53 protein-coding genes and 1 tRNA gene (1 of these 54 running past the window's edge) are annotated in these 55,653 nt (G+C 68.6%); 34 read left to right on the top strand and 20 right to left on the bottom strand.

The window, feature by feature from the left end; genetic code table 11:
• Window positions 1-1,245, top strand: the 3' portion of a protein-coding gene (gene dipM, locus ASD38_RS14745) for a cell division endopeptidase DipM (protein ID WP_056460958.1). The gene continues 642 nt to the left of window position 1, outside the view; the window shows 1,245 of its 1,887 coding nt (coding positions 643-1,887); its start codon lies beyond the left edge, outside the window; the stop codon is at window positions 1,243-1,245.
• Window positions 1,246-1,380: 135 nt separating this feature from the next.
• Here dipM and ASD38_RS14740 read toward each other — a convergent pair whose 3' ends face one another.
• Window positions 1,381-1,620 carry a hypothetical protein gene (locus tag ASD38_RS14740; RefSeq protein ID WP_056444938.1) on the bottom strand — a complete coding sequence of 80 codons (240 nt, stop codon included), beginning with the start codon at window positions 1,618-1,620 and terminating at the stop codon, window positions 1,381-1,383.
• A gap of 18 nt (window positions 1,621-1,638) precedes the next feature.
• Entirely contained in the window at window positions 1,639-2,496 is an 858-nt protein-coding gene (locus ASD38_RS14735) for an ATP-binding protein (RefSeq protein ID WP_056444935.1), read from the bottom strand.
• 118 nt (window positions 2,497-2,614) lie between these two features.
• On the opposite strand from ASD38_RS14735, the gene yajC reads away from it, so the two are divergent.
• The 6 genes from yajC to ASD38_RS14705 all read left to right on the top strand — a co-directional run bounded on the left by yajC (window position 2,615) and on the right by ASD38_RS14705 (window position 7,479).
• The gene (gene yajC / locus ASD38_RS14730; RefSeq protein WP_056444932.1) at window positions 2,615-2,923 is read left to right on the top strand and encodes a preprotein translocase subunit YajC; all 309 of its coding nucleotides are present in this window, start codon (window positions 2,615-2,617) and stop codon (window positions 2,921-2,923) included.
• Window positions 2,924-3,011: 88 nt separating this feature from the next.
• Window positions 3,012-4,610, top strand: coding sequence for a protein translocase subunit SecD (gene secD / locus ASD38_RS14725; protein WP_056460955.1), 1,599 nt, complete (start codon window positions 3,012-3,014; stop codon window positions 4,608-4,610).
• Between the two features lie 8 nt (window positions 4,611-4,618).
• Window positions 4,619-5,566: a protein translocase subunit SecF gene (gene secF, locus ASD38_RS14720; protein WP_056444930.1), complete on the top strand. Its 948-nt coding sequence runs from the start codon at window positions 4,619-4,621 to the stop codon at window positions 5,564-5,566.
• A 2-nt stretch (window positions 5,567-5,568) separates the two neighbouring features.
• Window positions 5,569-5,922 carry an Mth938-like domain-containing protein gene (locus ASD38_RS14715; protein ID WP_056446191.1) on the top strand — a complete coding sequence of 118 codons (354 nt, stop codon included), beginning with the start codon at window positions 5,569-5,571 and terminating at the stop codon, window positions 5,920-5,922.
• Between the two features lie 115 nt (window positions 5,923-6,037).
• Window positions 6,038-6,652: a urate hydroxylase PuuD gene (locus tag ASD38_RS14710; RefSeq protein WP_056444927.1), complete on the top strand. Its 615-nt coding sequence runs from the start codon at window positions 6,038-6,040 to the stop codon at window positions 6,650-6,652.
• Between the two features lie 83 nt (window positions 6,653-6,735).
• A complete protein-coding gene (locus tag ASD38_RS14705; protein ID WP_056460952.1) occupies window positions 6,736-7,479 on the top strand; it encodes a squalene/phytoene synthase family protein in 744 nt (247 codons plus the stop codon).
• Window positions 7,480-7,564: 85 nt separating this feature from the next.
• On the opposite strand, the gene ASD38_RS14700 is transcribed toward ASD38_RS14705, so the two are convergent.
• Window positions 7,565-8,632, bottom strand: coding sequence for a hypothetical protein (locus ASD38_RS14700; protein ID WP_056444921.1), 1,068 nt, complete (start codon window positions 8,630-8,632; stop codon window positions 7,565-7,567).
• Window positions 8,633-8,692: 60 nt separating this feature from the next.
• On the bottom strand, window positions 8,693-10,819 hold the full coding sequence (locus ASD38_RS14695; RefSeq protein ID WP_056460950.1) for a S9 family peptidase: 2,127 nt from the start codon (window positions 10,817-10,819) through the stop codon (window positions 8,693-8,695).
• Between the two features lie 290 nt (window positions 10,820-11,109).
• Here ASD38_RS14695 and lpxC point away from each other — a divergent pair, with 290 nt between their 5' ends.
• The 3 genes from lpxC to recN all read left to right on the top strand — a co-directional run bounded on the left by lpxC (window position 11,110) and on the right by recN (window position 14,998).
• Complete coding sequence (lpxC, locus tag ASD38_RS14690) at window positions 11,110-12,006, top strand: UDP-3-O-acyl-N-acetylglucosamine deacetylase (RefSeq protein WP_056460947.1); 897 nt, start codon at window positions 11,110-11,112, stop codon at window positions 12,004-12,006.
• Window positions 12,007-12,175: 169 nt separating this feature from the next.
• Complete coding sequence (locus tag ASD38_RS14685; protein ID WP_162250254.1) at window positions 12,176-13,177, top strand: outer membrane protein assembly factor BamD; 1,002 nt, start codon at window positions 12,176-12,178, stop codon at window positions 13,175-13,177.
• A gap of 126 nt (window positions 13,178-13,303) precedes the next feature.
• A complete protein-coding gene (gene recN, locus ASD38_RS14680; protein WP_056460944.1) occupies window positions 13,304-14,998 on the top strand; it encodes a DNA repair protein RecN in 1,695 nt (564 codons plus the stop codon).
• 153 nt (window positions 14,999-15,151) lie between these two features.
• On the opposite strand, the gene ASD38_RS14675 is transcribed toward recN, so the two are convergent.
• The gene (locus ASD38_RS14675) at window positions 15,152-16,270 is read right to left on the bottom strand and encodes an acyltransferase family protein (protein ID WP_056460941.1); all 1,119 of its coding nucleotides are present in this window, start codon (window positions 16,268-16,270) and stop codon (window positions 15,152-15,154) included.
• A 977-nt stretch (window positions 16,271-17,247) separates the two neighbouring features.
• Here ASD38_RS14675 and ligA point away from each other — a divergent pair.
• The 3 genes from ligA to ASD38_RS14660 all read left to right on the top strand — a co-directional run bounded on the left by ligA (window position 17,248) and on the right by ASD38_RS14660 (window position 20,744).
• On the top strand, window positions 17,248-19,611 hold the full coding sequence (gene ligA / locus ASD38_RS14670) for an NAD-dependent DNA ligase LigA (protein ID WP_056460938.1): 2,364 nt from the start codon (window positions 17,248-17,250) through the stop codon (window positions 19,609-19,611).
• Window position 19,612: 1 nt separating this feature from the next.
• Entirely contained in the window at window positions 19,613-20,218 is a 606-nt protein-coding gene (locus tag ASD38_RS14665; RefSeq protein WP_056460936.1) for a 3'-5' exonuclease, read from the top strand.
• 94 nt (window positions 20,219-20,312) lie between these two features.
• On the top strand, window positions 20,313-20,744 hold the full coding sequence (locus ASD38_RS14660) for a DUF2147 domain-containing protein (protein WP_056444894.1): 432 nt from the start codon (window positions 20,313-20,315) through the stop codon (window positions 20,742-20,744).
• Between the two features lie 166 nt (window positions 20,745-20,910).
• On the opposite strand, the gene ASD38_RS14655 is transcribed toward ASD38_RS14660, so the two are convergent.
• The 3 genes from ASD38_RS14655 to ASD38_RS14645 are packed head-to-tail and all read right to left on the bottom strand — an operon-like array spanning window position 20,911 to window position 24,101.
• Window positions 20,911-21,711, bottom strand: coding sequence for a TrmH family RNA methyltransferase (locus ASD38_RS14655; RefSeq protein ID WP_056446189.1), 801 nt, complete (start codon window positions 21,709-21,711; stop codon window positions 20,911-20,913).
• Window positions 21,712-21,716: 5 nt separating this feature from the next.
• On the bottom strand, window positions 21,717-22,619 hold the full coding sequence (locus ASD38_RS14650) for a class I SAM-dependent methyltransferase (RefSeq protein WP_056444891.1): 903 nt from the start codon (window positions 22,617-22,619) through the stop codon (window positions 21,717-21,719).
• 18 nt (window positions 22,620-22,637) lie between these two features.
• Entirely contained in the window at window positions 22,638-24,101 is a 1,464-nt protein-coding gene (locus ASD38_RS14645) for a glycosyltransferase (protein ID WP_056460933.1), read from the bottom strand.
• A 165-nt stretch (window positions 24,102-24,266) separates the two neighbouring features.
• On the opposite strand from ASD38_RS14645, the gene ASD38_RS14640 reads away from it, so the two are divergent.
• Genes ASD38_RS14640 through ASD38_RS14625 form a run of 4 tightly spaced genes read left to right on the top strand, consistent with a single transcriptional unit; the run spans window position 24,267 to window position 27,494 of the window.
• Window positions 24,267-24,902, top strand: coding sequence for a TetR/AcrR family transcriptional regulator (locus ASD38_RS14640; RefSeq protein WP_056444885.1), 636 nt, complete (start codon window positions 24,267-24,269; stop codon window positions 24,900-24,902).
• A gap of 5 nt (window positions 24,903-24,907) precedes the next feature.
• The gene (locus tag ASD38_RS14635) at window positions 24,908-25,744 is read left to right on the top strand and encodes an ABC transporter substrate-binding protein (protein ID WP_082560757.1); all 837 of its coding nucleotides are present in this window, start codon (window positions 24,908-24,910) and stop codon (window positions 25,742-25,744) included.
• Window positions 25,687-26,727: a FecCD family ABC transporter permease gene (locus ASD38_RS14630; RefSeq protein ID WP_056461475.1), complete on the top strand. Its 1,041-nt coding sequence runs from the start codon at window positions 25,687-25,689 to the stop codon at window positions 26,725-26,727. The genes ASD38_RS14635 and ASD38_RS14630 overlap by 58 nt, the downstream gene beginning before the upstream one ends.
• On the top strand, window positions 26,724-27,494 hold the full coding sequence (locus tag ASD38_RS14625; protein WP_056461472.1) for an ABC transporter ATP-binding protein: 771 nt from the start codon (window positions 26,724-26,726) through the stop codon (window positions 27,492-27,494). Before ASD38_RS14630 ends, ASD38_RS14625 begins: the two co-directional genes overlap by 4 nt.
• Before the next feature lie 24 nt (window positions 27,495-27,518).
• Here ASD38_RS14625 and ASD38_RS14620 read toward each other — a convergent pair whose 3' ends face one another.
• Window positions 27,519-29,690, bottom strand: a complete 2,172-nt coding sequence (locus ASD38_RS14620; RefSeq protein ID WP_056460930.1) for a lytic transglycosylase domain-containing protein — start codon at window positions 29,688-29,690, stop codon at window positions 27,519-27,521.
• Window positions 29,691-29,959: 269 nt separating this feature from the next.
• On the opposite strand from ASD38_RS14620, the gene dapA reads away from it, so the two are divergent.
• Entirely contained in the window at window positions 29,960-30,844 is an 885-nt protein-coding gene (dapA, locus tag ASD38_RS14615) for a 4-hydroxy-tetrahydrodipicolinate synthase (protein ID WP_056444875.1), read from the top strand.
• Window positions 30,844-31,302: an SsrA-binding protein SmpB gene (smpB, locus tag ASD38_RS14610; protein ID WP_056444873.1), complete on the top strand. Its 459-nt coding sequence runs from the start codon at window positions 30,844-30,846 to the stop codon at window positions 31,300-31,302. Before dapA ends, smpB begins: the two co-directional genes overlap by 1 nt.
• Here the strand turns inward: smpB and ASD38_RS14605 are convergent.
• Complete coding sequence (locus tag ASD38_RS14605; RefSeq protein WP_056444870.1) at window positions 31,299-31,970, bottom strand: spermidine synthase; 672 nt, start codon at window positions 31,968-31,970, stop codon at window positions 31,299-31,301. The two genes, smpB and ASD38_RS14605, sit on opposite strands and share 4 nt — an antisense overlap.
• Window positions 31,971-32,098: 128 nt before the next feature.
• Between ASD38_RS14605 and ASD38_RS14600 the strand changes: the two genes are divergently transcribed.
• The 5 genes from ASD38_RS14600 to ASD38_RS14580 all read left to right on the top strand — a co-directional run bounded on the left by ASD38_RS14600 (window position 32,099) and on the right by ASD38_RS14580 (window position 40,406).
• Window positions 32,099-32,875, top strand: a complete 777-nt coding sequence (locus ASD38_RS14600) for a class II aldolase/adducin family protein (RefSeq protein WP_056460927.1) — start codon at window positions 32,099-32,101, stop codon at window positions 32,873-32,875.
• Between the two features lie 101 nt (window positions 32,876-32,976).
• Window positions 32,977-33,666 carry a hypothetical protein gene (locus ASD38_RS14595; RefSeq protein ID WP_156390738.1) on the top strand — a complete coding sequence of 230 codons (690 nt, stop codon included), beginning with the start codon at window positions 32,977-32,979 and terminating at the stop codon, window positions 33,664-33,666.
• Window positions 33,667-33,783: 117 nt separating this feature from the next.
• Window positions 33,784-34,899 carry an efflux RND transporter periplasmic adaptor subunit gene (locus ASD38_RS14590; protein WP_056444864.1) on the top strand — a complete coding sequence of 372 codons (1,116 nt, stop codon included), beginning with the start codon at window positions 33,784-33,786 and terminating at the stop codon, window positions 34,897-34,899.
• Entirely contained in the window at window positions 34,899-38,036 is a 3,138-nt protein-coding gene (locus ASD38_RS14585; protein ID WP_056444860.1) for an efflux RND transporter permease subunit, read from the top strand. The genes ASD38_RS14590 and ASD38_RS14585 overlap by 1 nt, the downstream gene beginning before the upstream one ends.
• Before the next feature lie 15 nt (window positions 38,037-38,051).
• Window positions 38,052-40,406: a transketolase gene (locus tag ASD38_RS14580; RefSeq protein ID WP_056460924.1), complete on the top strand. Its 2,355-nt coding sequence runs from the start codon at window positions 38,052-38,054 to the stop codon at window positions 40,404-40,406.
• A gap of 16 nt (window positions 40,407-40,422) precedes the next feature.
• On the opposite strand, the gene ASD38_RS14575 is transcribed toward ASD38_RS14580, so the two are convergent.
• Genes ASD38_RS14575 through ASD38_RS14565 form a run of 3 tightly spaced genes read right to left on the bottom strand, consistent with a single transcriptional unit; the run spans window position 40,423 to window position 41,667 of the window.
• Window positions 40,423-40,776: a nuclear transport factor 2 family protein gene (locus ASD38_RS14575; RefSeq protein ID WP_056444854.1), complete on the bottom strand. Its 354-nt coding sequence runs from the start codon at window positions 40,774-40,776 to the stop codon at window positions 40,423-40,425.
• Entirely contained in the window at window positions 40,773-41,141 is a 369-nt protein-coding gene (locus ASD38_RS14570; RefSeq protein ID WP_056460921.1) for a nuclear transport factor 2 family protein, read from the bottom strand. Before ASD38_RS14570 ends, ASD38_RS14575 begins: the two co-directional genes overlap by 4 nt.
• A gap of 13 nt (window positions 41,142-41,154) precedes the next feature.
• Complete coding sequence (locus ASD38_RS14565) at window positions 41,155-41,667, bottom strand: c-type cytochrome (protein WP_056460918.1); 513 nt, start codon at window positions 41,665-41,667, stop codon at window positions 41,155-41,157.
• A 294-nt stretch (window positions 41,668-41,961) separates the two neighbouring features.
• Here ASD38_RS14565 and ASD38_RS14560 point away from each other — a divergent pair, with 294 nt between their 5' ends.
• The 3 genes from ASD38_RS14560 (at window position 41,962) to ASD38_RS14550 (ending at window position 43,492) form a co-directional block, all read left to right on the top strand.
• Window positions 41,962-42,438, top strand: coding sequence for a GcrA family cell cycle regulator (locus ASD38_RS14560; RefSeq protein WP_056444845.1), 477 nt, complete (start codon window positions 41,962-41,964; stop codon window positions 42,436-42,438).
• A gap of 39 nt (window positions 42,439-42,477) precedes the next feature.
• Window positions 42,478-42,711, top strand: coding sequence for a hypothetical protein (locus ASD38_RS14555; protein WP_056444842.1), 234 nt, complete (start codon window positions 42,478-42,480; stop codon window positions 42,709-42,711).
• Between the two features lie 262 nt (window positions 42,712-42,973).
• Window positions 42,974-43,492 carry a MarR family winged helix-turn-helix transcriptional regulator gene (locus tag ASD38_RS14550; protein ID WP_056444839.1) on the top strand — a complete coding sequence of 173 codons (519 nt, stop codon included), beginning with the start codon at window positions 42,974-42,976 and terminating at the stop codon, window positions 43,490-43,492.
• On the opposite strand, the gene ASD38_RS14545 is transcribed toward ASD38_RS14550, so the two are convergent.
• From ASD38_RS14545 to ASD38_RS14530, 4 genes are all read right to left on the bottom strand, one after another.
• Window positions 43,489-44,019: a GNAT family N-acetyltransferase gene (locus ASD38_RS14545; RefSeq protein ID WP_056460915.1), complete on the bottom strand. Its 531-nt coding sequence runs from the start codon at window positions 44,017-44,019 to the stop codon at window positions 43,489-43,491. The two genes, ASD38_RS14550 and ASD38_RS14545, sit on opposite strands and share 4 nt — an antisense overlap.
• A gap of 123 nt (window positions 44,020-44,142) precedes the next feature.
• Window positions 44,143-44,565, bottom strand: a complete 423-nt coding sequence (gene arfB, locus ASD38_RS14540; RefSeq protein ID WP_056460912.1) for an alternative ribosome rescue aminoacyl-tRNA hydrolase ArfB — start codon at window positions 44,563-44,565, stop codon at window positions 44,143-44,145.
• Window positions 44,562-45,017 (bottom strand): YaiI/YqxD family protein, encoded by a 456-nt coding sequence (locus ASD38_RS14535; protein WP_056444829.1) that lies wholly within the window; start codon window positions 45,015-45,017, stop codon window positions 44,562-44,564. Before ASD38_RS14535 ends, arfB begins: the two co-directional genes overlap by 4 nt.
• Complete coding sequence (locus ASD38_RS14530; protein WP_056460909.1) at window positions 45,014-45,922, bottom strand: alpha/beta hydrolase; 909 nt, start codon at window positions 45,920-45,922, stop codon at window positions 45,014-45,016. The genes ASD38_RS14535 and ASD38_RS14530 overlap by 4 nt, the downstream gene beginning before the upstream one ends.
• A 491-nt stretch (window positions 45,923-46,413) precedes the next feature.
• Between ASD38_RS14530 and ASD38_RS14525 the strand changes: the two genes are divergently transcribed.
• Together ASD38_RS14525 and ASD38_RS14515 are read left to right on the top strand one after the other, a co-directional pair.
• Entirely contained in the window at window positions 46,414-46,638 is a 225-nt protein-coding gene (locus tag ASD38_RS14525) for a hypothetical protein (protein WP_056444822.1), read from the top strand.
• 283 nt (window positions 46,639-46,921) lie between these two features.
• Window positions 46,922-47,662, top strand: coding sequence for a class I SAM-dependent methyltransferase (locus ASD38_RS14515; RefSeq protein ID WP_056444819.1), 741 nt, complete (start codon window positions 46,922-46,924; stop codon window positions 47,660-47,662).
• A 493-nt stretch (window positions 47,663-48,155) separates the two neighbouring features.
• Here the strand turns inward: ASD38_RS14515 and ASD38_RS14510 are convergent.
• Window positions 48,156-48,230 (bottom strand) — tRNA-Thr (locus tag ASD38_RS14510).
• A gap of 161 nt (window positions 48,231-48,391) precedes the next feature.
• Between ASD38_RS14510 and ASD38_RS14505 the strand changes: the two genes are divergently transcribed.
• Genes ASD38_RS14505 through ASD38_RS14490 form a run of 4 tightly spaced genes read left to right on the top strand, consistent with a single transcriptional unit; the run spans window position 48,392 to window position 52,448 of the window.
• A complete protein-coding gene (locus ASD38_RS14505) occupies window positions 48,392-49,708 on the top strand; it encodes a serine hydrolase domain-containing protein (protein WP_056460906.1) in 1,317 nt (438 codons plus the stop codon).
• A 45-nt stretch (window positions 49,709-49,753) separates the two neighbouring features.
• On the top strand, window positions 49,754-50,731 hold the full coding sequence (locus ASD38_RS14500; protein ID WP_056460903.1) for a quinone oxidoreductase family protein: 978 nt from the start codon (window positions 49,754-49,756) through the stop codon (window positions 50,729-50,731).
• Window positions 50,728-51,666 (top strand): NAD(P)H-dependent flavin oxidoreductase, encoded by a 939-nt coding sequence (locus ASD38_RS14495; protein WP_056460900.1) that lies wholly within the window; start codon window positions 50,728-50,730, stop codon window positions 51,664-51,666. The genes ASD38_RS14500 and ASD38_RS14495 overlap by 4 nt, the downstream gene beginning before the upstream one ends.
• Before the next feature lie 14 nt (window positions 51,667-51,680).
• Window positions 51,681-52,448 (top strand): SDR family oxidoreductase, encoded by a 768-nt coding sequence (locus ASD38_RS14490; RefSeq protein ID WP_056461469.1) that lies wholly within the window; start codon window positions 51,681-51,683, stop codon window positions 52,446-52,448.
• A 2-nt stretch (window positions 52,449-52,450) separates the two neighbouring features.
• Here the strand turns inward: ASD38_RS14490 and ASD38_RS14485 are convergent, their stop codons facing one another.
• Window positions 52,451-53,302 carry an arginyltransferase gene (locus ASD38_RS14485; protein ID WP_056444808.1) on the bottom strand — a complete coding sequence of 284 codons (852 nt, stop codon included), beginning with the start codon at window positions 53,300-53,302 and terminating at the stop codon, window positions 52,451-52,453.
• A 128-nt stretch (window positions 53,303-53,430) separates the two neighbouring features.
• Window positions 53,431-54,330 carry a flagellar motor protein MotB gene (locus tag ASD38_RS14480; RefSeq protein ID WP_056444805.1) on the bottom strand — a complete coding sequence of 300 codons (900 nt, stop codon included), beginning with the start codon at window positions 54,328-54,330 and terminating at the stop codon, window positions 53,431-53,433.
• 129 nt (window positions 54,331-54,459) lie between these two features.
• Between ASD38_RS14480 and ASD38_RS14475 the strand changes: the two genes are divergently transcribed.
• Window positions 54,460-55,314 carry an NAD(P)-dependent oxidoreductase gene (locus ASD38_RS14475; protein ID WP_056461467.1) on the top strand — a complete coding sequence of 285 codons (855 nt, stop codon included), beginning with the start codon at window positions 54,460-54,462 and terminating at the stop codon, window positions 55,312-55,314.
• Window positions 55,315-55,653: the final 339 nt, after the last annotated feature.

Genomic DNA, 55,653 nt, shown 5'->3' with positions numbered 1-55,653 from the left:
TCGGCGATCAGGAAGGGCCAGAAGCTGCGCCTGCCGGACGGCTACAAGGACAAGGGTCCGAGCAAGACCACCGTGATGCAGGCGGTCGCCCAGACCCCGGCGACCAGCGCGCCGCCGATCGGCTCGACGTCCAGCCGCGCCCCGGCGCCGACGCCCGCGCGCGTCGTCGAGGAAGAGCCCGAGGCGCCCGCCGCCCGTCCGGTCACCACCACCACGGTCAGCGTCACCGGTCCGGTGGTCGAGGTCGCCGGCCCGCGCCGCACCTACACCGTCAAGTCGGGCGACGCGATTGACGCCATCGCCCGCGGCCTGGACACCACCCGCGCCGACCTGGTCGAGGACAACAAGCTCAAGGCGCCTTACACGATCCATCCCGGGCAGAAGCTGAAGGGCCCGGCGACCACGGCCAAGGCCTATGTCGCCAACAGCGGCGACACCCTGGCCAACATCGCCAAGCGCTTCAACGTCAAGCCGGCCGCCCTGGCCGAGGCGAACGGCATCAAGGTCTCGGCCACGATCAAGAAGGGCCAGAAGATCCGTCTGCCGTCCGGCTACAAGGACAAGGGCCCGCTGAAGACCACGGTGACGACCACGCCGGCCGCGCCGCGTCCCACGACCCCGCGCCCGACCACGCCGGAGCCCAGCTACAACCCTCCGGCCGCGAAGATGAGCCCCTCGGTGAGCCAGCCGCCGGTCACGCCGCGTCCCTTCTCGCCGCCGCCGACCCAGAACTATCCGCGCGCGCCCAGCGGTCCGGTCTCGGCCCAGCCGGCGACGCCGCCGCCCTCCGCCGGCCAGATCATCGCCGCCAGCCCGCCGCCGACCGAGGCCGAGATCACCGCCGCCGGCCGCGGCCGCTTCGTGTGGCCGCTGCAGGGCGAGACGATCTCCGACTTCGGTCCCAAGGGCACGGGTCAGCGCAACGACGGCGTCAACATCCGCGCGGCCGCCGGCACGCCGGTCCGCGCCGCCGCGGCGGGCGAGGTGGTCTATGCCGGCAACCAGGTGCCGGGCTTCGGCAATCTGGTGCTGGTCAAGCACGCCGACGGCTGGGTGACGGCCTACGCCCACCTGTCATCCACCGAAGTGAAGATGCGCCAGCAGGTCGCCCAAGGCGCCACCCTGGGCGCGGTCGGCCAGACCGGCGGCGTCACCGAGCCCCAGCTGCACTTCGAGGTACGCTACGCCCCGACCCCGAAGGACAAGGCGCGTCCGGTCGATCCGGGCCTGGTGCTGCCGAGGTAATATGAAGATCTTTCCCTCCCCCTTGTGGGGAGGGGGGACCAGCGAAGCTGGTGGGCGGGGTCCGCTGACTCATCAAGTCCCACCCGACCCCTTCGGGGCCACCCTCCCCGTAAAGGGGAGGGAAGGGCGGTCAGCCTAGTCCCGGCCCCAGCGCCACTTCCACGGACCGTCGCTCTTACGCCAGCTGACGACGAGGACGATCGCCGTGGAGGCCAGCACCACGCCGAGGTGAAGGCCGGGGTTGCGCTCCACCAACACCAGGCTGCTGGTCATGACGACGACCAGGAAGCCGATGACCAACGCCCAGCCTTCCCAGCTGCGGGGCCAACCGGCCCCGAATCCATAACGCTTCACGCGAAACCAAGGCTTGCCCATGCGGGCCTCCGTAGGGTTTTACGCGGGCAAGTTTACACCCAGCTCGCCGGCCAGGTCACGGGTGAACTGCCAGGCCACCCGGCCCGAGCGGGCGCCGCGCAGCTGCGACCATTGCAGGGCCCGGCGCTCGAGGTTCTCGACCTTCAGGCCGAACCGGTCGGCATAGGCGTGGACCGCCGCCAGATAGGTCGGCTGGTCCATGGGCGGAAAGCCGATCCACAGGCCGAAGCGGTCGGAGACGCTCATCTCCTCCTCGGCGTTCTCGGCGGCGGCGATCGCGCCCTGGCTCTCGACGTGGTCGCGCGGCATCAGGTGGCGGCGGTTGGAGGTGGCGACGAACAGCACGTTCTCGGGCGGGCCGGCCACGCCGCCCTCCAGGGCCGATTTCAGCGCCTTGGCGGCCGCCGCCCCGTCCTCGAAAGACAGGTCGTCGCACAGCACCACGAAGCGCTCCGGGCGCGCGCGCAGCTGGTCGAACAGCGGGGGCAGGGCGGTCACCTCGTCGCGGTCGACCTCGACCAGCTTCAGGGCGGGAAACTCGGCCGCCAGCACCATGAAGGCCGACTTGGTCAGCGAGCTCTTGCCCGTGCCGCGCACGCCCCACAGCAGCACGTGGTTGCAGGGCAGGCCGACGGCGAAGCGACGGAGATTCTCGACGAAGCGGTCCTTCTGGCGATCGACGCCGATCAGCAGGTCCAGGGCCATCGGATAGTCCGGAGCCGGTACGAAGCCGCCGCTGCCCCCCTTTTCAGGAGAATGGGGCTCATGCCGGAAAAGCCGCCCGGCGTCGAAGGCGGGGGCGGCCGGAGCGGCCGGAGCCAGGCGCTCCAGGGCGTCGGCGATGCGGGCGAGCAGGGGGACGGCGTCGTCGTTCATGTGTTGCTCCCTAGCCTCACCGCGCCGTCATTGCAAAAGGGGAGGTGAACGCATAGCTTCCGCCGACTTGACGCGGGTCCTATCTGAAGAGCCCGCGCATCGACAATCTGGAGTCGTTATGAATTCCGCTATGATGCAGCAGTTCATGGGCATCGCGCCCATCATTCTGATGGTTGTGCTGTTCTACTTCATGCTGATCCGCCCGCAGCAGCAGCGCGCCAAGCAGCACGCCGCCGCCATCGCCGCCGTCAAGCGCGGCGACAACGTCGTGCTGTCGAACGGCATGCTGGGCAAGGTCGTCCGGGTCGAGGAAGCCGAAGTCGGCGTCGAGATCGCCCAGGGCGTGACCGTCAAGGTCGTCAAGAGCATGATCGCCGAGATCCGCGCCAAGGGCGAACCGGCCCCGGCCAACGACCCCAAGAGCTGATCACCGTCGAGTCGACCTCGGGGGGCGCCGACCACGAGGCGCCGCCCACAACGAGACGCCTCAGGGCGTCGTCCAGAGCCTGTAATCCATGCTGACCCTCTCCCGCTGGAAAGTCACCGCCGTCATACTGTCGGTGATTTTCGGCATCGTCTTCACCCTGCCGAACCTGTTGCCGCAGAAGACGCTCGACGCGCTTCCCGGCTGGGTTCCCCATCAGAAGCTGAACCTCGGCCTCGACCTGCAGGGCGGTTCGTACCTGCTCTACGAGGTCGACACCGATGCGCTGCGCGCCGAACGCCTGACCAACATGGTCGAGGACGTGCGCACCACGCTGCGCAACGACCAGATCGAGTTCGGCGAGCTGGGTGAAGCGGGCGGGATCGTTCGGGTCCGCATCACCGATCCGGGCAAGGTGGACCAGGCGGTCAGCCTGCTGCGTCGCTCGATCGGCGGTCCTCTGGCCGGCGCCATCGGCGGCCGCGACACCAATATCAGCAACAAGGGCGACGGCCGCCTGGAGCTGAGCTTCGTGCCCGAGGCCGCCAAGGCCGACGCCGCCAAGGCGGTGGATCAGTCGATCGAGACGATTCGTCGTCGGGTCGACGCCATGGGCACCAAGGAACCGACCATCACCCGTCAGGGCGTCAACCGGATCGTCATCCAGGCGGCCGGCGAGAGCGATCCGGCCCGCCTGCAGGCGGTGATCGGCCAGACGGCCAAGCTGACCTTCCAGATGGTCGACGAGACCGTCACGCCCGAGGACATGGCCGCCGGTCGCATCCCGCCCGGCGTGATGGTGATCCCGAGCGCCGAGGCCGGCCGCCCGCCGATCCCCGTGGCCAAGCGCGCCCTGGTGACCGGCGAGGACCTGGTCGACGCCAACCAGACCTTCGACCAGAACGGCGCGGCCGCCGTCGGCTTCCGCTTCGGCGGTTCGGGCGCCCGCAAGTTCGGCGACGCCACGACCCGCAACGTCGGCAAGCGCTTCGCCATCGTGCTGGACAACAAGTACATCTCCGATCCGCGGATCAACCAGCCGCTGCCGGGCGGTTCGGGCATCATCACCGGCAACTTCACGCCGGAAAGCGCCGCCGAGCTGGCCCTGCTGCTGCGCTCGGGCGCTCTGCCCGCCAAGCTGAACCTCGAGGAACAACGCACCGTCGGGGCCGAGCTGGGCGCCGACGCCGTGCGGGCCGGCACGATCTCGCTGGCCATCGGCGCGGCCGCGATGTTCGTGTTCATCATCCTGGCGTACGGCCTGTTCGGGACGTTCGCGGCCATCGCCCTGTTCGTCAACGTGCTGCTGATCGTCGGCATCATGTCGATGACCCAGGCGACCCTGACCTTCCCCGGCATCGCCGGCCTGATCCTGACCCTGGCGGTCGCGGTCGACGCCAACGTGCTGATCTACGAACGGATGCGGGACGAGGCGGCGGCGGGACGCTCGCCGATGTCGGCGGCCGACACCGGCTATCGGCGGGCGCTGGTCTCGATCATGGACGCCAACATCACCAGCGTGATCTCGGCCTTGATCATGTTCTCCATGGGCGCCGGACCGGTCAAAGGTTTCGCCTGGACGCTTCTCATCGGCGTGTTCACTTCGTTGTTCACCGCCATTCTCATTACCCAAGTGCTCATCGGTTGGTGGTTCAAGGCCGCCAAGCCGAAGAAGCTGCCGATCGCCTGAGGATCATCATGGCCTGGCCTCTTATCCGCCTGATCCCGCGTTCGACCCACTTCCGCTTCGTGAAGTGGGCGCCCGTCGCCGCGATCTTCTCCGCCCTGCTGATCGTCGGCTCGGGCGTCTCGTTCTTCACCCAGGGCCTGAACCTGGGCATCGACTTCAAGGGCGGCGTGGCGCTGGAAGCGCGCATGCCCACCCCGATCCCCACGTCCGAGCTGCGCACGGCCCTGGCTGGGTTCGGCGCCCATGACGCCCAGGTGCAGCCCTTCGGCTCGCCCAACAGCGCCATGATCCGCTTCCTGCCCGAGGCGGGCCAGAACCCGAACCAGGCGGCCGTCGACCTGGAGAAGAAGCTGATCCAGCGCTACCCGACCATGACCATCCCGTCGCACTCGGCGATCGGGGCCAAGGTCTCGGGCGAGCTGCTGGGCAAGGGCTTCATGGCCCTGGGCATCGCCCTGGCCCTGATGCTGGCCTACATCTGGTTCCGCTTCGGCCTGTCCTACGGCACCGGCGCGGTCGTGGCGGTGTTCCACGACATCGTGCTGACCCTGGGCCTGTTGTCGGTGCTGCAGATCGAGTTCTCGATGACCTCGATCGCCGCCCTGCTGACGGTGATCGGCTACTCGATGAACGAAAAGGTCATCACCTTCGACCGGCTGAAGGAAAACCTGCGCAAGTACAAGACCACGCCGCTGCGCGAGATCATCGACCTGTCGGAGAACGAGCGTCTGTCGCGGACGATCATCACCGGCACCACGGCCCTGCTGGCCCTGGGCGGCACGATGTTCTTCGGCGGCCCGGTGCTGTTCCCGCTGGTCTTCACGATGACCTTCGGCATCATCATCGGCACCTATTCGTCGGTCTATATCGCCCTGCCGCTGATCCTCGTCTGGGGCGTCAAGCGGGGCGAAGAGGAAGCCACGCCGATCAAGCTCGGCGCCGGCACCCGGCCCTGATGCTGCGCCAGCCGCCATCGATAGACGCCTGGGGCGGCGGCGGCTTCCGCGTCTCCGGCGACTGGCGTCCGGGCTCGCTGCTGATCATCGACGATCAGCCGCGGACCTGGGCGGCCACCAGCCTGGCGACTCTTACGCCCGAAGACTTCGCCGAGGTCTTCGCGGCGGGCGGCGCGGTCGAGTTCGTGCTGCTGGGCGTGGGCCTGGTCAACGCCCTGCCGCCGCGGCCGGTGCGCGACGCGCTGAAGGCGGCGGGCGTGGGGCTGGAGTTCATGAGCACCGAGGGCGCGGCCCGCACCTACAACGTGCTGGCCAGCGAAGGCCGACGCCTGGCGGCGGCCCTGATCGCCGTCTAGAGCGCGGCGTCCGCGCTCCAAACGGTCGGCCAATACCCGCAAAGATCGTGTCTATTTGCCGACTCCGCGAGGCGCCTTATACCTGACTTCAAGCAAGGCATCAGGGGGCCTGGACATGACTGCTCTACTTTCGAATTTCCGCAACACCATCATCGTCAGCGTCATCCTGGCGCTGGTGATCGCGTTCGGCTTCGGGCACAGCCCGCACGGCTTCGACGAAGCCTATTTCCAGGCGGTGTTCCGCGTGATGCACGTGTTCTTCGGCATCCTTTGGATCGGACTGCTGTACTATTTCAACTTCGTGCAGATCCGCGTCATGCCGCAGATCCCGGCCGAGCTGAAGCCGGCGGTGTCGAAGTACATCGCGCCCGAGGCGCTGTTCTGGTTCCGCTGGGCGGCGCTGGCGACCTGGCTGATGGGCGTGGTCCTGGCCTTCAGCCGCGGCTATCTGGGCGAGGCGGCGACCTTCGGTCTCTGGGGCGGCTACGAGCGCGGCGTCGACATGGGCTTCACCTTCATCGGCCTGGGCATGTGGCTGGCGACGATCATGTTCATCAACGTCTGGGGCGTGATCTGGCCGAATCAGAAGCGAGCCCTCGGCCTCGTCGAGGCCGACGCGGACACCAAGGCCAAGTCGGCCAAGATGGCCATGCTGTTCTCGCGCATCAACACGCTGCTCAGCATCCCGATGCTGGTCACGATGACGATGTACCAGACGCTGTTCGGCTGATCCCGGGATCGGACGGCATGGAGAAGGCCCGCCCGATCGGCGGGCCTTTTTCTTTTGGGCGATGCGGCGCATAAGCCGCGCCCATGACGACGCTGGACATCGCCCACCGGGACAACGCTCCCGACGCCGACCTGGACGCCCTGGTGCGCCGGGTCGACCCCGACCGCTGGCTGGCCAGCCGGTTCATCGCCGATCCCAAGGCCCGCGCCGACGTCATCGCGCTGTACGCCTTCAACTACGAGCTGGCGCGGGTGGCCGGCGGGGTCAGCAACGCCCTGATGGGCGAAATCCGCCTGACCTGGTGGCGCGAGGCCATGGAGGAGATCGCCGCCGGCCAGATCGCGCGCAAGCACCCCGCCGTCCAGGCGGTGGCCGCCGCCGGCTATCCCTTGAGCGCCTTGGCCGAGATGGCGCAGGCGCGCCTGGCCGATCTGGACGACGCGCCGTTCGAGACGGAGGCCCAGGTCCTGGCCTATGTCGACGCCACGGCCGGGGCGGTGATGATGCTGGCCGCCTGGCGGCTGGACGCGAAGGCCGATCTCCACGCCGTCCAGGACGCCGCCCGGACCTATGGCCTGGCGGGCCTGTGGCGGCTGAAGCGGGCCGGGGTCCAGCGCCTGCCGGCCGACTGGACCCAGGGCGACGTCCGCCGCCGGGTGGATGCGGCGCGGCGCAAGGCGAACGCCGCGCTCAAGGCGCTGCCGGTCGCCGCCTTCCCCGCCGCCGCGCCCGCGGCCCTGGCGATGGCCCAGACCGGCGGGCGCGAGCTGGGCGCGTTGGAGACGCAGGTCCGGCTGACCTGGGCGGTGGCGACGGGGCGGATCTGAGCCGGGGACACGCCCTTGCGGCGTGTCCCCAAGGGCGGGCGCGGCGCTTGCTGATGGGGACACGCCGCAAGGGCATGTTCCCGCCTTACGCCGCCTCTGACGGCTTCTTGGTCTGCCGCGCGGCCTTGGTCAGGCGGTCCAGCACGTCGGGAACCAGCTGCTCGGAAAAGCCGCCGATGAAGGCCCAGACCATCATCTTGGCCGCGTCGACGGCGGCTGGGAACATCAGGCCGCGATTGACCAGGGTGATCGGGCAATCGTAGCGGCAGGGTACGATCTGGGGAAACAGCGCCGCCGCCCCGCTGCCGACGATCGCGCCGTCGCGCACCAGGCCGCTGGCGAAGAAGGCCACCAGGACGAACGACACCGACATGCCCACGAAGGCGGCGATGAACACCGCCGTCAGCCCCTGGCTGAGGGCGCTGACCTGGCGCACCGGGTCGATCTCGGACGAGGCCGAGGCCATGGCCGACTCCGTCCGGCGCAGCACCGACACCATGGCCCCGGCCGCGCCGACGAAGGCGATCAGCGCGAAGTTGGCGATCACCATCACCGACTCGCGGATGGCGCCGGGCGGAGTGATGTTGGGCAGGATCCGGGTGATCATCAGCGCCAGGAACAGCCAGCACAACAGGCCCAGGGCCCAGCGCCGCATCCGGCCGGTCAGGACTTCGCGCTCGCTGCTCAGCGTATAGAGCAGCTTCAGCCGCTCCAGCAGGCTCAAGGCCTCGGCCTCGAGTTCGGCGCGCGTGGCGTCGTCCGGCGCGAAAACGACATGCTCGAGCTTGATGTTCTTGGGGCCCACGGCCTGGATGTAGCGTTCGCGCAGCTGCGGCACGAACCACTTCAGCCGTTCCAGCCCGTAGTCGCGGACCATCCATTTGCGCAGGTCGACCGCGGCGGCGATTTGTTCGCTGGGGTAGGGGCTGTTGAAGCCCGCCGTCAGGCGCCTGAACTTCTCTTCGCGCTCGGCCTGGCTGTTGTCGCCGGTGGTTGAATCGCCCTCGGCGTGGCCGCGGCTGCCGTGGCGCAAGGCGATCTCGGTGAGGTCCAGGTCCAGTTCCGCCGCCAGGATGCGGGCCTCGGCGTAGCGTCCGCCCAGTCGCGAATGCAGCGTGAGCCGGTCCGAGATCGCGCGAAACAGATGGAACATGGGCGCCCCTTCCGTGTCCAAACTAACGGAAGGGGCGAAGGGCTGCAATTTATAAGCGCATTACTTGGCAGGCTCGCCCTTGGTCCAGCGATCGAGCCATTTCTGCACCTCGTCGTGCCACTGCACCGAGTTCTGGGCCTTCAGCACCCAGTGATTCTCGTTGGGGAAATACAGCAGCTTGCTGGGAACGCCCTTGCGCTGCAGGGCCGTGAACGTCCCGATGCCTTCCTCCAGCGGCACGCGGAAGTCCTGGCCGCCCTGGACCACCATCTCCGGCACGCTCCACTGGTCGACATGGTCGGCCGGATTGAACTTGGAATAGGTGGTGTTGGCCGCGTAGGGCGGGCCGCCGTTCTCCCATTCGCTGAACCACAGCTCCTCGGTGGAGTAGCCCATGAAGCGGCTGTCGAAGATGCCGTCGTGGTTGACCAGGCACTTCCACGGCGCCTTCCACTGGCTGGCGATCCAGTTGATCATGAAGCCGCCGTACGAGCCGCCCAGGGCGCAGGCGCGGTCCTTGTCGAGGAAGCCGTACTTGCCCGTCGCGAAGGCCCAGCCCTTCTGCAGGTCCTCCAGCGGGCGGTCGCCCCAGTGCTGGCTGATCGCGTCGGTGAAGGCCTGGCCGTAGCCGGTCGAGCCGTGGAAATCGATCATCACCACGGCATAGCCGGCCCCGGCGTAGGTCTGGGCGTTCCAGCGATAGTGAAAGAGGTTGCCGAACGATCCTTGCGGGCCGCCATGGATCAGGAAGGCGACCGGATACGTCTTGGCCGGATCGAAATTGGCCGGCTTGACCAGATAGCCGTGGACCGTCTCGCCGTTCCAGCCGGGGAAGCTGAACTGCTCGGTGTCGCCCATGGCCACGCCGGCCAGGGCCTCGGCGTTGTTGTTGGTGAGTTTGATCGGCGCCTCGGCCTTCTTGGCGACGGTCGACAGGGCGTAGAGCTGGGCCGGGCTCTTCAGGTTGTCCTGGGCGTAGACGATCGACTGCGGGCCGACGCTGAAGCCGCTGACATGGCCTTCGCCGGTCAGGGGCGTGACCTTGCCGGACTTCACGTCGATGGCGAACAGCTTGGTCTGCCCGACGTCCTCGGCGGTCGTGTAGATCGTCTTGCCGTCGGCGCTCCAGGCGATCGACTGGGCCGAACGGTCCCAGCCGGCGGTCAGCTCGCGCTCGCCGTAGCCCTTGGCGTCCTTGGCGTCGGCTTCGCGGACCATGATCGCCAGGCGGTCGGCCTCGAAGCCCGGGCGCTTCATGGCCAGATAGGCCGAGATCCTGCCGTCCGGCGAGAAGCTGGGTTGGGAATCCATGGCCTTGTTGGCCTGCGTGCGGTTCTCCGGCTTGGCCGAGCCGTCCATGGGAACGCGCCACAGGTCGTAGTTGGTGCTCCACGATTCCTCGCGGTCGGCCGGCTTGGCCGAGAACACCACCCATTTGCCGTCCGGCGTGATGTTGAAGTCCTCGTCGCCGCCGAACGGTTTGGTCGGGGTGTCGCCGTTGAAGCCGTTCATCAGCGCGACGGGCGTTCCGGTCGCCAGGCCCTGATCACCGAGTTTCAGCGCGTAGAGGTGGTTCTGGAGGCCGTCGTTCCAGGCGTCCCAGTGGCGGATGAACAGCTTGTCGAAGACCACGCCGGTGGTCTTGACGCCGGCCTTGGCGGCCAGCTTGTCCTTGGTGCAGTCCAGGGTGTCGCAGTCGGGGAACACCGACTGGGCGATGACGATGGTCTTGCCGTCGGGCGCGATCTTGAAGGCGCCGACGTCGAACGGCGCCTTGGTCGCCTGGACGGCGGTCTCGCCGGCCGCGTCGGTGCGATAGACCTGGTCCAGGCCGCCGGTCCGGCCCGAGATGAAGTAGAGGCCCTTGCCGTCGGGCGACCAGCGGGCGCTGCTGGCGCCGCCGTCCGAGACGGCCAGCCGGCGCGGCGCCGTCTTGGCCTTCAGGTCGGCGATCCACAGCGACATCGAGGCCTTGTTGGCCGGCAGGTCCATCGTCCGTACGCTGTAGACCACGAAGCGGCCGTCAGGCGACACGCGCGGATCGCTGATCCGCTCCAGCTGCACCATGTCCTTGGCGGTGAAGCCGCGACCGCCCTGGGCGTCGGCGGCCAGGGCGCCCGGCGCGACGGCGAAGGCGGCCATGGACAGGGCGAGGGCGGAAGCGGCTATGCGCAAGGTCTTGGTCATCGAGACGGGATCCGGGAGAAGTTGGCGCCGAAAAGCGGCCAGAGCCTAGCGACGGCGTGCGGGCGAAGCCAGGGGAGGGGCACAAGATTGCCTCCGGAAACGCCAAGCTCTGCAATGCGACAAAATGGTGACCGTCGATTGGCCAAAAAAGTCATGAAAAACAATCCGCTAGTAAGGTAACAATCGGAAACAGGACTTGCTTTGCCGCGACGCAGCATTGTCCCTAAATGGTATGCGGGGACGAGAGGCGGTCGATCGAACCGCCCCGCTGCTAAGTTTAAGGGTTTCAAGTGTCGGCTTCGGCATATTTTCAGCACACGGTCGCCGGACCGGTGATTTTCGCCGGTGTGGGCCTGCACACCGGCGCGCACGTGCGCGTCGCCGTGCGCCCGGCCCCGGTCGACGCCGGGATCGTCTTCGTGCGCACCGATGTCCACGACCGCGACAACCGCGTGCCGGTCAAGCCGGACGCCGTCTGCCAGACTCAGCTGGGCACCGTCATCAACAACGCCGCCGACGTGCGTGTCTCGACCATCGAGCACCTGATGGCCGCCCTGGCCGCCCTGGCCATCGACAACTGCGTGGTCGAGCTGGACGGTCCGGAAGTGCCGATCATGGACGGTTCGTCCGAGCCCTTCATGCAGATCCTCGACCGCGCCGGCCGCCGCAAGCAGGAAGCCGCTCGTCACTACATCGAGATTCTCGACACCGTGGTGGTCGAGGAAGGCGACAAGCTGGCCAGCCTGTCGCCGAGCGACCGGTTCGAGGTCGCCTTCGAGATCGTCTTCGACAGCAAGGTGATCGGCCGCCAGCGCGTCGACCTGACCGTCGACGAAGAATCGTTCCGCGCCGAGCTTTCCGACTGCCGCACCTTCGGCTTCCTCCGCGACGTCGAGGCCCTGCGCGCCATCGGCCTGGCCCGCGGCGGCACGATGGAGAACGCCGTGGTCATCGACGGCGACCGCGTGCTTAACCCCGAAGGCCTGCGCCGCCCCGACGAATTCGTGCGCCACAAGGCGCTGGACGCGGTGGGTGATCTTTATGTGCTGGGCGCGCCGATCATCGGCCGTTTCGAGGGCGTTCTGGCCGGTCACGGCCTGAACAACGCCGTCGTCCGGGCCCTGATGGCCAACCCCGCCGCCTGGCGGATGCGCGCCCATTCGGTGGAATTGGCGCAAGCCGTCTGACAAACTGATACCGAGGCGTCGTCTTGGATCTGATTTGGCTTCGACCTGATTTGGCCAAAAAGCCGATGTCTCTAGCGTTTGGGCGGATTCCCGGGGGGATGCGTCTTGGGGCGTATCCTCGTCATGGCTCGGCTTCCATTTGCGCCCGCATCGGCGTGGTGTAGAAGCCTTGCACGGCGCAGGGGCGCACGTTTGCTTCGAGGGTGAAAAGTCCGTGCTTCGTAATTTCTCGGGACGCAAGGTCGCTATCGTCGCGACCGCCGTGCTGGTCGCCCTGTCGGTCTCCGCCTGCGCCGGCAAGCGCAAGAAGCCGACCCTGGCCTACGAAGAGCGCCCGGTGGAGCTGCTCTATTCGACCGGCGCCAATCGCCTGGACCGCGGCAGCTACAACGAAGCCGTCGACTATTTCCGCGAGGTCGAGCGTCAGCACCCCTATTCGGAATGGTCGCGCCGCTCGATCCTGATGACCGGCTACGCTCACTATATGAGCAACCAGTACAGCGAGGCGATCTCCGACGCCGACCGCTTCATCGGCCTCTATCCGGGCAATCCTTCGGCCTCCTACGCCTACTATCTGAAGGCCGTCTGCTATTTCGAGCAGATCGTCGACGTGAACCGCGACCAGGCCGCGACCGAGCAGGCCATGGCCTCGCTGCGCGACGTGGTCCAGCGCTATCCCAACTCGGAATACGCCCAGGACGCGCGCCTGAAGATCGACATGGTCAGCGACCAGCTGGCCGGCAAGGAAATGACCATCGGCCGCTACTATCTGAAGAACGGCCAGACCCTGGCGGCCATCGGCCGGTTCCGCACCGTGGTCGACCGCCACCAGACCACCTCGCACGCGCCCGAGGCTCTGTACCGCCTGGTCGAGAGCTACCTGACCCTGGGCCTGCTGGACGAGGCCAAGCGCAACGGCGCGGTGCTGGGCTACAACTTCCCGGGCGATCCCTGGTACGCCGAGGCCTACAAGCTGCTGACGTCCAACAACCTCAGGCCGGCCGTCGAGCCGCTGAAGGCCGGCAACAAGAAGAACATGCTGGACCGTCTGACCCACGACAAGGACAAGACCCTGGCGCCTCCCGCCGACACCACCACGCCGGCCGACGGCAAGCCGCCGGCCGAGACCAAGCCCAAGAAGGGCGGCGTCTCGGGCATCCTGGGGATGTGATTTCAGCGGGCCGGTCCTTCCAGGATCGGCCCGTTTTCCGTTCCGGAACGCCCCGCGGAGCTCGCGAGAACGTCCCGAGAACAAGCCCCCTTTGAAAAACCCTGATTCCCGGCGATCCTAGGCCTCATGCTGATCGGCCTTTCCATCCGCGACGTCGTGCTCATCGAAAGCCTGGACCTGGCCATAGGTCCAGGCCTGACCGCGCTCACCGGAGAGACGGGGGCGGGCAAGTCGATCATCCTGGACGCCCTGGGCCTGGCCACCGGCGCGCGGGCCGACGCCGGGCTCGTTCGTCGGGGGGCCGCAGGCCACGCCAGCGCCACCGCCATCTTCGCCCTGCCGGCCGACCACGCCGCCTTCGCCTATCTGGACGACAAGGGCCTGGACTACGCCCGCGACGAGGACCTGGTCCTGCGCCGCCAGCTGTCGGCCGACGGCCGTTCGCGCGCCTTCGTCAACGACCAGGCCACCAGCGTCGGGGTGCTCAAGGACCTGGGCGCCCTGCTGCTGGAGGTCCACGGCCAGCACGAGACCGTCGGCCTGCTGGACGTGCGCACCCACCGCAATCTGCTGGACGCCTTCGGGCTGGTCCGGGTCGGGACCGTCGCTTCGGCCTGGAGCGCCTGGCGCGCCGCCCGTGAAAAGGCCGCCGCCCTGCGCGATCTGGCCGACCGCGCGGCCGTCGAGACCGAGGAACTGACCCTTCGTCTGTCCGAGCTGGATCGTCTGGACCCGCGCGAGGGCGAGGAGACCCAGCTGGCCGAGGAGCGGGCCCTGCTGGGCTCGGCCGAGAAGGCCCTGGCCGACATCGCCGCCGCCAGCGACGCCCTGGGCGGCGACGCCCTGTCGGGCAAGCTGGCCAGCGCCTTCCGCGCTCTGGAGAGAGCGCGCGAGCGCGCCATCCACGCCGGCGCCCCCGCCGACGGGCCGGCCGTCAGCCGCCTGGCCGCCGCCTGCGAGGCGGTCGACCGCGCCCTGGTCGAGGCCCAGGAGGCGGCCGCCTCCATCGACGCCGCCGCCGAGAGCTTCGAGTTCGAACCCGATCGCCTGGAAAAGGCCGAGGAGCGCCTGTTCGCCCTGCGCGGCATGGCCCGCAAGCTGAACGTCGCCGTCGAGCTGCTGCCCGACAAGCGCGCGGAGTTCGCCGCCCAGCTGCAGGCCATCGAGACCTCGGAAGAGGCCCTGAAGGCCGCCGAACAGGAGGCCGCCGACGCTCGCGCCGCCTATCTCTACGCGGCCCAGACCTTGTCGGCCGAGCGCCGCGCCGCCGGCGACCGCCTGGCCGCCGCCGTCGAGGGCGAGCTGACGCCGTTGAAGCTGGAAAAGGCCAGGTTCCGCGTCGCCGTCGAGCCGCTGGACGAGGACCGCGCCGGCCCGACCGGTGTCGACCGCGTGGCCTTCGAGATCTCGACCAATCCCGGCGCGCCGTTCGGACCGATGGAGGCCATCGCCTCGGGCGGCGAGCTGGCCCGCTTCGCCCTGGCCCTGAAGGCCGCCCTGGCGGGCCGCGAAGGGTCCCAGCCGCTGATGATCTTCGACGAAGTGGACCAGGGCGTCGGCGGGGCCGTGGCCGACGCGGTGGGCCTTCGCCTCAAGCGCCTGGCGGCGAATGCGCAGGTGCTGGTGGTCACCCACTCGGCCCAGGTCGCCGCCCGGGCCGACGCCCACTGGCGGATCACCAAGGCCGGCGACGACACCTCGACCCGCACCCGGGTCGAACCGCTGTCGGCCGTCCAGCGGCAGGAAGAGATCGCGCGGATGCTGTCGGGGGCCGAGGTCACCGAGGCGGCCCGGGCGGCGGCGCGGGCGCTGATCGGGTAAATCTCCTAGCCGCAAAGCTCAAATCCGTTGTCATCCCGGAAGCCTCGCAGAGGCTGTCCGGGACCCAGGAGACGGGCTGATGCGATGCGGTTCACCTGGGTCCCGGACAAGCGCTCCGCGCTTTCCGGGATGACAACAGGGAGGTGGCGGAAATTACGCCAAAGCCGGCCCGGCGGCCTTAATCGTCGGCTCCCGCCTCGACCAGTCCTTGATCCACACCTGCAGCGGCGCGTCGATGAAGCGCTCGAACAGCCAGGCGGCGACGACGCAGGCGGGCAGGGCGAGCGCCCAGGCGACCCATAGCATCGGGCCGTCGACGCCCAGCTTGCTCTCGACGGCGCGCAGCAGGCCGAACCAGACCACGGCGACCAGTTGGTTGGTCAGGAACAGCGAGAACGACAGGCGGCCCGCGAGGCTCGCCCAGCGCCAGCCCTTCGCGCCCGAGGCGCCGGCGGCGTAGATCAGCAGGCCCAGCAGGGCCAGGCTGGCGTGGTCGAAACGGCCGACGATCTGCAGGGCCACGACCGAGACGCTCGCCGAGATCGCCAGGCCGTCGGCCCAGCGCGACGGGATGGTCATCGGCAGGCGGGCGATCAGCATGCCCAGGACGAACAGCGGGATTCCTCGCACCAGGCCGAAGCGCAGGGGCAGCTGGTGGGCGGGGATGCCCGTGACCGCCTTGGCCGCGTAGTCGACGGCCAGGAAGATCGCCACGCCGATCGCCAGGGTGGTCCAGGGCGAGGCGATCCTGGCCGCGGCGCGCCAGGCGGCCGGGAAGCCGGCGTAGCAGACGATCAGGGCCGACAGGGTCCAGGTCGGCATGTTCCAGCCCGACGGGCCAGGCACGAACCAGGCCTGCATCAGGAAGACCTGCGGCAGGAGCTGGTCCCACTGGAACCATTGCGGGTTCTGCGGGGCCAGGCCGACGGCGCCGGTGGCCAGCACGAAGCCCACGAACAGGGCCAGCATCACCAGGTGGGCGGGCCAGATGCGCAGCAGGCGGCGCTTGAGGAACTCGCCGGTGGTCACGCCTTGCTGGAGGACGCGGGGTCCATAGGACTTGGCCAGCACGTAGCCCGACAGCATCAGGAAGAAGTCGGTGGCCAGGTAGCCGCGCCCGAAGGCCGGGTGGATCGCGAACAGCGACACCGGAGCCCGCTCGGCGACGTGATAGAGCACGATGAACAAGGCCGCGACGAACCGAAGGAGGTCCAGGGCGCCGCCACGGGACAGACCCTGACCGTTCTGGGACATCGTGGCGGTTTGGGACATGCGAGCGGGCTCCTTTGGCTTGTGGGAGCAAGGGGCGGGCCAGTTCTCCAGCCGGGGACATGCTCTCACGGCAGGAGGTCTGCCGGGTTCGCGGGGGCGCCCCGGGGTGAGTGCGTGTCCCCAAAGTCGTCCGCTGAGCCTAGTTGCTGTTCAGGATCGAGGTTCGATGCCGTGGATGACGATGGGGACACGCACTCACCCCAAGCTCTGGGGGCGATTTGGTAGGCCTTGCCGTGAGAGCATGTCCCCGGCGGGGCGTCTGCGCTCGGCGAATAGCCAGCAAACCCCCGCGATTTCAACGCCCTAAACTTTCTCGACCCGATTTGGTCCTCCCCCTTCCAGACCACCCGCATAATGCTTGCACCTGAGAGCATGGGGAGGGCGCACGTACGGCGACCGATGCGGCTTTCGGGGGTGGTCGAGCGGGAAGCGCTCGTCGGTGGTCTTTAGTGACGACCTTCGCGACGGTCTTGGGCAGGTTCTCCTTGGTCGAGACAAAGCCCAGGCGGCGAGGGATCGACGGGCGCGGCAGGTGCGGGCTGAAATCGCCTGCACAGTCCAGGACGCGCCAACGTCCTGCCCGTCGGGGGCCTCCATCGGAGCGGGTTAAAAATCCGCGATCCGAAGGCTTCCGGATAACGGCCGCGCGGAGCGCTCGTCTTCGTCGAAACGGTAATCAAACTGCAAATCATCCGGGCGAGGCCCGGGCGCTTCGCACCCTCCCACCAGCTCAGCGGGCTCCCGCGTGAGGCGGCGAAGCCGTGCCTCCAAGGTCCTCCCCCCGTGGGGGAGGTGTCGGCGAAGCCGACGGAGGGGGGAGTGATCGGAAGATGGCCGGATCCATGTCGGCGATCCTGAAACTCCCCGCACCGATCGCTGCGCGATCGCCTCCCCCACGGGGGGAGGGCTTGAAAAGGCTCCCCCGATCCCCCGCCCTTGGCTAGTCTGCCCCCTTCACAACGCCTCCGGATTCGCCCGTGTCCCAGATCGCCGTCGCCGACCTCACCGAAGCCCAGGCCGTCGAGGAACTGGAGCGTCTGGCCGACCAGTTGGCCACACACGACCTGCGCTATCACCAGCAGGACGCCCCGACGATCAGCGACGCCGAGTACGACGCCCTCAAGCGCCGCAACCTCGACATCGAGGAACGCTTCCCGCACCTGGTGCGCGACAATTCCCCGTCCATGCGGGTCGGCGCCGCGCGGGCCGAGCAGTTCTCGCCGGTCGAGCACGGCGTGCCGATGCTCAGCCTCGACAACGCCTTCTCCAACGACGAGGCGACGGATTTCGACGCCCGCATCCGCCGCTTCCTGCGGCTCGGAAGCGAGCCGGTGTTCTACACCGCCGAGCCGAAGATCGACGGCCTGTCGGCTTCGCTGCGCTACGAGAAGGGCGTGCTGGTCCAGGGCGCGACGCGGGGCGACGGCCGAGTGGGCGAGGACGTCACCGCCAACCTGCGGACCATCGCCGACATCCCCCATAAGCTGAAAGGGCCTAATCTTGAAGAGGGGGGCTGGCCCGACGTGATCGAGATCCGCGGCGAGGTTTATGTCGAGCTGGAGGCCTTCGCCGCCTTCAACGCCGCCGCGCTCGAGGCCGGCCAGCGCACCTACGCCAATCCTCGCAACTTCGCCGCCGGCTCGCTGCGCCAGATCGATCCGAAGATCAGCGCCCAGCGCCCGCTGCGGTTCTTCGCCTATGCCTGGGGCCTGACCAGCGGACCGTTCGCGGCCGGCCAGTGGGAGGCGCTGGAAAAGCTGCACGCCTGGGGCTTCGTGACCACGGCCCCGCCGGCCAAGCGCGTCCGGGACGCCCAGGGCCTGCTGGACGCCTATGCCGAGTTCGAGGTCCTGCGCCCCAAGCTGCCGTTCGACATCGACGGCGTGGTCTACAAGGTCGACGACCTGGAACAGCAGCGCCGCCTGGGCTTCGTCTCGCGCTCGCCGCGCTGGGCGATCGCCCGCAAGTTCCCGGCCCAGCAGGCCCGCACCATCCTGGAGGCCATTGACCTGCAGGTGGGCCGCACCGGCGCGATCACCCCGGTGGCGCGGCTCAAGCCCGTGACCGTCGGCGGGGTCTCGGTGACCAACGCCACCCTGCACAACGCCGACGAGATCGCCCGGCTGGATGTGCGGATCGGCGACACCGTCGTCATCCAGCGGGCCGGCGATGTGATCCCGCAGATCGTCGAGGTGGCGCTCGAGGAGCGGCCGGATCCCGCGCCCGAGCCCTATGAATTCCCCCACGAATGCCCTTGCCCGCTGAAGACGCCGCTGGCCCGCGAGGTCAACGCCTCGGGAACCGAGTCGGTGGTGCGTCGCTGCACCGGCGAGTTCGCCTGTCCGTTCCAGCGCATCGAGCACCTTCGCCACTTCGTCTCGCGCCGGGCCTTCGACATCGAGGGCCTGGGCGAGAAGCAGCTGGCGGCGTTCTTCGAGGCCGGCTGGATCAAGGAGCCGGCCGACATCTTCAAGCTGGCCCGGGACGAGGAAAAGCTGGCCGAGCTGCGCGAGCGCGACGGCTACGGCGAGACCTCGGTCGCCAACCTGGTCAAGGGCATCGAGGCGCGGCGGACCATCGGCCTGGACCGGGTGATCTACGGCCTGGGCATGCGCGACATCGGCGAGACCACCTCGACCGTGCTGGCCCGCAATTTCGACCGCTTCGAGGATTTGCAGGCCGCCGCCGAACGGGCGGCGGGGCAGCTGCCGGGCGCGGTCTATCTGGAGCTGTCGGGCGCGGCCGGCGTCGGTCCCAAGGCCCGCGACGAGTTGGTCGAGGCGGGCAAGGGCGGGCTGAAGGCCGATCCCTGGCCCGAGGCCGACAGCCTGGAGGTCAAGATCGGCCACGCCGTGCCCAAGCTGAACAAGCCGGCCCGGGCGGCCCTGGCCGAGCGCTACGGCGACTGGAACAGCTTCGCCCAGGCCCTGGAGCAGGCCGGGCAGGGGGCGCCGGGCGACGACTATCTGCAGCTGGCGGCCATCGACGGGATCGGTCCCGTGGCGGCCCAGTCGATCGCCCGTTTCTTCGCCGAGGCGCATAACCGCGAGAAGGTGGCCAACCTGGTCGCCGAGCTGGACATCCAGGCCGTCGCCAAGCCCAAGACCGACACGGCCGTGGCCGGCAAGACCATCGTCTTCACCGGCTCGCTGGAGAAGATGACCCGCGACGAGGCCAAGGCCCAGGCCGAGGGCCTGGGGGCCAAGGTCGCCTCGTCGGTGTCCAAGAAGACCGACCTGGTGGTGGCCGGCCCCGGGGCGGGCTCGAAGCTGAAGACCGCCACCGACCTGGGCGTCCAGGTGATGACCGAGGACGAGTGGCTGGCCATGGTGGGCGGCTAGCATGCCCGTCGTCGCCATCGACTTCGAAACGGCCAACGAGCAACGCTCCAGTCCCTGCGCCATCGGCCTGGCCTGGATCGAGGACGGTCGGATCACGGACGTGGAGCACCACTACATCCGGCCGATCGACATGCGTTTTTCGGGCTGGAACATCGCGGTCCACGGCATCCGGCCCGCCGACGTGGAGGACGCCGACGAGTTTCCGGCCGTGCTGTCGCGCCTTCAGGAACGGATGGAGCGGGCGACGGTGATCGCCCACAACGCCGCGTTCGACATCAGCGTGATGCGTCGCACCTGCGAGCTCTACGGCCTGCCGTTCCCTCGCTTCGACTACATCTGCACGGTGCAGGTGGCCAAGAACACCTGGCCGCAATTGCCGTCGGCCAAGCTGAACGCGGTCTGCGACTTCCTGGGCGTCGAGTTCAAGCACCACGACGCCGCCCAGGACGCCTTCGCTTGCGGCAGCGTGGCCTTGGCGGCCGTCGAAGCGACCCGGGCGTCGCACATCCGCGAACTGCCGGACAAGCTGGGCATGACAGCCGGCCGGCTGACCGCGACCGGCTACACCACCTGTTCCAGTCCGGGTCTGAAACGGCGGGCCGTCTAGACGATCGGCGAGCCTTGTTCGAACTCGGCCATCAATTCAGGGGCGGTTCAGCCGAACGCGGGTTAGAAAGACCAACAATTAGGGAGAAGACCCCATGAGACTGCCTATCCTCGCCGCCGCGCTGGCCGCTTCCGCCGCCGCCTTGGCCGTTTCCGCCCCGGCCTTCGCCCAGGAGGTCACGGGCCTTTGGCAGACCCAGACCAACGGCGGCCAGGTCGAGATCAGCCGTTGCGGCAACAGCCTGTGCGGCAAGCTGGTCAGCTCGGATCACATCAGGAGCGATCCGGCGGTCAAGGACGAGAAGAACAAGGACGCGTCCTTGCGCAACCGGCCGCTGAAGAACATGCAGATGCTGTACGACTTCACCGGCGGCCCGACCAAGTGGACCGGCGGCAAGGTCTACAACGCCGCCGACGGCGGCACCTATTCGGGGACGATCACCATGCTCTCGGCCAACGAGCTGAAGCTCAAGGGCTGCATCGTGGCGCCCCTGTGCAAGACCGAGAAGTGGACGCGGATCAGGTAGCCGGCGTCTGCTGAATAGACCCTCCCCCTGTGGGGGAGGCGATCGCGCAGCGATCGATGGGGGGAGTTTTAGGATCGTCGATCCGGGGGGCGATCGCCTCCTGATCACTCCCCCCTCCGTCGGCTTCGCCGACACCTCCCCCACAGGGGGAGGACCTGTCGAAATCCTACCCCGTCACCGTGTAGATCATGATCCCCGTGGCCACCGACAGGTTCAGGCTGTCGGCCCGACCGCGCATGGGGATCTTGACGTTGACGTCGCAGGCGGCGGCCAGTTCGGGCGGCAGGCCCTGCTGCTCGTTGCCCATCAGGATCAGCGACGGCTTCACATAGTCGGCGCTCTTGTGGTCGACCGTGGCGGTCAGCAGCGTGCCGATCACGCTGCCGGGCCAGGTTTCGCGCCAGGCCAGGAACTCGGCCACCGAGGCCTTGGCGATCTTGACCGCGAAGATCGAGCCCATGGTCGCCCGCACGCCTTCGACCGAATAGGGATCCACGCAGTCGCCGACCAGGATGACGCCGCCGCAGCCGGCGGCGTCGGCCGTGCGGATCACGGTGCCCAGATTGCCCGGGTCGCGCACGGCCTGCATGGCCACCCAGCAAGGCGCGCTCTCGGGCACGATGGCGCTGAGCGGCGTGTAGACCTGCTTGAACACCCCGACCACGGCCTGGGGATTGTCGCGGCGCGAGACCTTCTCGAGGATCTCGCGATTGACCTCGATGACCTCGCCGCCGGCCTTCAGGCAGGCCTGCGAGGCCTTCTGCAGCATCGGATGGTCGGCGGCGTCGCGGCCGTACATCAGGATCTTGGGGGCGTGGCCGCAGTCGATCGCCTCGATGACGATCTTCAGCCCCTCGGCCAGGAACAGGCCGCTCTCCTCGCGCTCCTTGCGCATATGCAGGGCGCGGACGGCCTTGACGGTGCTGTTCGAGAGGGAGGTGACGGTCTTTGAGTGGGGGGCGTTCATCGTCATCAACCTTCAGACGCCCAGCGGGCGAAGAACGACAGGCCGATCTGGCGGTCGCCCTTTTCCTCGACCAGCGACAGCTCGCCCCAGTCGATGATCCCGCCGCGCCCCTCCAGCTCCTGGGCCAGCAGGCCCGACATCGCCGCGCCCGAAACCCGGGCGGCATAGGCGTTCATCAGCAGGAACGAGGCGTCGGGGGCAAGGATCTGGGCGCAGTTATGTGTCAGCTCGGCCAGGTCCTCGAACAGGCGCCAGACCTCGCCGTCGGCCCCGCGGCCGAACTTCGGCGGGTCCAGGATGATGCCGTCATACCGCGAGCCGCGGCGCACCTCGCGGGCCACGAAGCGGCGGGCGTCCTCGACGATCCAGCGGATCGGCTTGTCGGCCAGGCCGGCGAAGGCGGCGTTCTCGCGGGCGTAGCCGACCGACTTCTTGGAGGCGTCGACGTGGGTGACCGCCGCGCCGGCGGCGGCGCAGACCAGGCTGGCCACGCCGGTGTAGCCGAACAGGTTCAGCACCTTGGGCTGGCGATCCTTGATGGCGCGGACGCGCTGGTCTTGCCAGGCCCAGTTGGCGGCCTGCTCGGGGAAGAAGGCCAGGTGGCGGAACGGCGTGAACTGGCCGTGGAACTTGGCTTCGCCCCAGGCCAGCGGGAACTTCTCCAGCGGCTTGCCCTTGAAGCGCCAGCGGCCGGCTTCGTCCTCGTCGGTGGGATCGAAGACGGCGTCGGCGGCGTCCCACACCTTCGGGTCCAGGCGCGGGGCCCAGAAGCACTGCGGCTCCGGACGCACGACGGTGTAGCGGCCGTAGCGCTCCAGCTTCTTGCCATGGCCGCTGTCGAGCAGGGCGTAGTCGGCCCAGCCGGTGGTGCGCATGACGAGCGGGGCGGCGGCGATGGTCGGAGTCATGCCCCCGCCAATACGCGCTCAGGGCAAGGCCCGTCCAGTCCGCGCCAGCAGACGAGACAGCAGAGGGTTGGCGGCGCGCGGCGTATGCGGGGTCTTGTCCCAATGGAACGGCGAGACGACGAACTGCCGAAGGGCCTCGGCCGCCGCCAGGCTCTGGAGCGGCCAATAGGCGATCGCGCCCAGCAAGGGCAGCGGCCTTTGTCGATGTCCGGCCCGCCGCTGGGCCTGGGCGCCGGCGATCGCGATGCAGGTCCAGCCGAAGAACATCAGCATCCAGTCCATGGCCGGAACCGCCGGGCAGAGGTCGAGGCCGGCGCCGACCCCCTGCAGCAGCAGCCAGGCGAACAACGGGCCGTGGACATGGGACGACATCACCGGCAGGGCCAGGGTGAGGACCAGCGAGGCGGCCCCGCGCGGGGTGCGGGCGGCCGGACCGCGGGCATGGACGGCCAGGGTCTGAAGGTGGCCCTTGATCCAGCGCGCCCGTTGCGGCGTCCAGACCTTCAACGTGGCGGGCGAGGTCTCGAAGGTCGGTTGGGCCAGAACGTCGAGCTGGCGTCCCTGCGCGGCCAGGCGGAAGCCGATGTCCGCGTCCTCGGTGACATTGTAGGGATCCCATCCGCCGACGGCGCGCAAGGCGCTGGCCCGGAAGTGATTGCTGGTGCCGCCGAGCGGGAAGGGCAGGCGCCAGCGGGCCAGGGCCGGCAGGAAGACCTCGAACAGCACGGCGTATTCGAGGGCGAACTGGTCGGGCAGGAAGCGGGGATCGGGCTCGATCCGCAACGGCGCCTGCAGGCAGGCCAGGCTGGCGTCGGCCTGGGCGAAACGCGCGGCGGCTTCGCGCAATTGGCCGGGATGCGGCGCGTCCTCGGCGTCATAGATCACCACCAGCTCGCCGTGCGCCCGCTGCAGGGCGATGTTGCAGGCCCGCGGCTTCGTCTGGGGCGAGCCGGGCGGGGCGATCAGCACCTGGAAGCCGGCCGGCAGGTCCAGCGCTCCGAACGCGGTCTGGGTCTCGTGGTCCCGGGCTTCCAGGACGATCAGCACCTGCAGGCGATCGCGCGGATAGTCCAGTCGCGCCAGGTTGGCGACCAGCTCCGCCGCCACCCCGGCCTCGCGATAGAGGGGCGCGATGATCGTGTAGGCGGGCAGGGCCTCGTCGGGGAGCGGCGGCGCGACCGTCGTGGCGCGAGGCGTGAAGGCGGCGACCAGCTTGATCGTCGAATGGCCCATGAAGCCGACGAAGAACAGCAGATGGAATCCCTCCAGCATGGGCTGAGGTCGCAAGGCCGTGAGCACGAGCAGGGCCAGGACAAAGGTCGACAGCCCGACGACCTGGCCGCGCGACAAACGGCGATGGGCCCCGTCCCGCAGCGGCGTCGCCGTCGCATCCGGACCGTCGGCGAGCGCCTCGATCCAGCTTCCGTCGGCCGCCTCGGTCCCGAACGCGCGCCGCCGCTGGTCTCTTTCCTCTCGCGCCATCGCCCCCGCCGCGCATGATCGGATCCAGCGAGTAGATAACGAATCCTCAACTATGGCGCGTCAAATGAAAAAACACGCGTTTCACGTAAATCCTTGGGAGTTGCGACGTTTGGGTGATTCCCGTTTAGTGTCGGATCTGGGGACTAGGTAGGGGAACGCCATATCGTGACGGTCGCGTTGAAGAAGCCGCACAAATCGGCCCGTAAGCCGAAGGGAGACGGGCATCTGCGTCGGGGTGAAATCCTGGCCGCCGCCGAGAAAATCTTCATCGCCGAAGGTTATGCGGGGGCGACGATTCGCAAGATCGCCGACGCCGTGGGGGTGTCGTCGACGGCGCTCTACATGCACTTCCGCGACAAGGACCAGATCCTGTTGGAGATCAGCGACGACGCGATCGGCCAGCTGTTGGCGGTCAATGTCGACATCGCCCATCGGCCGATCGACGCGGTGGCGCGGGTCAAGCTGATGCTCGAGGCCTACATGCGCTTCGCCCTCGACAATCCCAACACCTATCAACTGGTGTTCTGCGGCTCGCGGGACGTGATCTCCAAGGAAAAGCAGGCCGCGACCGCCGAGTTGGGCGACCGCTGCTTCGCCGAGTTCAGCGGGCCAATCCACGAGATCGCCGCCGCCGGCCGCCTGCGCACCGGATCGGGCGACAGCGCGGCCCAGGTGTTGTGGGCCGCTTGTCACGGCCTGGTGGCCTTGCTGATCACCATGCCGGATCGCAATTGGGCGCCGCGCGAGGAACTGATGAAGGTCACGCTCGAAGGGCTGCTGCACGGCCTGGTCACGGACTGACCTCCATGCGCGCCGCCTTGCTCGCCGGCCTCGCCGTCGGCCTGGCGGCCGTCGCGGGGCCCGCCGCCGCTCAAACCGTCGCCCAAACGAGCGCCCAAACCAGCGCGAAGCGCGTGATGTCGCTGGACTCCTGCGCCGACCAGTACGTCCTGGCCCTGGCTCCGCGCGAGGCGGTGGTCGGCGTCTCGCCGCGGGCCGACGCGCCGGATTCCTTTCTCCGCGCCAAGGCGGCCGGCCTGCCGCAACGGCGGGCGACGATCGAGGCCGTGCTGGGCGCGCGCCCCGATGTGGTGGTGCGCCAGTGGGGCGGCGACGCCCGGTTGACGGCCGCCATCGCTCGGCGCGGCGTTCACACGGTCAGTCTCGGCGACGCCACCGACTTCGACGGCGTGCGGGCCAATGTCCGCCAGGTCGCCCAGGCCCTGAACCGCCCGGCCGAGGGCGAGGCGCTGCTGGCGCGCATGGACTCCGACCTGGCGCGGGCGGCTGGGGCGGGCAGGGGGCGAAGCGCCTTCTATCTGACGCCGGGCGGCTACACGGCCGGTCCCAACACGATGATCGACGCCATGCTGCGGGCGGCGGGCTTCGCCAACGCCTCGACCCAACCCTATTTCTCGCCCGCGCCGCTGGAGCAACTGGTGCTGAACCCGCCCAAGACGGTGGTGCTGGGCTTCTTCGACCTGACCCGGGCCGGGGCCGACCGCTGGGGTCCCGGGCGGCACGCGGCGCTGCGCAAGACGACGCGGGGACGGGTGATCGCCTCGCTGCCCGGCGCCATGCTGGGCTGCTCGGCCTGGTTCGCCGCCGACGGGGCGCGGGCCTTGGCGGAGGCGGCGCGATGAGCCCGCGTCGCCTGGAATTTCTGCTGTTGCTGGCCCTGATCGCGACCGCGATCGTCGCCGTCAGCCTGGGCGAGAGCCCGCTGAGCGCCGCGCAGTATCATCAGGCCCTGACCGATCCGGCCTCGGCGCCGGGCGAGGTGCTGTGGACCATCCGCCTGCCGCGCGTGCTGATGGCCGCCCTGGTCGGCGCCGGCCTGGGCCTGGCCGGGGCGACGATGCAGGGACTGCTGCGCAATCCCCTGGCCGAGCCCGGCGTACTGGGCGTCTCGGCCACGGCGGGACTGGGCGCCGCCCTGGCCATCGCCGGCGGACTGGCGGCCTTGCCGGGTGCCATCGAGGCGGCCGCCCTGGCCGGCGCGCTGCTGGCGGGGGCGGTGGTCGTCGGCCTGGCGGCTCGGTTCCGCGAGCCCGAGGTGCTGATCCTGTTCGGGGTGGCCTTGTCGGCGTTCGCCGGCGCCTTGACGGCCCTGGTCTTCAACCTGTCGCCGTCGCCGGTCGCCGTCGCCGAGGTGCTGGCCTGGCTGATGGGCTCGGTCGAGAACCGCGACTTCACCGACATCCTGCGCGCCGTGGCCCCAATGGCGATCGGCGCTGGGCTTTGCCTCTACGCGGCCCGGGGCCTGCGGATGCTGACCCTGGGCGAGGAGGCCGCCCAGATGTCGGGCCTGCCGATGGCGCGCTTGCGGGTGGCGGCGGTGGCCGGTTCGGCCCTGCTGGCCGGGGCCTCGGTCGCGGCGGCGGGGGTGATCGGCTTCGTCGGCCTGGCCGCGCCGCACCTGGTGCGGGCCGCCGCGCGCGACGATCCGGCCAGGTTGCTTCGGCCTTCGGCCCTGGCCGGGGCGGTGCTGCTGGTCGCCGCCGACCTGGCCGCCCGGGTGATGCCGACCGAGCAGGAGTTGAAGCTGGGCGTGGTCACGGCCCTGTTCGGCGCGCCGGTCTTCGCCTTGCTGGCCTGGCGGGCGGCGCGGAGTTGGCGGTCGTGACGGCGGTCTGGACGATCGAGGGCGCCAAGGCCCGGCGCGGCAAGGTCCTGGTGCTCGACGGCGCGTCCTTGGGCGTCGTCCCGGGCCAGGTGCTGGGCGTGGTCGGTCCCAACGGCGCCGGCAAGACCAGCCTGCTGCGGACGGGCCTGGGTCTGATGTCGCTGGAGATGGGCCAAGCGCGGCTGGGCGGCCGCCCGGTCGGCGACCTGAATCCCGTCGAGCGCGCTCGTCTGGTCGGCTACCTGCCGCAGGAGCGTCGCCTGGCCTGGAACCTGCCGGCCTTGGACGTCGCCGCCCTCGGCGCGCCGGACCTGCCGCCGGGCGAGGCCTTGACCGTGGCCCGCGAACGGCTGGAACGGGTCGGCGTCGCCGACCTGGCCGACCGGGGCGTGCTGGACATGTCGGGGGGAGAGCGGGCGCGGGTCCTGCTGGCGCGGCTGCTGGCGACGCGCGCGCCGCTTCTGGTCGCCGACGAGCCCGTGGCTGGCCTGGATCCGGACGCCCAACTGCTGACGTTGGACCTGCTGCGCGCCGAAGCGGCGGCCGGGGCGGCGGTGGTCGTCACCCTGCACGACCTGGGCCTGGCGGCCCGATCCTGCGACCGGGTGCTGGTGCTGGACCACGGCCGCGTGGCGGCGGAGGGGGCGCCGATCGACGCCCTGTCGCCCGAGGTGCTGGCGTCCGTGTTCAAGCTGGACGGAGCGCTGATCGAGACGTCAACGGGATTGGTCGTGGCGGCGCGACGTCTGACAACCCTCTCCCGCTAGGAGAGGGTTCCCGATGGCGTCGCCTTACCGCGTCCCCGGCACGTAGCCGCCTTGCGGGATGGCGGTGGTCGAGGTCGCCGTGGTCCCGCCGATGGGCGCGCTGGTCGGTCCCGCATAGTTGTATCCCCCGCGCTTCAGGTCGCTCGACAGGGTCAGCGGGGCCACGCCGCCGTTGAGGCGGGCGCGGTAGACCATGGTCGTCTCGATGGTCCGCATCACGTAGTTGCGGGTTTCGGAGAACGGGATGCATTCGATGAAGTCGAGCGGATCGGTGGTCGCGCCGCGCGGGTCGCCGCACAGGGTGACCCACTGGGCCGGACGGCCGGGGCCGGCGTTGTAGGCGGCGGAGGCCAGGATGTACGAGCCGCTGAAGTTGCTGACCATGTTGCCCAGATAGGTCGAGCCCAGGCGCATGTTGTAGAACGGGTCCGACAGGCGATCGACGCTGTGGCTCTCGCCCAGCTGCCGAGCGACGATCGCGGCGGTGGCCGGCATCAACTGCATCATGCCGCGCGCGCCGGGGGCGGAGCGGGCGTTGGGGTCGAAGTTGCTTTCCTGGCGCGAGATCGAATAGACGAACGCCGTCTCGGCCGCGCCCGGCCCCGGGGTGAACAGGTGGTCCAGCAGCGGATAGCCGCGCTCGGGCAGGATAAGGCCGCGCTGGGCGGCGGTGCGGACCGCGCGCATGGCCAGGTCTGGGTCGCCGTAACCTCTGGCCAGATCGACCAGCAGGGCTTCTTCCTCGGCGGTCGGCAGCTGATCGTCGATGTAGAGCACGAAGACCCGGACCTGGTCCCGGGCCCCGGCGGCCATCAGGGTCCGCACCGCCCGGACCAGTTCGCGGCCCTCGAAGCGAGCGCGGTCGGCCTGGGTGATCGTCGGGTCCTTGCCGAGGCGGATCTCCTTGATCCCGGCCTTCTCGGCGGCCAGCTGGCCGTAGAAGGTGGTGATGTAGCGCGCGCCCTCGGCATAGAAGGCCTGGGCGGCGATGCGGTCGCCCTGGGCCTCGGCGGCCCGCCCTTGCCAGTAGAGGGCCCGACCGCGGGTGATCGGCGAGGCGCCGATCTCGGCGATGCGGGCGAAGTGGTCGGCGGCGGCGTCGGCGTTCTTGAGCCGGGTCAGCGCGATCCAGCCGGCGTAGAACTCGCTCTCGGCCGCGTCGGAGCCGCTCTTCAGATGGGCGTTGGCCGCTGCGTAGGCGCCGGCGCTGTCGCCGGCCCTCAGAGCCGACACCACCAGCTGCTTGCGCTCGCGCCAGATGGCGGACGCGGCGTCGTCGGTGGGGGGCGGGGCGGGAAACTGCCGGACCAGCGGAAGGGCCAGGGTGTCGAGGCCCTTGCGGCGCAGATAGGACGCACGCTCGAACACCACGCCCGGCTGGGCTTGCTGCGCCGGGGGCAGCGCGGCGTAGAGGTCGTTGGCGTTGCTGGCGTTCGAGCGGAAGGCGATGCGCGCCTGGGCCGCCGCCTGCTGGTCGTCGGGCAGCAAGGTGACCATGTCGCGGGCGGCGGGGCCCTGCGGTCCGTACAGCAGGATGTCGGCGCGGCGGACGTGGTCGTCGCTCGTCAGCAGCGTGCCGTAGCGGGCCAGCATGCCGCGTTGGGCGTCCGCCTCGAACACCTCGTCGCGCCAGAAGCGGCGAATCAGGTTGGCGGCGTCCGCGTCGCGGCCGGCGGCCTGGTAGGCGGCGGCCAGGTTCATGGCGCCCTCGGCGGTCTGCGGATCGCGGCCGCCGAACCAGGCGATCATCCGCTGGGCGTCGAGGCCGGAGACGATCAGGGCCTTTTCGGCCGCGGTGTCGCGGCGCTGGGCGCGGGGCCAGCCCGACAGGTCGCGACGCGCCTGATCGAGCTCGAAGAAGCCCATGCTCTCGGCCCCGGCGTCGACCAGCGCCCACAGGGCGATCTTTCGGGACAGCGGGTCCTGGATGCTGGACATCGCCATGCGGATGGTTGCGGGGTCGCGGCTGGTGACCGCTATGCGCAGGTTGGCGGCGTCGGCTTCGGCGGGCGTGGCGTAGGTCGCGGTCGGCGGGGTGGTGATCAGGCCCTGGGGCGTGGCCGGGCCGGTGTAGGGCTGGGGCGCGCGGGGCAGATCGACATCGTCCTGGGCCAGCGCGACGCCGAAGAGCGCCACGCCGCACAGCACCAGGGGGGCGGCTCCGCCCAGCAAGACCTTACCCAACCCTGAGGCCAAAACGCCGTCTCCTTCGATTCTCTGGCCCTGGTGGGCGGTAGTTCGCCGTTTTCGGACGCCGGAGGGGCCGATTTGCGGCGATCGGACCTCGATCAGGCTCCTGTTCACTCGGTATAGACCGCTTCGCGGCGATTTGACCTCCGCCGAAACCCCCAAATCGTCGCAAAGCGTTACGGGCGGTTGCGGGACATGGGGGGAGAGACATATTGTCCGCCCCCATTCCCCGGCCGCAACCGTCGCGGCGCGTTTCTCACGGCAAATTGCAAGTCATGGCTCATTCTCCGTTCAAGGGCGTCATTCCGGCGCTGATCACGCCATTCCGCGACGGCGCGGTGGACGAGAAAGCTTTCGTGGCCCTGGTCGAGCGCCAGATCGCCGGCGGCGTGCACGGCCTGGTGCCGGTCGGCACCACCGGCGAGACCGCCACCCTGAGCCACGAGGAGCACAAGCGCGTCGTCGAGCTGTGCGTGCAGACCGCCCGCGGCCGCGTGCCCGTGATCGCCGGGGCCGGCTCCAACTCGACCGCCGAGGCGATCGAGCTGGTCGCCCACGCCAAGGCCGTCGGCGCCGACGCGGCCCTGGTGGTCTCGCCCTACTACGTCCGGCCCAGCCAGGAAGGCATCTACCAGCACTACAAGGCGATCAACGACGCCGTGCAGCTGCCGGTGCTGGTCTACAACGTGCCGGGCCGCACGGGTTCGGACGTCAGCAACGAGACCCTGGCGCGACTGGCCCAACTGCCCAACATCGTCGGCATCAAGGACGCCACCGGCGACCTGACGCGCGCCAGCTTCCAGCGGATCATGTGCGGTCCCGACTGGGTGATGCTGTCGGGCGACGATCCCACGGCCCTGGGCTATATCGCCCACGGCGGCCACGGCGTGATCTCGGTGACCTCGAACGTCGCCCCCGACGCCTGCGCCACCTTCATGAACGCCTGCCTGCAGGGCGCGTGGGAGACAGCGCTCTACTGGCAGGACCGCCTGGTGCGTCTGCACAAGGCGCTGTTCCTCGACGCCTCGCCGTCGCCGACCAAGTTCGCCATGGCCCACCTGGGCCTTTGCGAGCCCGACGTGCGCCTGCCGATCGCCCCGTGCAGCGAGGCGGCGAAGCCCGAGATCCTGGACGCCATGCGCGAGGCGGGTCTGGTCTGATGACCAAGCCGATCGCCGAGAACCGCCGCGCGCGGTACGACTACTTCATCGAGGAGACGTTCGAGGCCGGGCTGATGCTGACCGGCACCGAGGTGAAGTCGTTGCGCGTGGGGCGGGCGAACATCGCCGAGTCCTACGCCTCGGTGGAAGGCCGCCAGATCAAGCTGATCAACGCCGACATCCCGCCCTACGGCCACGCCAACCGCTTCAACCACGAGCCGCGCCGGCACCGGACGCTGCTGCTGCACCGCAAGCAGATCGACAAGCTGATCGGCGCCGTGCAACGCGACGGCCGGACGCTGATCCCGCTGAAGCTCTATTGGAACGAGAAGGGCCTGGCCAAGCTCGAGATCGGCCTGGCCAAGGGCAAGAAGAACCACGACAAGCGCGAGACCGAAGCCGCCCGCGACTGGCAGCGCGACAAGGCGCGGCTGATGAAGGGCGACCGGGGGGACTAGGCCTTCGTCGCCATCCAGATCACGTGGCGCGCGCCACGACCCTTGTGGGCCCGCACGCCGATCTCCTCGACCGCGAAGCCGGCCTGTTTCAGGCGACGGGTGAAGTCGCTGTCGCGGGTCGAGGACCAGACTTCCAGCACGCCGCCCGGACGCAGCGCCTGGCGCGCCTCGGCCAGGCCGTTTCGGCTGTAGAGGCCATCGTTCTCCTTGCGGCTGAGGCCGCCGGGGCCGTTGTCGACGTCCAGCAGGATGGCGTCGTAGACGGCCGCCTCGGCGCGGATCGTTTCGCCGACATCGCCCTGGTGCAGCGTCACGCGCGGATCGTCGAGGCTGGCGCCGTGCAGCTCGCCCAGCGGTCCGCGAGCCCAGGCGACCACGGCCGGCACCAGTTCGGCGACGACGATCCGGGCGTCCGAGCCGAAAGCGGCGAGGGCGGCGCGCAGGGTGAAGCCCATGCCCAGGCCGCCGATCAGCACCCGCGCCTTGGGACGTTGACCGACGCGTTCGAACGCCAGGGTGGCCATGGCCTCTTCCGAGCCGCTGAGCCGGCTGTTCATCAGCTCGATCGGGCCGGCCATGATCGAATATTCGGTCCCGCGCCGCATCAGCTTCAGCTCGCCGCCGTCGCCGGGGACCTTGGCGGTGTCCAGGTGCTGCCAGGGGATCATGGAAAGTCTCGAACGCGATGGAGGCTCACGGGCTAACACAGGCCCGGGGACGGAGCCATCGCCGCTTGACGCCGGAGGCGCGCGGCGCGACCCTTAAGCTAACAATGATAACCTAGGAGGATCCGCTCATGGCCGACGGTGCATCGCCCATCGCCACGTCGCTCAAGGACAAGGTCAGCGAAGCCGAGTGGAAGGCCCGCGTCGATCTGGCCGCGCTCTATCGTCTGGTCGCCGTTCACGACTGGGACGACATGATCTTCACCCATGTCTCGGCCCGCATCCCCGGGCCCGAACATCACTTCCTGATCAATCCCTACGGCATGTTCTTCGGCGAGATGACCGCCTCCATGCTGGTCAAGGTCGACCTGGACGGCAACGTCATCGACAAGACCCCGTATTTCATCAATCCGGCGGGCTTCACGATCCACTCGGCGATCCACGCGGCGCGCGAGGACGCCCATTTCGTCATGCACCTGCACACCGACCAGGGCGTGGGGGTGTCGGCGAACAAGGAAGGTCTGCTGCCGCTGTCGCAACAGTCGCTAATTGTCTTGCCACAACTCGCCTATCACGACTATGAAGGTATTGCGCTCAACCTGGACGAACGGGAACGCTTGGTTGCCGACCTCGGCGAGAAGAAGCTGATGATGCTGCGCAACCACGGCACCCTGTCGGTGGGGATGACGGCGGCCGAGTGCTGGCTGGGCATGTTCTTCCTGGAACGCGCGTGCGCCCAGCAGGTGATGGCGCTCAGCGCCGGTCGCGAGAACGTGCTGGAAGCGCCGGAAAACGCACAGGCCGAGGTCCGCAGTCAGACCGGCATGGGCATGGGCATGATCGCCGGCCTGGCCTGGCCCGGTTGCCTGCGCAAACTCGACCGGGAATCCCCCGGTTACGCTGATTGACGCCCAAACCGCGAAAACGAAACGCCGCCGCGATCATCGGGGTCGCGGCGGCTTTCTTTTGCCCGTTGCTCTGCCCGCCGGCCTGGGCCGGCGCCTGGCCGATGAGGGACGGCGAGGGGCTGGCCATTCTGAAGTACGAGGGGCAGAAAGCCGACAGGGGGCTGGATCCCGACGGCGTCGAGGTTCCGATCGATCCGCGTCGCGACGAGACCCTGTCGATCTACACCGAGTACGGGCTGACCGACCGGCTGACCTTGCAGACCAAGGCGGCGCTGACCCGGGGCCACGATAATTTCGTCGACTACGAGGGCCGCGGCCCGATCGAGCTGGGCCTGCGCTATGCGCTGCTGCATACGGATCGATCAGCGGTCAGTCTTTATCTGGGCACCACCAAGGATGGGGTGGGACGCAACGCCGGCTACGCGGCGCCGGGCCAGGGCGACACCGATTTGGAGGCGCGCCTCCTGGCGGGAACCTCGAGACAGTGGCGCGGGGCGCAGGGCTTCGCCGAGCTGCAGGTCGCGCGCCTCAAGCGCAGCGGCCTGGCGGACGAGACCCGGATCGACGTCACGGCGGGCCTGAGGCCCACGCCCCGCTGGCTTCTGATGGTCCAGGCCTATACCGGGCAGGCGGACTCACAGCCGGTCCAGTCACGCTGGCGCAAGCGCGAGATCTCGGTCACCCGCGACCTGGGCGCGTGGAGCCTGCAGGCGGGATGGCGGCGGACGCTTTCCGGTCGGGAGACCCCCGTCGACCACGGCCCCGTCGTGGCGGTGTGGCGGCGGTTCTGATATTTCAGGACCGTAATATTTGGTCATCCGTGTGTCACTGGACGCAGGCTAGGGCTGGCGGCTAATGAGCCGCCTTCTGCTAGCTATGCCGACTCTTCTCGGCCCCCGGAGCTTTTCGTGATCCGCAGACACTTCTTTCTCGTCGCGGCGGTTGTCGCTGTGCTGCTGATGCTGGTCGTCGGCGGGGTGAAGCTGGCTTTCGGCGGTAAGGCGCCAGGGCAGGGCGGTCCGGGCGGCGGCGGCCGCGCCACGGCGGTGTCGCAGATCGTCGTCCAGCCGCGCACCTTCACCGACCGGGTCGAGGTGCTGGGCGTGGCCAAGGGCCGCCAGTCGGTGACCATCACCTCGAACACGGCCGAGCTGATCACCGCCGTCCACTTCAGCGACGGCCAGGCCGTGTCCAAGGGACAGGTTCTGGTCGAGTTGAAGGGCGACCAGGAGGACGCCGGCATCGCCCAGGCCCAGGCCCAGCTGGCCCAGGCCGATCGGGAATACCAGCGATGGAAGACCCTGGCCGAAAAGGGCATCGCGCCGCGCGCCTCGGCCGATCAGTACCTGGCCGCCCGCGACACCGCCCGCGCGGCCCTGGCCTCGGCCGGCGCCCAGAAGCTGGACAAGGTGATCCGCGCGCCGTTCTCGGGCCGGGTGGGCATTTCCGACATCGCGCCGGGCGCCCTGATCAGCCCTGGAACCCCGATCGTCAGCCTGGACGACGTTTCCTTGATCCGCGTCGATTTCTCGGTGCCTGACCGTTATCTGCCGATCCTGCGTGAAGGCCTGACCATCACCGCCGAGCCGGACGCCCGGCCGGGCGAAGTGTTCACCGGCCGCATCGCCCAGATCGACACCCGCATCGATCCGGCCACCCGCGCGCTGAAGGCGCGGGCCGAGTTCTCCAATTCCGATGGGCGCCTCAAGCCCGGCATGCTGATCAAGGTCGGCATCGATCAGGGTCAGCGCCAGGCCGTGGCCGTGCCCGAGGCCGCCATCCAGTTCGAGGGCACGCAAGCCTCGGTCTTCCTGATCGTCAAGGGCCCCAAGGGGCAGATCGCCCGTCGCACCACGGTGCAGACCGGTCTGTCGTCGGACGGCTATGTCGAGATTGTCTCGGGCCTGAAGGCCGGCGACAGGATCGTGGCCGATGGCCTCAACCGGGTTCAGGACGGCGCGACCGTCGGCGGCGGCGACGGCAAGGGCGGGCAGAAGGCCGGCGCCCGGAAGAAGGGCGGCTGATGCTTTCCGACCTTTCCGTCCGCCGTCCGGTCTTCGCGGCCGTCTTCGCGATCATTCTCTGCGTCATCGGCCTCGCCGCCTTCAGCAGCCTGGCGATCCGTGAACTGCCCAATGTCGATCCGCCCGTGGTGTCGATCTCGACCAGCTATCGGGGCGCTTCGGCCGAGGTCATCGAGGAGCGGATCACCCAGGTCATCGAACGCCAGGTCGCCGGGATCCAGGGCATCGACCGCGTCAACAGCTCCTCGCGCGACGGCCGCTCGCAGATCACCATCACCTTCACGCTCGACCGCGACCTGGACGCGGCGGCCAACGACGTGCGCGACGCGGTCAGTCGCGTGACCTCGAACCTGCCCGACCAGGCCGATCCGCCGCAAATCGCCAAGGCCCAGGCCGACAGTTCGCCGATCGTCTTCCTCAATCTCAGCTCCACGAGCTTGTCGCCGCTGGAGTTGGCCGACTACGCCGACCGCTATCTGGTTGAGCGTCTATCGACCGTGCCCGGCGTCGCCCAGGCGGGCCTCAGCGGCCAGCTCTACGCCATGCGGATCTGGCTCAACCCAGACGCCATGGCCGCGCGCGGCGTGACGGTGGACGACGTCGAGGCCGCGCTGAATAGTCAGAACGTCGAACTGCCGGCCGGGGCGTTGGAAAGCGACGCCAAGGATTTCACCATTCGCGTGGCGCGCAGCTATTCGCGCGCCGAGGACTTCGTGAAACTGCCGATACGGGCGGCCGACGCCAATGGCTTCGTGCTCCGCCTTGGCGACGTGGCGCGCGTCGAGGAGGGCTCCAACGAGCGCCGCAGGCTCTACCGCGGCAACGGCGTCAATCAGGTCGGCATCTTCCTGACGCGCCAATCGCAGGCCAATGACGTCGCCATCTCCAAGGTCGTCGACAGCGAGTTGAAGGAGATCAACAAGACGCTGCCGCCCGGCACGCAGCTGATCAAGGCCGTCGACAACTCGATCTTCACCGCCGAAGCGATCCACGAGGTATGGGTCACCATGGGCATATCGATCGCCCTGGTGGCCTTCGTGAACCTGGTGTTCCTTGGCAGTTGGCGGTCGGCCCTGATCCCCTCGATCGTCGCGCCGATCTGCATTCTCTCGACCTTCATCATCCTGGCGCCGCTGGGCTTCTCGCTAAACCTCCTCACCCTGCTGGCCCTGGTGCTGGCCGTCGGCCTGGTGGTCGATGACGCGATCGTGGTGGTCGAGAACATCCAGCGTCGGGTCGACGAGGGCGAGCCGGCCAATGTCGCCGCCCTGCGTGGCACCCGCCAGGTGTTCTTCGCGGTCGTCGCCACCACGATCGTGCTGATCTCGGTGTTCGCGCCGCTGATGTTCCTGCCCGGCTATATCGGCCGGCTGTTCGTCGAGTTGGCCGCGGCCATCGCCGCCGCCGTCGCGTTCTCGGCCCTGCTGGCGTTGAGCCTGTCGCCGATGCTGGCCTCCAAGCTGCTCAAGCCGGCCTCGGGCGGCAATTGGTTCAATCGCAAGGTCGACCACGCGATGGACAGGCTGAAGGAGAGTTATCGCCATTCGCTGGAGCGCCTGCTGGCCGCCCGGTCGGCCAGCGTTGGAGCCGGCCTGACGGTGCTGTTCCTGGCCCTGGTGGCGGGCGGCCTGTTCGTCGTCATGCCGCAGGAATTGGTGCCGGCCGAAGACCGCGGCCGCGTCGACATCTCAATCAACGGCCCCGAGGGCGCGGGCTTCGACTACACCGTCAAGGCCGCCAACGCCGTCGAGAAGGAGCTGGAAAAGTATCGCGCGGAGGGCGTCGCCGCGCGGACCATCATCGGCGTGCCGCGCTTTGGCCAAAGCCAGTTCAGCACCGGCAACGGCGTGCTGGTGCTCAAGGATTGGGGTGAACGCGACAAGACCGCCGATCAGGTGGCCGCGGAGCTCAACAAGAGTCTGAGTAAGATCACGGGCGTACGCGCGGTGGCCAGCGTGCGGGGCGCCTTTCAGCGCGGCGGCGGGGGCGGAGGCGGCACCAATGTCGACCTGATCGCCACCGGCAATGACTATGTCGAACTGGCCAATTGGCTGAAACCGATATTGGCCGCGTCCCAGGCCAATCCGGGTCTGTCGCGGCCGCGCATCGACTATGAGCCGACCTCGCCGCGCCTCGCGGTGAAGATCGATCGTGACAAGGCCGCCAGCCTGGGCATCTCGACGCAGTCGATCGGCCGGGCCCTGGAGACCATGTTCGGCTCGCGTCGGGCGACCACCTACATCAAGAATGGCCAGGAATACGACGTCATCCTGCAGTCCAACCTCGCGCAACGCCGCAGCCTCGCCGACCTGGACCAACTTCAGGTGCGCACCCAGTCCGGAACCTTGGTGCCGCTGGCCACCGTGGTCACCACCGAACTGCGGGGCGACGCCGCGGATCGGCCCCGGGTCGATCGTCTGCGGTCGGTCACCCTGACGGCTCAGCTGTCGCCCGGCTACACCGTGGGCGACGCGGTGACGTTCCTCCAGGGTCAGGCCGCCGCCCATCCCACGCCCGGCGTCAGCGTCAAGTGGGGCGGCCAGGCCAAGGACTTCCTGGAAGCCTCGGGCGCCGTCGGCATCGCCTTCGGCCTGGCCCTGCTGCTGGTCTTTCTGGTGCTGGCCGCCCAGTTCGAAAGCTGGATCCACCCGGCCGTCATCATGCTGACCGTGCCCCTGGCGGTGCTGGGCGGGTTGTTCGGCTTGCTGATGACCGGCTCGACCATCAACACCTACAGCCAGATCGGCTTGATCATCCTGGTCGGCATCGCCGCCAAGAACGGCATTCTGATCGTCGAGTTCGCCAATCAGCTGCGCGACGAGGGGTTGAAGGTGAAGGAGGCGGTGATCGAGGCCGCCGCCCTGCGCCTGCGGCCGATCATCATGACCTCGATCGCCACCGCCATGGGCGCCTTGCCGCTGATGCTGTGGACCGGGGCGGGGGCGGGCAGCCGCCAGACGATCGGGGCGGTGATCTGCACCGGCGCGATCTTCTCCACCCTGCTGACCCTGTTCATCGTGCCGGTGTTCTACAACCTGCTGGCCCGTTTCACGAAGTCTCCGGAGTGGACTTCGCGGCAGATCGAGGACTATGAAGCCCGCGAGAAGAGCGGGGAAGGGCATGCCTCACCCGTCTGAACCGGGTGAGGAAGCATGGCTGAAGCCATTCTGGCGGCGAAGCGGCAGGAGCTTGCGCTCCTGCGTCGCATCGAGGAACGCATTCTCTGGCTGGCCTCGTGGACGATCCACAACGCCAACCACCTGCGTGAGAGCCGCGACGGGCTGAAGGTCGGGGGGCATCAGGCCTCGTGCGCCTCGATGACCACCCTGATGACCGCGCTCTACATGAAGGCGCTGCGGCCGCAGGATCGCGTGGCGGTCAAGCCGCACGCCAGCCCGGTGTTCCACGCCATTCAGCATCTGTTCGGCCGCCAGAGCCTGGAGAAGCTGAAGGCCTTCCGCGCCCTGGGTGGGGCGCAGTCCTATCCCTCACGCACCAAGGATGTCGACGACGTCGATTTCTCGACCGGATCGGTCGGCCTGGGCGTGGCCATGACCGCCTTCGCTTCTCTGACCCAGGACTATCTGGCGGCGCGCGGGGCGGTGAAGCCCGAGCGGATGGGGCGGATGATCTCGCTGCTGGGCGACGCCGAGCTGGACGAGGGCAACATCTACGAGGCCCTGATCGAGGCCTGCAAGCACGACATCCGCAACACCTGGTGGATCGTCGACTACAATCGCCAGAGCCTGGACGCGACCACCCAGGACCGGATGTTCACCCGCTACGGCGAGATCTTCGAGGCCGCCGGCTGGACAGTCGAGACGCTGAAATGGTCCAAGCGCCAGCGCGAAGCTTTCGCCAAGCCCGGCGGCGAGGCGCTGAAGGCCTGGATCGAGACCGCGCCCAACGACCTCTACGCGGCTCTGAGCTACCAGGGCGGCGCGGCCTGGCGCGAGCGGCTGAGCACGGACCTGGCGGGGGACGCCCATGCCCTGAATCTGATCGCGGCCTACAAGGACGTCGATCTCGGCGAGCTGATGACCGAGCTGGGCGGCCACTGCATGGAGACGATCCTGGAGGCCTTCGAGCGGGCCAGCCAGGACGATGCGCCGCGCTTCTTCATCGCCTACACCGTCAAGGGCTTGCGCCTGCCGTTCCAGGGGCACAAGGACAACCACGCCGGCCTGATGACCGAGACCCAGATCGCCGAACTTCGCACCCGGCTGGGCGTGGTCGAGGGCGAGGAATGGGACGCGCTGTCGGGCCTGTCGGCCGCCGAGCACACGGCGCTGAAGGGCCTGGTCGCCCGCGCTCCGTTCGCCGCACAGGTGGAGCGCCAGCACGTGGCGCCGGCGATCGTCCTTCCGACGGCCGACGAACTTCTGGCCCCGGTGGCGGGAGGCGGGGAGCAGTCGACCCAGGCGGCGTTCGGCAAGGTGATGTTCGAGATCGCCCGCCGAGACGACGAGTTCGCCGGTCGGGTGGTGACCACCTCGCCGGACGTCACGGTCTCGACCAATCTCGGCGGCTTCGTCAATCGGCGCGGCGTCTTCCAGCGGCGCGCGCACGAGGACGTCTTCAAGCGCCGGCGCATTCCCTCGGCCCAGGTCTGGTCCAAGGCCGAGACCGGCCAGCACGTCGAGCTGGGCATCGCGGAGAACAACCTGTTCATCGCCCTGGCGGCCCTGGGCCTGACCGCGCCGCTGTTCGGCGAGCGGCTATTCCCGGTCGGCACCCTGTACGATCCCTTCATCGCCCGGGGCCTCGATGCGCTGAATTACGCCTGCTACCAGGACGCCCGCTTCCTGCTGGTCGCCACGCCATCGGGCCTGACCCTGGCCCCCGAGGGCGGCGCGCACCAGTCGATCGGCTCGCCGCTGATCGGCATGAGCCAGCCGGGCCTGGACAGCTACGAGCCGGCCTTCGCCGACGAGACGGCGGTGCTGATGGCCCACGCCTTCGAGCAGATCCAGGTCAAGCAGGGAGCCTCGACCTATCTGCGGCTCTCCACCCGGGTGATCGCCCAGCCCGAGCGCGGCGACGACGCCTGGCGCAAGGGCGTGGTCGACGGCGCCTACTGGCTGCGGCCCCCGGCCCCCGGGGCGCGCCTGGCCATCGCCTATGCCGGGGCGCTGGCTCCCGAGGCCCTGGCGGCCTTCGAGGCGGTGCTGGAGGACGAGCCGGGCGCGGGCCTGCTGGCCGTGACCTCGGCCGACGTCCTGCACCGCGACTGGACCGCCGCCGGTCGTGCGCGCTGGACAAACGGCGGGCCCCGCGCCTCGACCATCGAGACGCTGCTGGCCTCGTTGTCGCGCGACGCTGGGCTGGTGACGGTGATCGACGGCGCGCCCTCGACCCTGTCGTGGCTGGGCTCGGTGCGCGGCATGCGGCTGCGCGCCCTGGGGCTGGAGACCTTCGGCCAGTCGGGCGATCTGCCGGACCTCTACGCCAAGTACCGCCTGGACGCCGACGCCATCCTGGACGCCTGCGCCGACCTATTGATCTGACGGACGCGAAGGTCCCTCAAGAGGTCGGGCCGAGCAACTCGACGCCCTGGATCAGCCCGTCGGCCAGGGTGTAGATCGCCGCCTGGCGGGTGTCCGACCACAGATGGCCCGAGGACGAGTGGATCGAGGACTGGAATTCGACCCGCACCTTTCCGCCGGGCAGGGTCTCGATCTTGATCGGGTCGAGATCGGGCGCGAGCTCGAACATGCGTCGATAGAAGTCACGGGCGGCGTCCAGGCCCTCGACCTCGCCGCCGTCGAGGAAGTCGCGGAAACGCACGCTTGGATGGGTCGTCGCCAGGACCGCCTCGAGGTCGCGGCGTTCGATCGCGTCGTAATAGCGGACGATCAGGTCGGTTGCCGCGCTCATGCTCGGCGCCCCCTATCGAGAGGTTCGACGTCCATTCGCGAGACCTTGCCGTCGCGCAGGGTGAAGATCTGGCGCACGCAGCTGTCGGACCAGATCTGGCCGGCGAGGTTGCGGACGATCTGGTTGACGTCGACGGCGATCCGGCCGTCAGGCAGGTCGGCGAAGGACACCGGCGCGGCGTCGACCGTGATCGACCGATTGTTGCGGTTCCAGTAGGCGCGCAGGGCGTCCAGGCCGGTCAGCCGACCGCCCTCGACCAGGTCGGGCCAGTCGACGTCGGGCGTCAGCATGGCGGAAAAGGCGTCGAAATCCCGCCGGTTGTAGGCGTCGTAGACCTTGGCCAGCAGCGCATGCGCGTCTTCCATGCCTTGGATTCCATCAGCCTTTGGGCGGCTTGTAACCGGTCTCGACCTTCAGATAGGCGATCAGATCGATGCGGTCCTTGGGGTCATGCAGGCCCGCGAAGGTCATCTTGGTGCCCGGCATGAAGCCGCGCGGATTGTCCAGCCACTTGTCCAGGTGTTCGGCGTCCCAGTCGAAGCCGGCGGCGGCGACGACGGGCGAGTACTTATAGTCGGACTTGCCGCCCGCCTTCCGGCCGAACACGCCATAGAGGTTGGGGCCGGTCAGGTTGGGGCCGCCCTCGGCGATGGTGTGGCAGGACCGGCAGAGCGCGAACTTGCTCTGGCCGTTCATCAGGTCGCCGGTGTTGTAGGGAGCGGGGAGGGCGGCGAGCAGGGCCTGCTTCTCGGCGTCGGTGGGCGCCGCCGACGCGGGCGCCGAGGTCGTCGAACCCGCCGACCCGCCTTCAGCGGTTCCGGCTCCGGGCTTGGAGCAACCGGCCAAGAGGATGCAGACGGCCGCCGCCGCGGCGAGGTGATGTTGACGCATTTACTAGTCCCCGACTGACATTATGCCGCAAGCTGTGCGGCGCGGCGCCGCATTCATTTTCTGGCCCAACTGTGGGCCTCGCATCCAATATATACCGACGTTATGCGGTCAAGGTCTCGCCATCTTTCGGCGAGGACCCTGCGACAACGCGCGCTATCTCACAGAATGTAAAAGCAAAACGACCGATTACAAACCGTGGGTATGCACATAAAAAATTGACCAGAATTAACCATAAACGTAACCAGAAAGCCGTCGGAGGGGCTGCTCCGGCGACCGGGTAGGAAAAACAACACCATGGACTGGAACGAAGAGCGCACCGCCACGCTTCGGAAACTGTGGCTTGAGGGAATGAGCGCCAGTCAGGTGGCGCGCCAGTTGGGCGGCGTCAGCCGTAGCGCGGTGATCGGCAAGGTCCATCGCCTGGGCATCACCGTTCGCGACATCCCCACCCGTCAACGCACCGCCGTTCGAGCCCAGCCCCGCGCCCGCATTATTCGCGACGCCGCTCCGATCCGCCCCGCGCTTCGCTTGATCGAGATCGCCGAGATGGCGCCGACCGCGAACATCCTCGGCCTCGAGACCCATTCCTGCCGCTGGCCGATCGGCAATCCCGAATGCCACGATTTCGGCTTCTGTGGCCGCGAAAAGACCGCCCGCGGCTCCTACTGCGACGAGCACGCCCGCGGCGCCTTCCGCAGGCTGGCCACGCCGTCCGAGGTCAAGGCCTGGGTCCGCCGGCCGGCCGCCCGGATCGAACACCGCACCGCCTGATCGGCCTCATCGCCTGAACCCAAGCTCCAGGACGACCCCATGAACATGGTCTTGATCGAAAACACCGCCGGCAGCAGCCAGGTGATCACCATCATTGAAGAGTTCGCCGGCCACTCGGTGTCGCGCGATCTCAATCCCGGCGAGAACACCCGCATCCCCGTGGGGCAATTCAAGTCGATCGTCGTGCGCGAGACCTATCCCGATGACTGGTTGGCCCGGGCCCGCGCTCGCAACGCCGCGGCCCCGGACGCGATCGCCAGCCGCGCCGCCTGACCCGCTTTCGGCCCTTGATGGGCGAAAAATACACGGCCCCCGCGAACCTGTTCGCGGGGGCCGTTTCGTCTGGAACCGTATGGTTAGCGTGGCGTTAGCCTCGATCGACCGGTGTTCGCTGTCGCTTGAGCCGCAGGGGCGACGGCGTGGCGTTTCAAATACATGCAACCGCGCGCATTCGCGCTCGTGCAAGCGGGGCCGTGATTGTGCGCGGCTCGCGCGTGTGGGATGAAGGCGCGTCATTTTTGGCGTGGGGGGAACCATGTCAGAGCCGAAGCAAGGGGAGGGCCGCGGTTTGCCGTTGCCGACCTATGTCAGCTATCTGATGTATCAGACCGAGCAGCACCGGCGCGCCCTGGCGGCCGACTGCATCGCGCAACACGGGCTCAGCTTCGCCAAGTGGGTGGCGCTGGCGTCCTTGGCGCGGTTCGGCGAATGCTCGATGACGCGTCTGGCGCGATTGTCGGCCGCCGACCGCACGACCCTGACCCGTTCGATCGACGGTTTGATCCGCGACGGCCTCGTCGAACGCGGCGCCCAGGCTTCGGACCGCCGCAAGGTGGTGGTTCGTCTGACCCCTGAAGGCCAGGAGATCCTGGGACGGATCCGCGAGGACATCCATCCGATCAACCAGGAAGTCTGCGCCGAGCTCACCGAGGAGGAGCAGACCAACCTCGCGACCTATCTCAAGAAGATCCTCGGCGGCCTGATCACCGAACCGGAGTGGAAGCACGAGGTGCTGTCCTTCGGTCCCGTCGAACCGACCCTGGCGACGGGCTAGGAGTCCAGCTTTTGGGGTCGCGTGATCACCCATCGGGTGACCGGCTGGCGGAAGTTCAGGGGGCCGGGCACCGTGACGTGGGTCTTCAGATATCTAAACCCGGCCGATCTCAGCGTGCGGTTCGGCGCGGCGTTGAAGGCGTGGGGTTCGCAGAACAGCCGCTTCAGCCGTAGTTGTTCGAAATAGAGCCCGACGCTGCGCCGCACCGCCTCGACTCCCAGGCCGCGTCGGCGGTCGTCGGACGTGGTGACGTGCAGATGCATGTGCGCGTGCTGACCGAACGAGATCTTGTCGGCGCTTGAGAAGCCGACCGGGCGGTCGTCATCCAACCAGGTCAGCAGCAGGGTTTCGCGACGCTCCAGCGGCTGTTGGAAGACGAACGCGTAATAGGCGCGCCAGTCCTCGCGCCTAGGCAGGCGCGCCGGATCCACGCCGATCAATTCCAGATGTTCCGGGGTCGACGCATGGAAATAGTCGATGACCAGATCGACCTCGGATTCCGCCATTTCTCGAACCACCAGGCTCATGGGCCGCCCCGCCGCCAGCGCTTGGCGGAATGTGGTCGCTATCCGTAAAAATTGTCCAGTTCTATATACTTACTTAAAAGTTGTTCCGTCGCGCACCAACTCAACGCCTTGTGAAGCTTGGGCTCAGTCGTCGCCCTTTGGACGTCCCCGCAGCGCCTTGACGCCCGCGCGCTTGCCCTTGGTCTCCAGCCGCTTGAGCTTGCTGGAATAGGTCGGCTTGGTCAGCCGCCGGGGCTTGGGCTTTTCGGTCGCGCGTCGGATCAGCTCGACCAGCCGATCGCGGGCCTCCTGGCGGTTCATCTCCTGGGACCGGCTGCCCTGGGCGAACAGGACGATCACGCCGTCCAGGGTCAGACGGCTGCCGGCCAGGGCTTCCAGCCGCGTCTTCACATCCTCCGGCAGGGTGGGGGAGTTGCGCACGTCGAAGCGCAGTTCGATCGCAGTGCTGGTCTTGTTGACGTGCTGGCCGCCGGGACCCGAGGCGCGGGTGGCCTTCTCGACGATCTCGTCGTCCTCGATGCGCAGCCAGGACGTGATCTCGATCATCGGACCACGCGCCGGGCCTTGACCACGGCGGTGTCCAGCGCCTGCAGGAACTTGGAGCGGTCGGCGGGGCCGAAGGCCTTGGGGCCGCTGGTGACCTCGCCCATCGAGCGCAGGTGCTCGCCGATCATCCTAGACGCCAGGGCCGAGCCGATGGCGTCGACGGTGAACAGCCGGCCCGTCGTGCCCAGGGCCTGACCGCCCGCCTTCAGCACGCGGTCGGCCAGCGGGATGTCGTTGGTGATCACCACGTCGCCGGGGCCGGCCCGTTCGGCGATCCAGTCGTCGGCCACGTCGGGACCGGCGTCGACCACGATCTGTTCGATGGCCGGGGTCAGGGGCACGCGGATCCAGCTGTTGGAGACCACGAAGGTCTTCAAGCCATAGCGGGCGGCGACCTTGTAGACCTCGTCCTTCACGGGGCAGGCGTCGGCGTCGATGTAGAGAACGGTCATGCGCCGTCTCGTAGCGCCTTCCCCAGCCGGGCGCCAAGCGTCGCGACGGCTTCGACCGCCGCGGGCAGGACGTGGGTGAAGTTGACGAAGCCGTGGGCCTGGCCGGGATAGGCCTTCAGCTCGACCGGCACGCCCGCCGCCTCGAGCGCACGGGCATAGGTCACCGCGTCGGGATGGACGGGGTCGAGCAGGGCGCCGCTAACCAGGAAGGTCGGCGGCGTGGCGGGGCCGACGGCGTCCAGCAGCGACGGCGCGTGGGCGTTGGCCAACTGGACGTTGATGTAGGCGACGGCCAGCCGGCCGATCAGCCGGGCGTCGCGCAGCAGGGTCTGAGCCCAGATCTCGTCGTCCAGGTGGACCAGCGGATAGAACAAGCCTTGGGCCTTCACCGCGCCGGCCCGCCGGACGTTGGCCTCGTTGGCCACCGTGGCCGCCAGATAGGCGCCGGCGCTGTCGCCGGCCACGGCCAGGCGATCCGGATCGATCCCGAGCTCGGCGGTCTGGTCGAGCAGCCAGGCGAACGCCGCCCGAGCGTCGTCGATCTGCGAAGGGAAGGGGTGCTCGGGGGCCAGGCCATAGGCGGCCGACACGACGCGGACGCCGGCGGCGTCGGCCAGGCGCTGGCAGAGGGCGTCGTGGGTCTCGATGTCGGAGATCACGAAGCCGCCGCCATGGAAGAACAGGATGGCGGGGCCGACGACGGGGGCCCGCATCGGCACGTAGAGCCGGGCGGCGCGCTTTCCGCTGGCGGCCGGATAGTCGAGATTGCGGATCTGGGCGAGGCGCGGAAGCTTGCGGTCGCGATGGGCGATGGCGAAGCGCACAGCGCGGCGGACCCGTTCAAGCCCGAAGCGGTGGGCGCCGGCCACCCGTTCGGCGAAGACGCTGGTCAGGGGCGCGTTCATCGGTCTTCCGCCTCGGCCGTTCGTGCGCCGGAAGGCTTAACCGGCCCGGGTTCGGCTGTCCATGTCGGGCCTTCCGCTCGGGCAGGCGGACGGGGGCGAGGCTCCGCGGATGCGACTCACCGCCGGCGGAGAGCGGCGGGAGCCGGCTTTTTCGCCCTTCGCGGGAAACCGTCGCGCCCGAGGTTTGGGCACGGCCGACCGGGTTGCATGCATTGTGTACAAACAGGGCTTCAGAGCAGCTTCACCGTAAGGCGCGGCGGCCTTGCCCTTGATTGGCCATCCCGACGCACTAGTTATCAACCCGTGGAGCCGCCCTTGGCGCTCCTGCCCTTCCTGGGCGTTTCCTCCCTAATGACTGCCCGGCCCTCGCGCCGGGCTTTTTTTTGGCCTTGGCGAGGCCTTTGATCGACGCGCGTCCGGCGTCGCCGTACACTTGGTCCTCAAGCGTGGAGCCGTTCCGGCGTTGTCGGCGGCCGCAGTGGAGACCGAGTATGGACAAGGCCGAAATCAATCGCGTCGTCGAGCGACACAAGGCCGAGCAGGAGGCCCTCGACGAACGCCTGGAAGCCCTGCGCAGCGGCAAGCTGCAGGTGGGTTCGCGCACCGATGACGGCGGCGTGCAGGACGAGACCCACGTTCACATCAGCGAGCTGGAGCGGCTGCGTCAGTGGCTGGCCGAGAACGTCGCCCGCTACGAGGCGCTGCTGGGCGCCTGAAACCCAGGAAGCGTCAAGCCGGTCGCTCAGCCCTGACGGGCTGGGCGGTGACCCTTCGCCAAGGGTTCTGGACTGGGAGGTGGTGTCGGATGAGGGAGATTGAACCCCCGACCTTCGGTTTACAAAGCCGCTGAGCTTGATCGCTCAACATCCTACTTGGCCTTGGTTTGCGGCGTATCGACTCCGGTAGCTCCGGGGCATTCCGGGGAATGTCGTCTTCCAGAGCTGCGCGGAGACGTGGAAAACGTTTGGAGCCATCGCCGCGTAGTTGTAGGCTCGACCTATGCTTGATCTGGTGACCATTCCGCAAGAAGTGGCGTCGCGATGGGACCGAGAGTGGGGAGCCTATCTTCTCACCGAGGATGTGAATCCATTCGTCGTCGAGGCCGATTGTCTAGAGCACGTCGGCGCCCTGGATGGCCTGGACGAGCGTCAAGTCTTTGACGCCGTTTTGGCAAGCCATCCGTCGTACACCTTCGCAGTGCAGCTTCGGATCTGGGCCTCGGCCGACCGCATCGTTGGTCGACACGTCGTCGAACTTGGATGCGGTCCGGGCCTGCTCGGCAAGCACTTGGGGTTCGTCGTCGATCGCTATCTCGGAATTGACGTCTCCCGAGTAGCCCTGGCCATGGCCCGGGGTGGCGCCCATCCGAACTGCCGCTTCGTCCATATCAACGACCATGATCTGCTGGCGGGCCATGCCGGCCTCTACGACACGGTCGTGGGTCGCGAGTTCTTTATCCACCAGAACTACGAGAGTGCGAAGGGCCTCCTGCGCCTGGCGCGCTTCCTGCTCAAACCGGGCGGAACGGTTCACTGCGATTTCTTTGCTCGCGGTGACGGTGAAGCCGGCACGGTGTACGACGCCCGCGCGGAGCACGACGCAGAACAAGTTTCGTCCGGATACGCTTTCTCCGAGCAGGACGTTCTCGACGTGGCTCGCGATGTGGGCTTGTCTGTCGTATCGCAAACAGAGGATTGTCGAGCCTGGCGCCGCTTCGTTGTGCTTAGGTTCGACGACTGAGCAGCGAGTCAACCGTTGGCGAACCGGCCGGTCTCGCTCCGGCGGGGCGGGCCTTTTCGCGTTCTGGGCCCGCTGGTCCGGCATGGCGTCGTCCCCAAGCCGCCATCGAAGGATCGGGACAGCAACGAGATGACCCGAGACCGAGACGAAGGTCGCCGGCTGGCTGCTCCGAACGCAGACGATCACGCCCTCGCGCATCAGGCCCAGGAGCTTGCGGTCGGCCCACTTGCCGAGCCGGGTGAGATCAAGATCACGACCCGGGCAGCGGTTGCGCACCAGACCGTGATGCCGTGACCGGCGGTGAAGCAGTCGCGAATGGCGAGGTCGTGGGGGTCTTGGGACTGAGACGTGCACATGGCTGGAACATTATCCGGGACCATTCCCGGGAATCACCTCCCGGACTTCACTGATTTTCGCCGTTCGTTCCCATTTCTCGCCGGTGCGCGGGCGGTGTCGGCGAGGCCTAGAACCCCTTGCTGGATAAGGGAAGGGATGGTGCCGGATGAGGGGATTGAACCCCCGACCTTCGGTTTACAAAACCGCTGCTCTACCGCTGAGCTAATCCGGCCAACACCGCTGCGCCGAGCGGGGGTTCTCCTTACCCACAAGGACGGGGCGCGGGCAAGGGCGGCGGCCGACCTGATCCCCAACCTGATCCCCACCTGATCCATTGCCGCGCCGCCAAACCAAGCTAAGGTGCTCTCAAACAACTGTTCGGGAGGGCGGCGGATGTGGATTTTGCGGACGATGGCGGCGGCGACGGCCGTCGTGGCTCTGGCGGTCGGTCCGGCCTGGAGCGCGCCCAGGCCGGCCGCTCCGACCCTGGCCGTGGCCGCGCCCGACGCCGCGGGCTTCTCGCCCGAACGCCTCAAGCGTCTGGACGCCTACATGCAGGGCCTGGTCGACCAGGGGCACCTGCCGGGCGCGGTCACCCTGGTCGCTCGTCACGGCAAGATCGTCAGCTACGAGACCTTCGGCAAGAAGGCCATCGGCGGCGCGCCGATGACCAAGGACACGATCTTCCGGATCTATTCCCAGACCAAGCCGGTGACCGGCGTGGCGATGATGATCCTGTTCGAGGAAGGCAAGTGGCGTCTGGATGATCCGGTCACCAAGTTCGTGCCCGAGTTCGCCCATCTGCAGGTTTACAAGGGCCAGAACCCGGACGGGACCTTCATCACCGAACCGGCGACGCGCGCGCCGACCATGCGCGAGATCATGAGCCACACAGGCGGCTTCGCCTATGGTCTGCGCACGGATCAACCGGTCGAGAAGGCCTATCGCGACAGCGGTTTGCTGAGCTCCAAGACCCAGGCCGAGTTTCTGAACACGCTGGTCAAGCTGCCCCTGGCCAGCCAGCCGGGAACCGAGTGGCGCTACAGCGTCTCGGTCGACATCCAGGGGCTGATCGTCGAGCGGCTGTCGGGCATGAGCCTGGCCGATTTCATGAAGAGCCGGATCTTCGACCCGCTGAAGATGACCGAGACCTCCTTCTGGGTTCCGCCGGCCAAGAGCGATCGCCTGGCCGCGCTCTATATTCCCGATCCGAAGACCCGCGCCCTGAAGCCGGCCGACAACTTCATGGTGCTGGACGTCACCAAGCCGCCGGCGATCGCCTCGGGCGGCGGCGGCCTGGTCTCGACCACGGCCGACTACGCCCGCTTCGCCCAGATGCTGCTGAACGGCGGGCAGCTGGACGGGGCGCGCATCCTGTCGCCGGGCACGGTAAGGCTGATGGCGTCCAACCACCTGACCGACATCGTGATGACGGCGCCCGACGCGTCGTTCTCGCCGGCGAAGGGCGTGGGCTTCGGCCTGGACTTCGCGGTGGTCACCGACCCGGCCCGGGACGGCACCCTGCAAGGCGAGGGGACCTACAGCTGGGGTGGGGCCGCCGGGACCTGGTTCTGGGTCGACCCCAAGAACGACCTCTTCATGCTGGGGATGATCCACATCCTGGCCAAGGAGATCGACCCGGCCCTGGCCAAGATCAACGACGACGCCGCCACCCTGGTCTACCAGGCCCTGGTCGATCCTGCGCAGTAACCGCCCCGCGAAGGGCCAATAAAAACAAAGCTTAGGGAGCGTGTCATGAAGGCCGCCGTCTATTACGAAACCGGTTCGCCGGACGTGCTGAAGTACGAGGACGTCGCCGATCCGCCCTGCTATCCCAGCGGCGTGGTGATCCGCGTCGAGGCGGTCAGCATCGAGGGCGGCGACACCCTCAACCGCGGCGGCGGCGTGATGGCGGGCAGCCCGCACATCGTCGGCTACCAGGCGGCCGGCGAGATCATCGAGGTCGGGGCCGAGGTCACCCACCTGAAGGTCGGTCAGAAGGTGGTGACGGTGAACGCCTTCGGCTCTCACGCCGAGCTGCGCAGCGTGCCGGCCCGCAACGCCTGGCCGATCCCCGACGGCTTCGACGTGCGCAAGGCCGCCGCGATTCCGGTGCCCTTCGGCACCGCGCACGAGTGCCTGTTCGGGGCCGGTCATCTGAAGTCCGGCGAGACCGTTCTGGTCCAGGCCGGAGCCGGGGCCGTGGGCGTCGCGGCGATCCAGCTGGCCAAGCGGGCCGGGGCGACGGTGCTGGCCACCGCCTCCAGCGACGAGCGGCTGGAGCGCCTCAAGCCCCTCGGCCTGGACCACGGGATCAACTACCGCCGCGACGACGTGGTCGAACAGGTGATGAAGCTGACCGGCGGCAAGGGCGTGGACCTGGTGGTCGATCCGGTCGGCGGCTCCACCCTGCAGGCCAGCATCCTGGCCCTGGGCTATCGGGGCCGCATCTCGCTGGTCGGCCAGGCCGGGCGCGAGCCGACCAAGGTGGACGTCTCGTCGCTGATGGGCGGCAACCGCAGCCTGACCGGCGTGTTCCTGGGCGCGGAGATCATGACCGACCGCGTGCACGACATGATCCAGACCCTGATCGACGAGGCCGCGCGCGGCGAGCTTCAGGTGCTGCTCGACCGGACCTTTCCGCTGTCGGAAGCCGCCGCCGCCCACGCCTATATCGAGAGCCGTCAGGCCGTCGGCCGGGTGCTGCTGATCCCCCAAGCAGGCGAAAAATGAGCGGCAACCGAGTCCTGGCCCACACGGGCGCCAAGTATCCGATCGTCCAGGCCCCGATGGGCTGGATCGCCCGCTATCCGCTGGCCAGCGCCGTCTCGCGGGCCGGCGGGCTGGGGGTGATCGAGACCTCCTCGGGCGAGACGGAAAACTGCAAGGCCGAGATCCGCAAGATGGCCGACAGCGGCCTGCCGTTCGGGGTCAACCTGCCGATCCTGTTCCTGAAGGACGACGCCATGCTGCGCTTCGTCTGCGAGAGCGGGGTCAAGTTCGTCACCACCTCGGCCGGCAGCCCGGCCAAGTTCGTCGGTCCGCTGCAGGACGCCGGGATCGTGGTCTACCACGCCGTGCCGACGCTCGACGCGGCGGTCAAATGCGTCGAGGCGGGCGTCGACGGCCTGGTGGTCGAGGGGGCCGAGGGCGGGGGCTTCAAGAATCCCGAGGAGGTTTCGACCCTGGTGCTGCTGCAGGCCATCCGCGCCCGGGTCGACGTGCCGTTGATCGCCGCCGGCGGCATCTGCGACGGCCGCGGCATGGCCGCCGCCTTCGCCCTGGGCGCCGAGGGCGTGCAGATGGGCACCCGTTTCGTCAGCGCCGCCGAAAGCCCGGTGCACGCCAACTACAAGGCCGCGATCACGGGCTCCAAGGAAACCGGCACCTGGGTGCTGAACAAGAAGGCCAGCCCCTGCATCCGCGCCCTGAAGTCCGAGCGAACCCGTGAGATTTACGACGCGGGCCTCATGCCGCCCGACGCCCTGAAGGGCATACTGGGCGTCTATTTCGGCGGCGACATGGAAGCCGCGCCGGCCCTGGCGGGCCAAACCGTGGGCCTGATCGACGAGGTCAAGCCGGCCGCCCAGATCATCGACGAGACCGTCGCGCAATTCTTTGAAATCACCCAGCGGCTGGGCGCGCTCAGCGCCGGCCGCAGCTTCTGAAAGACCAGTCCATGATGCAGAACCTGTTTTCCCTGAAGGGCCGCGTGGCCCTGGTCACCGGCGGCTCGCGCGGCATCGGCAAGATGATCGCCGAAGGCTTCCTGACCTACGGCGCTCGCCGAGTGTACGTCTCGGCCCGCAAGGCCGCTGCCTGCGACGCGACCGCCGAGGAGCTGTCGGCGATCGGCGAATGCGTCTCGCTGCCGGCCGACGTCTCGACCCTGGAAGGCATCAACGGCCTGGTGGCGCGGATCGCCGAGCGCGAGGACAAGCTGGACATCCTGGTCAACAACGCCGGCGCCGCCTGGGGCGCGGAATTCGACAACTTCCCCGAGAGCGGCTGGGACAAGGTCGTGGACCTGAACATGAAGACGCCGTTCTTCCTGACCCAGGCCCTGATCGGCCACCTGCGGGCGGCGGGCAAGGACCACGTGGCCAAGGTGATCAACATCGCCTCGATCGACGGCCAGTCGGTGACCCACGACGAGACCTATCCCTACGGCGCGTCCAAGGCCGGCCTGCTGCACATGACCAAGCGCATGGCCCTGCGCCTGGCGGCCGACAACATCGCCGTCAGCTGCATCGCGCCCGGCGCCTTCGCCTCGGACATGAACAAGGTGGCCCGCGACCACGCCGACGCGGTGTCCAAGGCCATTCCGGCCGGCCGGATCGGCACGACCGAGGACATGGCCGGGGCGGCCATCTACCTGGCCTCGCGGGCCGGGGACTATGTGATGGGATCGGCCGTCACCGTGGACGGCGGGGTCAGCTTCGCGCGCTAGGTTCAGGGCTTGCCCGGGCTCGGGAAACCCCCGAGCTCGGCGGGCTCGGCGTCGCTGAGTTCGACGCCGGCGTTGGAGCCGCAGCCGACCGGCTTGGGCGGACGCGCGCCGCGCTCGCGGGCCGACATCAGGGCCCAGCCTCCGGGCTTGAGGATCTCCAGCGGCGAGAAGCGGGCCTTGTAGGCCATCTTCTCGCTGCCCGGCACCCAGTAGCCCAGATAGACATAGGGCAGGCCGTTGAGCTGGGCCTGCAGGATGTGGTCCAGGATAATGAACGAGCCCAGGCTGCGCTTGGTCAGGCTGGGGTCGTAGAAGCTGTAGACCAGCGACAGGCCGTCGGCGAGCACGTCGACCAGCACGCAGGCGATCAGGTCGCCTGGACCGCGGTCCTGCGAGCGCAGGCGGTATTCGATCAGGTGGGTGCGGACCGCCGTGTCCTCGACCATGGCCACATAGTCGGGCCAGGTCATCTCGGCCATGCCGCCGTCGGCGTGACGGGTCAGCAGGTAGCGGCGCAGCAGCTCGAACTGCTCCAGCGTGGCCTCGGCCTCGACCAGGTGGCGTTCCAGATCGGTGTTGCGGGTCAGGACCTTGCGTTCCGACCGCGAGAACACGTAGTCGGCGACCGGGGCGCGGGCCGACTGGCAGGCGCGGCAGGTCTCGCAGGCGGGCCGATAGGCGATGTTCTGGGAGCGACGGAAGCCGACCTGGGTCAGGCTGTCATTGACGGTGGGGCCGTCGGACAGCGGCAGGTGGGCGAAGACCTTCCGCTCCTCGCGTCCGGGCAGATAGGGGCAAGGCGTGGGCGCCGTGAGGAAGAAGCGCAGCTGTCGCGTCGGAAAGTGCTGCGTCACGGAAAGCGCCCGATCCCTCTGGTTAGTGACCTCGCCCGTGGTGCCGGGCCGATAAGGGATTAGGCGGCATCCGCGACGGTTGCGCAAGCTGTGCAGCGCGCTTGAGCGTCATCGCGTCGCGGACGACCTCAGAGACCATCGGGAAGCACCGGCTTTTCGCGCAGGAGCACGATCGAGATGCGTCGGTTGCCCGCCAGAGTGGGATCGTCCGCGTACAGCGGCTCGGAATTGGCCTTGCCCGAGACCTGGTAGATGCGGTCCTCGTCGACGCCGGCCCCGCGCAGCACCTGGCGCGAAGCGTCGGCGCGCTCGGCCGACAGGGCCCAGTCGCTGTCGGCGCGCTTGCCGGCCGAGCTGGCGCTGGTGTGGCCCGAAATGGTGATGCGGTTGGGCAGCTGGTTGATCACCCTGGCGACGGCGCGCAGCAGGATGCGGGCCCGATCGTTCGGTTCGCGCGAGTTCTCCTTGAACATCGAGCGGCCGTCCTGGTCGATCAGCTGGATGCGCAGACCCTCGGGGGTCTGGTCGATCATGATCTGCTTGGACAGTTCCGCCAGCTCGGGCATGTCCTGCAGCGACTGGCGCAGCGACTGGGCGGCCGAGGCGAAGCTGTCCTGCTCCTTCTTGGCCAGGGCGTCGCGCAAGGCCTGTTCGCTGGCCGAGTCGAGGCTGGCCGAAGCGGTGCTCTGGCCGTCCTTGTTGGTCTCGGTCGGGGCTTCGGGGGCCATCTGCTGGATGACCGACATCTTGCCGTCGGCCTTGGCGCCGTCGTCGCCCAGCGAGGTGCCGCCCAGGATGCCGCCCGAGCCGCTGGTGCTGGACGAGATCGAGGCCGGCGCGAAATAGTCGGCGATGCCCAGCTTCTGCTCCGGGGTGGTCGTGTTCAGCAGCCACATCAGCAGGAAGAAGGCCATCATGGCGGTCACGAAGTCGGCATAGGCCACCTTCCAGGCGCCGCCGTGGTGACCCCCGCCGATGACCTTCTTGACCTTCTTGATGACGATCGGCTGTTCGCCGCTGACGGCCATTTCGCTTAAGCCTGCTTAACCCTGTTCGAGCGAACGTGACGGCTGGACGTTAAAATGCCGTTGCGATCGGGGCCGCGAAGGGCGATGTCGGGCGTCTTCCACACCGGTCGCTTTTTGGGAGTTCGCGGCATGAAGACGGCGTTTATCGGCCTGGGCGTGATGGGCTTCCCGATGGCGGGCCACCTGAAGGCCGCCGGCCACGCGGTGACCGTCTTTAACCGCACGCCGGAAAAGGCCGCGCGCTGGGTCGAAAAGCACGGCGGCGCGTCCAAGGCGACGATCGCCGAGGCGGTGGCGGGGGCCGAGCTGGTCTGCCTGTGCGTCGGCAATGACGACGACGTGCGCGACGTCGTGGCGCAGGTGCTGCCGGCCATGGCGGAGGGCGGCGTCATCGTCGACCACACCACCACCTCGGCCACCGTGGCCCGCGAGATGGACGCCGCCGCGCGGGCCGTCGGCCGCTGGTTCGTCGACGCCCCGGTGTCGGGCGGTCAGGCGGGGGCCGTGAACGGCCAGCTGACGATCATGGCCGGCGGCGACGCGGCCGCCTATGCCCGGGTCGAGCCCGTGCTGCTGGCCTACGCCAAGGCCATCCGCCTGATGGGCCCGTCGGGCGCGGGGCAGCTGACCAAGATGTGCAACCAGATCGCCATCGCCGGCGTGGTCCAGGGCGTGGCCGAGGCGCTGCACTTCGCCAAGCGGGCCGGCCTGCCGACCGACGACGTGCTGGCCGCCATCTCCAAGGGCAGCGCCCAGTCCTGGCAGATGGAGAACCGCTGGAAGACCATGTCCGAGGGCCAGTTCGACTTCGGCTTCGCGGTGGACTGGATGCGCAAGGACCTGGGCATCGCCCTGGCCGAGGCGGCCGTCAACGGCGCCAAGCTGGAAGGCACGGCGCTGATCGACGGCTTCTACGGCGAGGTCCAGGCGATGGGCGGGAATCGGTGGGACACGTCCAGCCTGGTGGCGCGGCTGGAGAAGTAGGGGCCAAGGCCCTCCCCCTATGGGGGAGGCGATCGCGCAGCGATCGGTGGGGGGAGGTTTGGGATCGCCGATCCGGATTGCGGTCATCTGCCGATCACTCCCCCCTCCGTCGGCTGCGCCGACACCTCCCCCACGGGGGGAGGGACTTGGACACGCGGGTTTTCGGTCTCACGCGATCTCTCGCTGAGGGATGGAAAGGGTCGCGGAGCGCCGGACACCGTCCGGAGAACTTTGAACAAATACCGTTTCGACGAAGCCAGACGCTCCGCGCCATCGTTATCCGGAAGCCCGCGACGCTGAGCCCTGTTAGGGCCTCGCCGCCTTGAAGCCTCCGACGGG

Origin of the sequence: Caulobacter sp. Root487D2Y (genome assembly GCF_001427165.1) — a bacterium.
Classification (GTDB): Bacteria; Pseudomonadota; Alphaproteobacteria; order Caulobacterales; family Caulobacteraceae; genus Caulobacter.
Note: the sequence above shows the minus strand (reverse complement) of the source record. Positions and strands in the feature narration are given on the sequence as shown.

Bases quoted from the DNA above. Each gene is read 5' to 3' on its own strand.
- ASD38_RS14740 (WP_056444938.1), bottom strand. From the start codon at position 1,620: ATGGGCAAGCCTTGGTTTCGCGTGAAGCGTTATGGATTCGGGGCCGGT.
- ASD38_RS14735 (WP_056444935.1), bottom strand. From the start codon at position 2,496: ATGAACGACGACGCCGTCCCCCTGCTCGCCCGCATCGCCGACGCCCTG.
- yajC (WP_056444932.1), top strand. From the start codon at position 2,615: ATGAATTCCGCTATGATGCAGCAGTTCATGGGCATCGCGCCCATCATT.
- secD (WP_056460955.1), top strand. From the start codon at position 3,012: ATGCTGACCCTCTCCCGCTGGAAAGTCACCGCCGTCATACTGTCGGTG.
- secF (WP_056444930.1), top strand. From the start codon at position 4,619: ATGGCCTGGCCTCTTATCCGCCTGATCCCGCGTTCGACCCACTTCCGC.
- ASD38_RS14710 (WP_056444927.1), top strand. From the start codon at position 6,038: ATGACTGCTCTACTTTCGAATTTCCGCAACACCATCATCGTCAGCGTC.
- ASD38_RS14705 (WP_056460952.1), top strand. From the start codon at position 6,736: ATGACGACGCTGGACATCGCCCACCGGGACAACGCTCCCGACGCCGAC.
- ASD38_RS14700 (WP_056444921.1), bottom strand. From the start codon at position 8,632: ATGTTCCATCTGTTTCGCGCGATCTCGGACCGGCTCACGCTGCATTCG.
- ASD38_RS14695 (WP_056460950.1), bottom strand. From the start codon at position 10,819: ATGACCAAGACCTTGCGCATAGCCGCTTCCGCCCTCGCCCTGTCCATG.
- recN (WP_056460944.1), top strand. From the start codon at position 13,304: ATGCTGATCGGCCTTTCCATCCGCGACGTCGTGCTCATCGAAAGCCTG.
- ASD38_RS14675 (WP_056460941.1), bottom strand. From the start codon at position 16,270: ATGTCCCAAACCGCCACGATGTCCCAGAACGGTCAGGGTCTGTCCCGT.
- ASD38_RS14665 (WP_056460936.1), top strand. From the start codon at position 19,613: ATGCCCGTCGTCGCCATCGACTTCGAAACGGCCAACGAGCAACGCTCC.
- ASD38_RS14660 (WP_056444894.1), top strand. From the start codon at position 20,313: ATGAGACTGCCTATCCTCGCCGCCGCGCTGGCCGCTTCCGCCGCCGCC.
- ASD38_RS14655 (WP_056446189.1), bottom strand. From the start codon at position 21,711: ATGAACGCCCCCCACTCAAAGACCGTCACCTCCCTCTCGAACAGCACC.
- ASD38_RS14650 (WP_056444891.1), bottom strand. From the start codon at position 22,619: ATGACTCCGACCATCGCCGCCGCCCCGCTCGTCATGCGCACCACCGGC.
- ASD38_RS14645 (WP_056460933.1), bottom strand. From the start codon at position 24,101: ATGGCGCGAGAGGAAAGAGACCAGCGGCGGCGCGCGTTCGGGACCGAG.
- ASD38_RS14635 (WP_082560757.1), top strand. From the start codon at position 24,908: ATGCGCGCCGCCTTGCTCGCCGGCCTCGCCGTCGGCCTGGCGGCCGTC.
- dapA (WP_056444875.1), top strand. From the start codon at position 29,960: ATGGCTCATTCTCCGTTCAAGGGCGTCATTCCGGCGCTGATCACGCCA.
- smpB (WP_056444873.1), top strand. From the start codon at position 30,844: ATGACCAAGCCGATCGCCGAGAACCGCCGCGCGCGGTACGACTACTTC.
- ASD38_RS14605 (WP_056444870.1), bottom strand. From the start codon at position 31,970: ATGATCCCCTGGCAGCACCTGGACACCGCCAAGGTCCCCGGCGACGGC.
- ASD38_RS14600 (WP_056460927.1), top strand. From the start codon at position 32,099: ATGGCCGACGGTGCATCGCCCATCGCCACGTCGCTCAAGGACAAGGTC.
- ASD38_RS14595 (WP_156390738.1), top strand. From the start codon at position 32,977: ATGAGGGACGGCGAGGGGCTGGCCATTCTGAAGTACGAGGGGCAGAAA.
- ASD38_RS14585 (WP_056444860.1), top strand. From the start codon at position 34,899: ATGCTTTCCGACCTTTCCGTCCGCCGTCCGGTCTTCGCGGCCGTCTTC.
- ASD38_RS14580 (WP_056460924.1), top strand. From the start codon at position 38,052: ATGGCTGAAGCCATTCTGGCGGCGAAGCGGCAGGAGCTTGCGCTCCTG.
- ASD38_RS14575 (WP_056444854.1), bottom strand. From the start codon at position 40,776: ATGAGCGCGGCAACCGACCTGATCGTCCGCTATTACGACGCGATCGAA.
- ASD38_RS14570 (WP_056460921.1), bottom strand. From the start codon at position 41,141: ATGGAAGACGCGCATGCGCTGCTGGCCAAGGTCTACGACGCCTACAAC.
- ASD38_RS14565 (WP_056460918.1), bottom strand. From the start codon at position 41,667: ATGCGTCAACATCACCTCGCCGCGGCGGCGGCCGTCTGCATCCTCTTG.
- ASD38_RS14560 (WP_056444845.1), top strand. From the start codon at position 41,962: ATGGACTGGAACGAAGAGCGCACCGCCACGCTTCGGAAACTGTGGCTT.
- ASD38_RS14555 (WP_056444842.1), top strand. From the start codon at position 42,478: ATGAACATGGTCTTGATCGAAAACACCGCCGGCAGCAGCCAGGTGATC.
- ASD38_RS14550 (WP_056444839.1), top strand. From the start codon at position 42,974: ATGTCAGAGCCGAAGCAAGGGGAGGGCCGCGGTTTGCCGTTGCCGACC.
- ASD38_RS14545 (WP_056460915.1), bottom strand. From the start codon at position 44,019: ATGAGCCTGGTGGTTCGAGAAATGGCGGAATCCGAGGTCGATCTGGTC.
- arfB (WP_056460912.1), bottom strand. From the start codon at position 44,565: ATGATCGAGATCACGTCCTGGCTGCGCATCGAGGACGACGAGATCGTC.
- ASD38_RS14535 (WP_056444829.1), bottom strand. From the start codon at position 45,017: ATGACCGTTCTCTACATCGACGCCGACGCCTGCCCCGTGAAGGACGAG.
- ASD38_RS14530 (WP_056460909.1), bottom strand. From the start codon at position 45,922: ATGAACGCGCCCCTGACCAGCGTCTTCGCCGAACGGGTGGCCGGCGCC.
- ASD38_RS14525 (WP_056444822.1), top strand. From the start codon at position 46,414: ATGGACAAGGCCGAAATCAATCGCGTCGTCGAGCGACACAAGGCCGAG.
- ASD38_RS14515 (WP_056444819.1), top strand. From the start codon at position 46,922: ATGCTTGATCTGGTGACCATTCCGCAAGAAGTGGCGTCGCGATGGGAC.
- ASD38_RS14505 (WP_056460906.1), top strand. From the start codon at position 48,392: ATGTGGATTTTGCGGACGATGGCGGCGGCGACGGCCGTCGTGGCTCTG.
- ASD38_RS14500 (WP_056460903.1), top strand. From the start codon at position 49,754: ATGAAGGCCGCCGTCTATTACGAAACCGGTTCGCCGGACGTGCTGAAG.
- ASD38_RS14495 (WP_056460900.1), top strand. From the start codon at position 50,728: ATGAGCGGCAACCGAGTCCTGGCCCACACGGGCGCCAAGTATCCGATC.
- ASD38_RS14490 (WP_056461469.1), top strand. From the start codon at position 51,681: ATGCAGAACCTGTTTTCCCTGAAGGGCCGCGTGGCCCTGGTCACCGGC.
- ASD38_RS14480 (WP_056444805.1), bottom strand. From the start codon at position 54,330: ATGGCCGTCAGCGGCGAACAGCCGATCGTCATCAAGAAGGTCAAGAAG.
- ASD38_RS14475 (WP_056461467.1), top strand. From the start codon at position 54,460: ATGAAGACGGCGTTTATCGGCCTGGGCGTGATGGGCTTCCCGATGGCG.